We start from the raw sequence: 48705 nt of genomic DNA, 5'->3' as shown, positions 1-48705 counted from the left end.
AGATTCTACAAAACAAATTAAGCGCCGCTCATGCGGCATTTCATATAGATACTAAGAAAGGATTTCTATGGAGAATAGCAAGACCGGAACTTGCACGACCCGTATCAAGGAGCTGCCGCCGCTGACGCTCAAGCGCCAGATCGGCGGCACCACATATATTGTGTCCTCCCGCTTCAGCGAACAGGCGAAGGAAGACATGGTCGCTAAGGTTAAACGCCTTATTCTGAGCGACAGCGGCCAGTAACAATGTTGCCCCGGACAGCCGGACACGGTATCATATCCACGAAGTGGATATGATACGTTTTATGGCCAGGTCGATTCGTGCCTAATGGCACTTCCGTCCCTATGGCCAATTATACCGCCGCGCGCTTTGCGCTTGTGGTATAATAATAGCTACATTACCGTTTGTCCGGCTGTCCCCTATAAAGGAGGACATGACTATGAACAGACAGCCAGACAGGATTACCGCTTTGTATTGCAGGCTTTCCCGTGACGACGAGCTGCAAGGCGATAGCAACAGTATTGTAAATCAGAAAGAGATTTTATGGAGATACGCCGAAGAAAACCGTTTCCCCAATCCCCGCTTCTTCGTGGACGACGGGTATTCCGGCACGAACTTCGACCGTCCGGGCTATCAAGAAATGATGGGACTGGTGGAGGAGGGCGTGGTGGAAGCCATCATTGTGAAAGACCATTCCCGGCTGGGCCGGAACCGCCTTGTGATCGGCCAACTCTTAGAGGAGATTTTGGAGGAGCACAATGTCCGCTATATCGCTGTGACCGACAACATCGATTCCCTCAAAGGGCTGGACGATATGGTGGCGGTGCGGGATTTGTTCAAGAACAACAGGTTGTTAGTGTGGGGTATGAGAAGGACACATGAAATGCAGTAACTATGCAGGCTTGCAGGTATACGGCTTTTAGCGAAATAGAAGAATTAGCAAGTAAAAATCAAAAAAGATTCTATATAGAAGCGCTGATGGCTAATTGGACAGGCCGTTGGCGCTTTTCCTATCTTTTCCATACGATTTATGGTAGAACAAACATAGAAAATATTAGAAAAGAGGTGTGGAGGTGAGTAACGATTTCATACAACCTCAAAATACCGAAATCATCATGTATCAGACGGAAGATGGACTGACTAAAATAGATGTGCAGATGAGCGATGAAACTGTCTGGCTGACTAGAGAGCAGATGGCTGTGCTGTTTCAAAGAGACAGAAGCGTAATTGGTAAGCATATAAAAACATTTTGATGAAGGTGAGCTACGGAAGGAATCAGTATGGGCAAAATTTGCCTATACTGCCGAAGATGGCAAAGTCTATCAAGTAGATTACTATAATTTGGATGTTATTATTTCTGCCGGATACAGGGTAAAATCCCTGCGCGGCACGCAGTTCCGCATATGGGCGAATTCTATACTAAAGGAATATTTGCTCAAAGGCTTTGCCATGAATGATGAGCTTTTGAAAAAAGCAGGCGGTGGCAATTACTTTGCTGAACTGCTCGAACGAATCCGTGATATCCGGTCTTCGGAGAAAGTGTTCTGGAGGAAAGTGCTTGATATCTATGCGACCAGCGCGGATTATGGTCCTCGAATGGAAGCACCTGTTTTATTTTTCAAAACTGTTCAGAACAAAATGCACTGGGCCGCGCATGGGCAGAGCGTCCTGCCCTTCAGGAGATGCTGGCTAATGCAAAGGAAGGCCTCATAAATTTAATTCTTGTAAAAGACATGAGCAGGATCGGCAGGAATCATTTATTGGTGGGGGCTCTACCACTCGGTGCGCCGGTCCTTCTGCTACGGGTTCGGAGCATTCCCCATCGGGTCGGTCATGCTCAGGACGTTGCCCAGCTTAAAGTGAATATAGAAACAGGCCGCCCTTTTTCAAGACGGCCTGTTTTATACGGTAAAAATCAAACACAATATAAAGATTTGTAAATGCTATGAGCGTTTACAATGGTAGATATAGCTTTCTATTGGTATTTAAGTACAATTTCCAATTTTCAAACAACACGTTTTCTCCAATATTAGCACCATCAGATGGCATATATCTAATAAGGTTTGATATAGCTTCTGGATAGTCAAAATCAGCGTATACTATTTCAATCATTTCCAGCGGGGCCGTATATAACCTAAACTTATTATCATATATCCACTTTAATAACAAATATAACCACCTCTTTTCTGTCTCATTGGCATCTTGGCTTGTTGAGGAAGCTAGCCTGCTTAAATATGGTTCTATCTCTTCACCCTTAAAAAGCATCGCCAATTCTTCCAAATCAGCATTATATTCATGCTTTTTCTCCATTTCTTCTACAGCATGGGTAATTGCATCATCGGAACATAAATATTTATTATCTATTCCAAACTTAATATCTGGCCATGTTAACAGGATGTTAGAAGCTACATATTTGTATGGAACTAATATATCTAAACTATTTTTCATTTTCTCACCTCATTACTGATTAGGGAAACCAGTATATTTTCCGCCAGCAATAAAGCGTTGATGAGATACATAACCCTTTGGAGTTAAAATATACTCAAAAACACCCGATGTTTCATTCAATCCTCCTTTTGTCTGAAGCAATATTACGTTTACACCATCATTTCCTCTAATCGTAGTAACGCGCCCCGCTACTAATTGTTGCTTACTAATAAAACTTGCCGCTCTATGCATTGGATCCGATTTTATTAAGGCTGAACCAATTCTATCAGCATGAATAATTTCTTCTGAAGCATATCCAGCTTTTAATTTTTCGTACTGAACAACATTATGAGCCGAATATGAATTTTCATCAATTAAATATTGAGTTTTATAAATTTTTGTTTCGTTTACATTTCTAATTCCTCTATACCCGACATAAGCAAGAATTGCAACTCCCAAGGAATTCATCCAATGCTCGAAGGAAAGTGGTTCATCGGGATCGACAGCACCCTTTACCATGTCAAAAGCGCCGCCCGAGGCCCAGTTCCCTATGGAATACCAATCGGGAGTATCCAGCATTTCCTTCCGCGGGCCTCGTTTGCACTGATTGTGCCGTAAGTCAGCCAATCCAAAAGGCTGATTGGGTCTTTGATATTCTTCATACGTTTAATTGAAGAATCCATAAAGCCCTTTGCCCAGTCGCGCGCGTCGCTCCAGAAGCTTTTCCAGGATTGACCACTTGGGTCAATAAGCATAACCGGATTATTCCCACAGTAAGTATACCAGTTTAGCCCATCGTGCACAATATCTTCAGTGGTGAACCTCCCAGTTCTAGGCTCATAAGACCTCGCCCTGAGATAGTAGTTCTGTACCTCCAGGTCGAGATACTCCCCGCAGTACCGCCAAGGATTATGATCCAGCTCCTCCGGCTTCTCCTCGTTGCCGAAGGCGTCGTAATCATAGCTCTTGAGAGGGGTTCCGTACCGGTCGGTGCGCTGCACCACGTCCCCGTGGGCATTGTGGAGGTAGTACTCCTGCCGCCCGTCCAGCTCCCGTGCGATCAGGTTGATCCCGCGTAAGTACCGCGCGATGACCGTCCCGTTCGACTGGTACTCCGCCACCATCTCCGACCCATCCCAGATGTGGCTGGTTTCGCTCCCGTCCGCCTTCTCCTTGCACAGCCGCAGACCGTCCGGGCGGTAACGGTACCTCGTCACCTCGCCGGCCTGGTAAAGGCTGGTCAGTTGTCCAAGCCCATTGTACGCCCTGCGCTCGCAAATGACAACCTCCCCGGCCTTTTTCTTCGCGAAACTTACACGCCCCGGCTCGGTTCTGCCCTTGCCGGTCTCAAACTTCCCCCAGTGCCGCTGCAGCTGGTTGCCATTTCAGTCATAACGGTAGACGTAGGTCTCCTCACTCGTCTTGTCCTTCTTGGTCTCCTTGAGCAGGCGGTTGCGCAGATCGTATTCATAGCTGCTCATCACTGCCTTGCCGACGGCCTTGGTCACCGCCATGGTCCGGCGGTTGGAGAACCGGTCGTAGGTATAGGCAGAGAAATCTTTAACAAATTTCATATATTAATGGGGGCCATTTTTAAAATGGCCCCCATTAATATTCTTTCTACGCCTTTAATATATCCTTAAAATACTCCTCAACTTCCGTCTTACCAGGAAACAAAATGGAAAGCTCTGGCTCTAGTTGTTTTTTACTGAGAACATACTTATTATTATCGGGTAACGTTCCCAAGTACAATGTTTCCGCAACTTTATCTTTTAAGTTCATTCCATAAGCTTCTTTTAACATCTCGTTTCCTTTTAATTTTAAATCATTATAAGTATGTTTAGACTGACTACCTATAAATAAATCTGGAAGGGTTGAAATCATATAGCCAGCCAAGCACCAAAAACGAGGTGAGCTTTTCAGATTGCAAAGGCCAAAATCTATATTTTAAATATCAAAGGCTGGATCTGCAGCAAACCATGTATAAATATCTTCTTTTTCTACATCTTTCATTTCTAACCAAGCGACATAAAAATAAACTTCTCCTTTGTTTTTTTGTAATATCAATTCTATTCCATTGTCTAAATAAACATATTGGGTACCAGGTATATCGCCCTTTGTTCCGATGCTTAATTTGGTTCTTCCGCGATAAAAACTAACCAATGCTAAGTTCTCTCCTGTTTCAATACAAGGTTCAAATTTAACAATATCATTGGATATAATTAAACATTTAATAGAGATATTTTCAATAAGTTGCTTAGGAATCTTACAAGTAAGTTTCAATCTATGTTTTACATGAAAATAATGACAACAATCTTCTAATTCTTTAATTACATAATTGTTTTCTTCATTATTAACTAAAATTTTTATTTCGCCTAAATCCGTTTTCATTTTGCTCCTCCTAATTTTTTATTTAATTCGGAAGATATCTTCTGGGATTAACAGGATATCCGTGTAAATTTCCTTTTTTATCAATATGAATACGTACTCCGGTTTCTCCATTTGTTCCAAGTTCTCTACCTGAATCCCAAATTTTTGTACCATCTGGCAATTCAGTACCATTGAGCCACCCTTCCTGTGTTTCGTGTACACCAGTATTATCGTCGGCCCATGTTGATGAACCTTCTTTATAATTTGGGTGCCCTTTTACATGTTTTCCTTGTTTTCCAGCATCAACATTAGGTGCACCTTCGACATCGCCTTCTATAGTTCCTTGTTTAGGTAATTTTGTCGGATCAGATGGTGCCGATGGAATCTCAGATTTAGTAACTTTAGTAATAACTTTTTTAATTCGTTCAAACAATATGATAATACCAGCAATAATGGTGACACCTGCACCAATAATAAGTGCGACCACATCAGCAGGTCCCGGCATGGGAGAATCAGCTTGCGAAATTATACCTGCAAGAGTCCATCCTCCAACAAAAATTGCTTCCGCACTCTTTCCGCTGGAATCTTTAAACATGACCGGGTTATTCCCACAATAAGTATACAGATTCAGGCTGAGCGGGTCAACCACTTCCGTTCCATTCGGCAGCTTGGCGGTGGTATAGGCCACGCTGTCCTGCTGTGTGAATCTCCCGGTCCTCGGCTCATAACACCTCGCCCTGAGATAGTAGTTCTGTACTTCCAGGTCAAGATACTCCCCGCAGTACCGCCAGGGGTTATGATCCAGCTCCTCCGGCTTCTCCTCGTTGCCGAACGCGTCGTAGTCATAGCTCTTGAGAGGGGTTCCGTACCGGTCGGTGCGCTGCACCACGTCCCCGTGGGCATTGTGGAGGTAGTACTCCTGCTGCCCGTCCAGCTCCCGTGCGATCAGGTTAATCCCGCGCAGGTACCGTGCGATGACCGTCCCGTTCGCCTGGTACTCCGCCACCATCTCCGACCCATCCCAGATGTGGCTGGCTTCGGTTCCGTCCGCCTTCTCCTTGCACAGCCGCAGCCCGTCCGGGCGGTAACGGTACTTCGTCACCTCGCCGTCCTGATAGAGGTTGGTCAGCTGGTTAAGCCCATTGTACGCCCTGCGCTCACAAATGACAACCGCCCCGGCCTTTTTCTTCGCGAAACTTACACGCCCCGGCTCGGTTCTGCCCTTGCTTTGCTCGTACCGTTCCCAGAACCGCTGCAGCTGGTTGCCATTCCAGTCATAACGGTAGACGTAGATCTCCTCGCTCGTCTTGTCCTTCTTGGTCTCCTTGAGCAGGCGGCTGCGCAGGTCGTATTCATAGCTGCTCATCACTGCCTTGCCGTCGGCCTTCGTTACCGTCATGGTCCGGCGGTTGGAGAACCGGTCGTAGGCGTAGCTGACCATTTCCCCGCCCGTGACCTTCTCCTCGGTCAGCCTCCCCAGCAGGTCGTAGACGTAGCTAACTTGAGGATTATCCTTAACCTATTTGCTTAGAAAGTAGGATTACTTCAAAAAACAGGTGCAGCTATAGAGCTGCACCTGTCTAGTGTTTTTGACTAAATAACTATTTCATATCATTGTAAATATCGAAACATATCTCAGCATTTATTGCCGAAGCAAACGACAAAATATTTTTTGTTAAAACAATTTCAGGTCCATATGCTTCCTCCATATGTATTACCACATTGAAAGCTGAACGAACATTATAATCCGTACAAATAGAATTAATTGTATCTTTTTTATCTTTTAGCAAACAAACTAACGATTCAAATGGGACTGATACCGCATTACAGTTTTCAGCCGTATATTGAATTGACCATTCCATATGAGCCAATCCAGAAGGAGGAAAGCTATCTCTTGTTCTTGATCCCGTTGGTGTTATTCCCATCTTATTGGTAATATCTGCTATATCAAATTGATCTCCTGTAAAATAAAAGTCAATTTTTATTAAAGAATGAATCTCCATAATACAACTCCTCTACTAATTAAATAAACCTGTTGGAACTTTAATATTGCCTCTAATGGACTTTAATATAATTTCCCCTGTTTTAGTATCTCGTGTCATATTGAATTTTGCTCCATCTTTACCAACAAAATCATATTTTAAATCTTCTGCACTATTATAACCATTTTTTTGAGCTGCTTTATTTGCCTCTTTATTTCCATTTATTTTTTTAAGACTATGCTTATTATCCGGATCATTTGGATCTGAGTCGTCCGGATCTGGATTTGCAGACGCAGTTGCTCCAGATGATTTTAGAGAATTAATCTTTTTATTTGCAGCATCCCATAATTTCTGAGCCCATTGCCACAGAGCCTTTGCATTATTGGTAAAGTTAGAAACTCCTTGATTCCACGCGCTTCGCAAGCTACCAGTAGAACTAAGTGTCGATACAGCAGCAATTCCAGCGAGAGCAATAAGGCCAATTCCAACACCCAAATAAGCCAGATCGTCAACAATTGCAAAATTCCCACTCGGGTCTGCAAACATGACCGGATTATTTCCACAATAAGTATACAGATTAAGGCTGAGCGGGTCAACTGCTTCCGCTCCATTCGGCAGCTTGGTAGTGGTACAGGCCACGCTGTCCTGCTGTGTAAACCTCCCGGTTCTGGGCTCATAACACCTCGCCCTAAGATAATAGTTCTGTGCCTCCAGGTCGAGATACTCCCCGCAGTACCGCCAAGGGTTATGATCCAGCTCCTCCGGCTTCTCCTCATTGCCGAAGGCATCGTAGTCATAGCTCTTGAGAGGGGTTCCGTACCAGTCAGTGCGCTGCACAACATCCCCGTGGGCGTTGTGGAGGTAGTACTCCTGCTGCCCGTCCAGCTCCCGTGCGATCAAACCCAGCCCGCGCAGGTATCGCGCGATGATAGTCCCGTTCGCCTGGTACTCCGCCACCATCTCCGACCCATCCCAGATGTGGCCGGTTTCGCTCCCGTCCGCCTTCTCCTTGCAAAGCCGCAGACCGTCCGGGCGGTAACGGTACCTCGTCACCTCACCGTCCTGGTAAAGGCTGGTCAGTTGTCCTAGCCCATTGTACGCCCTGCGCTCGCAAATGACAACCTCCCCGGCCTTTTTCTTCGCGAAACTTACACGCCCCGGCTCGGTTCTGCCCTTGCCGGTCTCAAACTTTTCCCAGAGCCGCTGCAGCTGGTTGCCATTAAAGTCATAACGGTAGACGTAGGTCTCCTCACTCGTCTTGTCCTTTTTGACCTCCTTGAGCAGGCGGCTGCGCAGGTCGTATTCATAGCTGCTCATCACTGCCTTACCGCCTTGGTCACCGTCATGGTCCGGCAGTTGGAGAACCGGTCGTAGGCGTAGCTTGTGGTAAAGCTCTGCGGAAAACTGAGGCTTATCCGGTTTCTATCCGCGTTTTATAGAAATGGCCACTTCTTTGAAAGAAGTGGCCACAAATTAGAAAACAATTAATTAGTTAATGTTTATGTTCTTCTATATCTTCAAAGCCATAGCAGTAGTAGTCGAAACCTATGTCTGCTCCTATCTCTGACAAAAATTGAACATTTTTGATAGATAGATATAATATAGGTTTTTGCTCGTTCCAAATCTTGACTCCTATAAGAAGACTCCAATTGGCATTACACTCAAGTGCAATCCGTTTCAATTGAGAGGCTTTTTCCCGTATAGAAGAGAAAAATATATTTAATACTTCATCTAAATCCTGGTTTTCTATCCATTCAGTTTCGAATCCCCATTCCGTTTGCCCAAATATATTTCCATTTTCTAACTTATCATTTTTTTCTCGAATATAGTTGGGGGCTATCCCAAGCTTTTCTGTCACATTGTTAGGATTAAATTTCTCACCGCATAAAGTGAGATGAATGATAACACCGGATTTATTCCTATATTTCATCCTTTTTATCTCCTTACTTAATAAAATATGACGTAATTTCTACAAGATTTCCTTTTTTGTCGAAAATCCCCAACTGTCCCGTCGATTTATCTATACGTATATCATATCTGGAAATTTGAGCCTTTTTCCCTAAATATTCTTGTTTCAAAGTGTGGGGATCAATATCTTGCTCTTTAAGCTTTTTCTCTAAATATTTTTCTTTGATAGTCTCCCAATCACGTTTGCTATTAGGATCGTCTGGGTCCGGGCTTGCAGGCGTAGTTGCTCCAGATGATTTTAGAGAATTAATTTTCTTATTTGCATCATCCCATAATTTCTGCGCCCATTGCCACAACGCTTTTGCATTATTGGTAAAGTTAGAAACTCCTTGATTCCAGGCACTTCGCAGGCTGCCAGTAGAACTAAGTGTCAATACAGCAGCAATTCCGGCGAGAACAATCAGACCAATTCCAACACCCAAATAAGCCAGATCGTCAACAATTGCAAAATTCCCACTCGGGTCTGCAAACATCACCGGGTTATTCCCACAATAAGTATACAGATTCAGGCTGAGCGGGTCAACCACTTCCGTTCCATTCGGCAGCTTGGCGGTGGTATAGGCCACGCTGTCCTGCTGTGTGAATCTCCCGGTCCTCGGCTCATAGTACCTCGCCCTGAGATAGTAGTTCTGTGCCTCCAGGTCGAGATACTCCCCGCAGTACCGCCAGGGGCTATGGTCCAGCTCCTCCGGCTTCTCCTCGTTGCCGAAGGCGTCGTAGTCATAGCTCTTGAGAGGAGTTCCGTACCGGTCGGTACGCTGCACAACATCCCCGTGGGCATTGTGGAGGTAGTACTCCTGCTGCCCGTCCAGCTCCCGTGCGATTAAACCCAGCCCGCGCAAGTACCGTGCGATGACCGTCCCGCTCGCCTGGTACTCCGCCACCATCTCCGACCCATCCCAGATGTGGCTGGTTTCGGTTCCGTCCGCCTTCTCCTTGCACAGCCGCAGCCCGTCCGGGCGGTAACGGTACTTGGTCACCTCGCCATCCTGGTAAAGGCTGGTCAGTTGTCCAAGCCCATTGTACGCCCTGCGCTCGCAAATGACAACCTCTCCGGCCTTTTTCTTCGCGAAACTTACACGTCCGGGCTCGGTCCTGCCTTTGCCGGTCTCAAACTTTTCCCAGAGCCGCTGCAGCTGGTTGCCATTAAAGTCATAACGGTAGACGTAGGTCTCCTCACTCGTCTTGTCCTTTTTGACCTCCTTGAGCAGGCGGTTGCGCAGGTCGTATTCATAGCTGCTCATCACTGCCTTACCGTCGGCCTTGGTCACCGTCATGGTCCGGCGGTTGGAGAACCGGTCGTAGGCATAGCTGATCGTTTCCCGGTCCGCGACCTTCTCCTCGGTCAGCCTCCCCAGCAGGTCGTAGACGTAGCTCGTTGCCTTCTGCTTGCCGGCAACCTGGCTCACCTTTTTTACTTGATTCCCATCCGGAGCGTATTCGTAAGAGAAGGAAGAACGTACCACGTTCCCGCTCTTGTTGACAAGGCTCGTCACCAGGTTCCCGGCGTTGTAGGCGTAGGTGGTGGCAAGCCCGCTCTGCGGATGGCTCAGGCTCACGCGGTTGCCGTTTTCATCGTACTGGTAGGCCGCGATCACCTGCCCGCCGCGCTTCACCTCCGAGAGACGATTCTGCCGGTCATAGCCATAGCCCAGCTCCAGCTGCTGCACCCCGTCCTTCGAGAGGGTAAAGCTCTGGCGGTTCCCGCTCCCGTCATAGGCGTAGCTCTTGACCACCAGGTTTACCTTCCCACGCTTGCAGGTCTCGGTCTGGGAAGCGAGCGACCCGCGGTTGTCGTAGGTGAAAACGCTGCGCAGCTCCCCATTCTCCTCGCTCTGCTTCTGGCCGTTTTTGTAGTAGGAAAAGCTCTGGACCAGAGCGGGCTCCCTGCCGTCCGGGTCGCGCACCGTCTCGCTGAGCACCCGACCCAGTACGTCGTATCGGTATTCGGTCACGTATCCGTTGCGGTCGGTCTTGCCAATTATCTTCCCGTACTGGTCGTACCGGTACCACTCGGTGCGCCGCTCCTTCTGCTGCGGGTTCGGAGCGTTCCCCATCGGGTCGGTCATGCTCAGAACGTTGCCCAGCTTGTCGTAGGTGTAGCTGGTCTTGGCAGCGCCGGAGAGCGAGCCACCCAGCATACCGGTGTAGACCGCCAGCTTGTTGCCGATTGCGTCGTAGACGTTGCGGGTACGGGTCTCTGTCTGCCCGTCGTTTACGATCGTGTCCACCACCCGGTTTTCAGCGTCATAGGTGTACCGGGTGGTGCGGTATTTCCCGCCCGCCGCCAGCACGTCCTGCCGGGTGACGTTCCCCGCCGCGTCGTAGCTGTAGCGGGTCACCGCGTTCATGCCGTCCGAAAGCTTTGCCACCTGCTCAAGCAGCCGGCCGGCCAGGTCGTAGGTGTAGCTTGTCGGGTTCCCCCGAAAGTCGGTGAAGCTCTTCTTCTGTCCCAGCGCGTCGTAGACGGTTCTGGCAACCACCTTCTTCGAGGGCTCCTGTCGCGTTTCAGTGAGCACCCGCCCGGCCCAGTCATAGCTCCACCAGGCCGTCTGCACGCCGTCGCGCGGGTCAGTCTGCCAGATCTTGTTGTCCAGGAAGTCGTAGCCGTAGCGCACGGCGCTGCTCCCTGTCTTCTCCTCCACCACGCGCCCCAGCACGTCGCGAAGTGTCACGCTGGTCACATCGGGGGAGGAGGCGCCGGCCCCCGCCACGGTCTTGCTCTCCATGCTGTAAGCGTTCTGGTAGGCGTCGTGGTAGGAGTAGATCTCCTTGTATTCGGGCAGCCCCGGGCCGGTGATCTTCTTTTCCAGCACCCGGTCGTAGTGGTCGTAGCGGTAGCTGGTGGTCGCCGTTCCCGCGGTGCTGTAGGCGCTTTCGGTGATCAGGCGGTCCCTGTTGTCGTAGGCATAGGAGGCCTGGAGCACATCGGGGGAGAGGGTATACACCGCCGCGATCTTGCCCAGAGGGGTATAGTCGTAGCGCTTTTGGTGTCCCAGCTCATCGGTCTCGATCAGGCGGTTTTGCGCGTCCAGATAGCCGGTGCGCCTTTGATATCCGCTTGGGCGGGTCTCTTGCACGACCCGTCCCAGGCCGTCGTATTGGTAGCGGGTCTGACGGCCCTCGCCGTCGATCTTGACTGTCACCCGGCCGCAGGCGTCATACTCATAGCTCTCCGAAACGTCCTTTTGGGCGGCGCCCCAGGCGTCCTTGAGGCCGGCAACCCACTTTTTGGTAAGGTAGACTCCGTTGCTGTGGTAGGAGTACCGCGTCACCCGGTCCCCCGCTGAGGCGGCGAGGTTCAGATTGAGGTACTGCCGCTCCAGCGTGAGGTTGTGGCTGCCGTCGTACTGGTACTGGGTGGCCTCCTTGAGCGCGAAGGCCCCGCTGCCGGACTTCTCGAACACCTTTTTCATGGTGACCTGCTTTTTGTCCGCGCTGAGGGTATATTCCTCCCGGATGGTGGTGTTCCCGTCCTTTTTGTACTCCTTAGCGGTCATCAGGTAGTAGGTCGGGTCGTAGGTGATGGTGGTCGTGCCCGCAAGGGGGCGGGTCTCACTCTTCACGTCTCCCGTCGGCTCGTAGTCCCATTGGTTTACGCGCGTCAGGACGTTGCCGCCCTGGTACCACTTTTCAGTTTGCTTTTGGGGAAGCGATTTTCGAAAGAGATCGGCCTTGTCGATGATTCTTTCGTACAGCTTGGTCTGGGAGCCGCTGAGAAAGGTTTCCTGCCTGGTGGCGGGAGCGCTGTAGACCTCGAAGAAATATTTGTCGGTGCGCTCGCCCGCTGTCATCGTCGCGCTGGAGATATACAGCGGGACTTCGTTTTGGTCCGTATCGAAAGTGACCCCATATTGGTACAGTTCGAGATTTTTTTGCTGGCTGCTTTCATAGTCCATCCGCTGGCGCAGCAGGAGCATGCCGTCGATCCCCGTTGCGTTGGAGCCTTCCGGCGCATAACGGTCCCGGCCATCGAGAAATTCATAGACATACCGGCTCTTGGCGCCGGTGGGATAGGTGACATCTGTCAGCGGGTGGTAATAAATGTCCACCCCTGCGTCCAGGTCGGTGTTGCTGTATATGCTTTTGTGCAGGTATCCCTTTTTGTATTCATTTCCCAGATTCGTGGGATAGTTGGCGTAGGTATAGCTGGTGACCCGCCCGGCCTGGTCCTTTACGCTGGCGAGCACCGGGAAGGTCTGGCCCGCCTTGGTGGTGGTTTTCACCGTATACACGATGGTGCTCTTGTCCGGCAGGGTCCAGGTCAAGGTGTAGCCGTCGGTGATGTTCCCCTTTTGTAGAGTGAGCTTTCTGCCCATGGTGTCGGTAATGGTCATGCCGCTGTCCTGGAAGTCAAAGGAAATCCTGTTGCCGAAACGATCCACCATGGAGGACAGCTGCGTACCCTCAAAATACGCCTTCCTGCCATCCTTGTATTCGACGGAAAAGGTGCGGGCAGCCTCTTGATACAGCGTAAAATCGCCCAGCTCATGTCCTTTGAGCGCCATCGCCTTGCGGGTGGAAAACAGTTCATCCGGCTTAAAAGGGTAGACGCCGCCGTCTCCCGAATGAAAATAGTAGTAGTACTTTACACGGTTCTTTTTGACCGCTTCCTTTACCGACTCGATGGAAGGAAAGTCGAATCCCCATCCTAAGCCCAAACGATAGGTATCGGTCAGATAATCGTTGGGACGCAGGTCGGAAACGGGGATGCTGGAAGTCTTTCGGGAGGTGTTTATTTCCTTGTCCTTCAGCGCGGAGCGCACGATAACCTCTCTTCTCCGGCCATTGACCTCTACTTCAACGACGTTGCTTTCCCTAAAATTATTCTCCCGGATCCACTCCTCGGCGGCGTCCGCGGCATCCTGCTCGCTGGCGTAGCCGACTGTGGGATCCTTTGCCGATACGGAGTAGGTGTCCATTTCCCCGGTTCTATCGTCCTCGCCCTTGAACTTAAATTTCAGGCTCCAGGTGTACCGCTCCACACTTTCAAATTTAATCGTCAGATCAGTCACATTGGCCATCATGGAATTGTAGGTGCGGGTGAGCTTCAGATCAAATCCGTTTTTTCCGGGCAGTACAAAGTCGGTGACCGTCAGGTTCAGGTTCCCGCTCCCCAGCCCGATGTGCTCCGTCTCATCCCGGTTCAGCGAAAAGGGGGACAGCGGATATTTCTGCGGTTCCTGCTGGTCTTCCTGGGAGCTCGAACCGCCTCCGCCCGGCTGTGTGATTTCGCCGCGGGTGATCGCGCCGCGCGCAAGGCCTGCAGCTGCCAGCTTGCTCTCGTCACCTAAAGGCAACCGGACTTCCATCTCGTTTTTCTCCTGTTTGTTTTCCATTGCTACCTTCCTTTCTCAGTGCAGCGTCAGGCTTGTGGTACCCGTTCCCAGCGCCGTGAAGCTTACCAGCACGACGGGACCGCTCCACTGTTTCGCCGCGCGCATCGGCTTGGTACAGATGAACTGAACCTCACCCTCGCCCTTGTAGACCTTCCCCACGTTAGACACCGGATCGGCGCCGTGATCATCAGCTTTCGAGGCGGGGAGCTCGGTCCTGAACTGCTCCAGGCGCAGCATGTGCGACTGGTATTTCAGTGTCATCACGAGGTCCCAGAACTCCTGGATTTCCCAGGCGCTCAGCTGGAACTGGTACTCCCGGCCTGCGATGACCTCCAGCGTAATCTCATCCTCCCGGTAGAACAGCGGCAAAATCGGTACCGGGGACGAGGTTAAATACTCCGAACACGCCGTCTCGTTGGTCGTACGGACACGGTAGGTCGCTTCGCTTGCATAGGGAAGGACGTCGACCATACAGGAGGGGTGCTCGTTGTGGTCCGGCGGCAGCTGCGCAAGGCCGCTCCAATCCAGTTCCTTCGCCTCCACCCCGGCCCAGTCCAACTGCCGGGCGTTCATCCCCTCCCAAGTCAGCCCGTTCTTCATCAGCTCCCCGATCTCTCCCCAGGTCAGGTTGCTGCTCTCAACCCCGCTCCAGGCCAGGTCATAGCCCTGTGCGTCCCGCCAAGTGGGGCCGTTATGGAACAGAAGCTCGATCTCTCCCCAGGAGTGTCCGCTGTTGTCCAGCACGCCCCAGGGATATCCCGAGGCGTGGAGCATTTCCCAGCTCTGCCCGAGGTCGGGCGGGTAGGCCGGCGTGCCGCCGCCCTCATAGACGGTAAAGCGCACCGGCAGGGTGGTCAGTTCCCCCCAGGTATGATCGCTTCCTTCAAACTGGGCCCAATCCAGGTCCTCGAACGCGATATTTCGCCACATCAGGCCCTGGGCGGACAGCGCTTCGAAGCTCTCCCAGCCGAGCTGCCGGCCCTCGAACTGCGTCCAGTTTTGCTCGGCGGCCTTCAGTGCCGCCCAAGAACGTCCGGTCGAGGCGCGTTCAAAAGACTCGTCGTACACGCAGTCGAGCTGGTAGCAGTTTGCTCCTTCCACTGGCCCCCACATGATCTGGGCGCGCTCGTCTTCGTAGTGCGTTGGAATATGTAGGCAACTAGGTCTTTCCAATCATGTACCTCCTTCATTTTGTATCAATACACTGCTTCACCCTTTGATTGGAATCTCCATTTATTGTCTGTCGAACGCTAATTTATCACACAAATTCAATTAAATAGGGGAGATAAGATTCTTTTTATCATCCTTTAGGTGCCAGCATAATATTTTTTTCTAAAACGCCTCTCACAATGAAACATATTTCAAGTCGATTCGCTATAATTTACGACGGAACCCCGTTTCTACAATCATTCGCCATCATCCCTCTTTTTTTCACAATATAAAAAACGCCGTTTGGTAGAAGCTTGTCCCATCTAAACAGCGTTTTTTCGGAAATATGGCTACTTTGTCTTTTGTGTATTTGATTGAAACTCAGTATTTATGAGGGTTTTAGGCGTTTTCCTATTATACATGGCTCTGTCGCGCCGGTGGCGCCAGCAGAACCAGTAGCTCCCGTGGGCCCGGTCGCCCCAGTGGGGCCGGTGGGCCCAGCTACGCCGTCAGCTCCTGTCGCGCCGCGGGGGATGATGAAGTCGAGCACATGATCCGGCCCTCCGGTCACGTCATTGACCTGGGCCGCATAGCCCGGCTCGGCGGTGGTGGTATAACGCACATTGACCGTCTCCGCATTGCCGGTCGCGCCAGTTGTCCCGGCAGGACCGGCAGGTCCGGTAGCTCCCGTCGCACCAGTGCCTCCGGTCGCGCCGGTGGCGCCGGTCGATCCAGTGGTTCCAGCAGGGCCGGTGACGCCTGTAGCCCCGGTCGAGCCGGTTGAGCCGGTGGGCCCTGCAGCGCCCGTGGAGCCGGTCGCGCCGCGGGGAATGACAAAATCGAGAATATGGTTCGGTCCGCCGCTCACATCGCTCACCTGGGCGGGCGTCCCAGGCTCGGCGGTGGTGGTCTGGCGGACGGTGATCGTTTCAGCCGCTCCGGTCGCGCCAGTCGCACCGGTGGCTCCGGTGGGGCCGGTCGGGCCTCCGGCAGGGCCTGTGGGACCAGTGGGGCCGGTCGGGCCCGGTACCGGACAGGGAACCGGACAACAGCAGCAGGGGTCCTGCCCCGAATTGCATGAATAGATGTTCAATTTTTAAACCTCCATGGGGAATAATTGAGAGACATGTTCCCTCCTTTTATTATATGTATACGCTCACAAATGTGAGCGTGCACAAGCGTGAGCGCGCCGCCCGCGTACGGCGCGCGGCTGCAAATTGCGCTTTGCAAAAAAGCCCTTTCCTTTTCAGAAGCCAGGGACGGATGAAAATAACTGTAAATAAATTATGAATCCTATTGACTTCTTGTTTTTTCCGTGATACATTATATTTAGCACTCGAATATATTGAGTGCTAATACAGCAAGCGAGGTGATAGCAGTGGGACTCGACGCGAGAAAAGGGCGGATTCTGGCTGCTATCGTGAGCCAGTATATCCAGACGGGGGAGCCCGTCGGGAGCAAGAGCATCTGTGATCTGGAGGGGATCAACGTTTCGAGCGCCACGGTGCGCAACGAGATGGCGGCGCTCTTTGACATGGGGCTGCTCGAACAGCCGCACACCTCGGCGGGGAGGATCCCCTCCCATCTCGGCTACCGGGTCTACATCGACTCCCTCATGCGGTGTGACCCCCTCACCCAGCACGAGCGCGACGAGCTGGACGCCCTTTTTAACGTGGGCGACCCCGATCCCGACCGGCTAATCGAGGATGCAACCGAGCGGCTGGCCCAGTATACCGGCTGCGCGACCGTGTCGGCCACCATGACGGCCAGAAGCGTTTACGTCAAGCGGGTGGGGCTGATCAAGGTGGACGAGACCACCGTGGTCATCCTGGTCATGGCCAACAACGGCGTGATCAAGAACAAGGTCGTGCGGGTGGGCTTCCGGGTGACGCAGGACATCTGCGACTTCTTCACCAACTTTGCCAACGGGATGCTGCGTGGGAAAAGCCTCTATGAGATTTCCCTGCTCTACCTCAACTCGGTGGCGGTTTCGCTGGGCGAATATTCCCGCCTGCTGACCCCCCTCCTGGCGGCCATCTACGAGCTGTGCAAGGAGATCTACGACGGGCAGTTCTACCGGCGCGGGGAGACCAACCTCCTTTCCTACCACGAGCTCGAGGCCGCCGCGCGCGAGCTCTTCACGCTGCTGGAAAGCCGCGAGCGGGTGACCGAGCTGCTCTACCCGCAGGGGTCGCTCGCCCCGGGGGTCAAGGTGGCCATCGGCAAGGAGAACCGCGAGCAGGAGCTGTGCGACACCGCGCTGATCGTGGCGCGCTACCGGATCGGCAGCGATTCGGCGGGGGCGATCGGGATCATCGGGCCGGTGCGCCTGCCCTATCCGAGGCTGATCCCGCATCTGGAGTATTTCGCAAATACCCTGGGCAAACTCCTATCGGACACCTACCGCAGCGAGGCTTCATCGCCCCAGCAATAAGGGAACACGACAATTTACAGATACCGAAAGGGGACGGATCCGACTTGTCTGAGAAGAAAAAGCACGATGCCGCGCCGCAGGCGCAGGCGGAGGAAAAGCAGAAACCGGACGGCGCCGGGCAGGAGGCGCCTGTCACCGAGGCCCAGCCGGCACAGGAAGAACAAAACGGGCTCGAGCTGCTGCAAAAGCAATACGACGAGCTGAACGACAAGCACCTGCGCATCCTCGCCGAGTACGACAACTACCGCAAGCGCTCGGTGCGGGAGAAGGAATCGGTCTATCCGCAGGCGGTGGCCTCGACGGTCGAGCGCTTCCTGCCGGTGGTGGACAATTTCGAGCGGGCGCTCGACTGCGAATGCGCCGACCCCGAGTTCAAGAAGGGGATGGAGATGATCCTGGACGGGCTGCGCCAGGCGCTCGAGGGACTGTCGGTCGTTCCCATCGGGGAGGTCGGAGAGGCGTTCGACGCCAACCTCCATCACGCGGTCATGCATGTGGAGGACGATTCGCTCGGCGAGAACGTCGTCAGCCAGGTGCTGCAAAAGGGCTACCGGATCGGCGAGCGGGTCATCCGCTGCGCGATGGTCGCCGTGGCGAACTAGTTAAGATTCCATATTTAAGATAAAACGATACATGCTTTTAGGAGGAAACTATTATGGGAAAAATTATAGGCATTGACCTTGGCACCACCAACTCCTGCGTCGCCGTCATGGAGGGCGGCGAGCCGGTCGTCATCGCGAACCCCGAGGGGGCCAGGACCACCCCGTCCGTCGTCGCCTTCTCCAAGGACGGCGAGCGGATGGTCGGCACCGTGGCCAAGCGCCAGGCGATCACCAACCCCGACCGCACCGTGATGAGCATCAAGCGCCACATGGGGTCGGACTACTCGGTCTCGATCGACAGCAAGAAGTACACCCCGCAGGAAATTTCCGCGATGATTTTGCAGAAGCTCAAATCCGACGCGGAGGCCTACCTCGGAGAAAAGGTCACCGAGGCGGTCATCACCGTGCCGGCCTACTTCACCGACGCGCAGCGCCAGGCGACCAAGGACGCCGGCCGGATCGCGGGGCTCGACGTCAAGCGGATCATCAACGAGCCGACCGCCGCGGCGCTGGCCTACGGCGTGGACAAGGAGCAGGACCAGAAGATCATGGTCTACGACCTGGGCGGCGGCACCTTCGACGTGTCGATCATCGAGATGGGCGACGGCGTGCAGGAGGTCCTGGCCACCGCGGGCAACAACCGCCTGGGCGGCGACGACTTCGACGAGCGGGTCATCGGCTACCTCGCGGACGAATTCAAAAAGTCCAACGGGATCGACCTGCGGGCCGACAAGATGGCCATGCAGCGCCTCAAGGAGGCCGCCGAGAAGGCCAAGATCGAGCTCTCCGGCATGACCAGCGCCAACATCAACCTCCCCTTCATCACCGCCGACGCCTCCGGCCCGAAGCATCTGGACATCACCCTCACCCGGGCGAAGTTCAACGAGCTGACCGCCGACCTGGTGCAGGCCACCATGGGCCCGGTCAAGCAGGCCATCTCGGACGCCGGGATTTCGCCGAGCGACCTCGACAAGATCCTCCTGGTGGGCGGCTCCTCCCGTATCCCGGCCGTGCAGGAAGCGGTCAAGGGGATCACCGGCAAGGACCCGTTCAAGGGGATCAACCCCGACGAGTGCGTGGCCATCGGCGCGGCCATCCAGGGCGGCGTGCTCGGCGGCGACGTCAAGGGCCTGCTGCTGCTCGACGTGACCCCGCTCTCCCTCGGCCTTGAGACCCTGGGCGGCGTGTTCACCAAGATCATCGAGCGCAACACCACCATCCCGACCAAGAAGAGCCAGGTCTTCACCACCGCCGCGGACAACCAGACCTCGGTCGAGGTCCATGTGCTGCAGGGCGAGCGCGAAATGGCCAGGGACAACAAGACCCTCGGGATGTTCCACCTCGACGGAATCGCCCCGGCGCGCCGCGGCACCCCGCAGATCGAGGTGACCTTCGACATCGACGCCAACGGCATTGTCCACGTCTCGGCCAAGGACCTGGGCACCGGCAAGGAGCAGCACATCACCATCACCTCCTCCACCAACATGTCCAAGGACGACATCGACAAGGCGGTGCGCGAGGCCGAGCAGTATGCCGAGGAGGACAAGAAGCACCGCGAGGAGATCGACACGCGCAACGGCGCCGAGCAGATGGTCTACCAGTGCGAAAAGACGGTGACCGACCTGGGCGACAAGATGTCCGACAGTGAGAAGAGCGACATCAACGCGAAGATCGACGCGCTCAAGGAAGCGCTCAAGGGCAGCGACCTCGAGGCGATCAAGCAAAAACAGGATGAGCTGCAGAAGGCCTTCTACGCGGTCAGCGAAAAGATTTACCAGCAGTCCGCCCCGCAGGACGGCGCGGCACCCGGCCCGGACATGGGCGGCGCCGCCCCCGGCGGCTCCACCGGCGACGACGGCTATGTGGACGCCGACTTCAAAGAGGTTGACGACAACAAGTAATTCATCTATAATAGGTTGGCACAAAAGGGGTAGGGCCGGTTACCTTACCCCTTTTTGGCGGATAACCATTGAGAATGTTTCATATAAAATAGAATGGCGACGGCAACGAGAGGGTGATGATTTTGCCTGAGAAACGCGATTATTATGAGGTTCTGGGCGTATCCAAGGGCTGCTCGGACGACGAGCTCAAAAAGGCCTACCGCAAATACGCCAAGCAATACCATCCGGACCTCAATCCCGGCGACAAGGAAGCCGAGGCAAAGTTCAAAGAGGTCAACGAGGCGTATGAAATTCTCTCGGACAAGGAGAAGCGCGCGCGGTACGACCAGTTCGGCCACGCGGGGGTGGACCCGAGCTACGGCGGCGGGGCCGGCCCGGCCTATGGCGCGGGCGGCTTCGACTTCGGCGACATCGGGGACATCTTCGACAGCTTCTTCGGCGGGGGCTTCGGCTTCGGCGGCTCCACCCGTACCCGCGATCCGAACGCACCGATCCGGGGGAACAACGTCAATATCAGCATTGCGCTCTCCTTCATGGAGGCGGTCAAGGGCTGCAAAAAGGACATCACCGTGCCCCGGCTCGAGGAGTGCGCCTCCTGCCACGGGAGCGGCGCCAAGGCGGGCAGCGCGCCCGAAACCTGCCCCGAGTGCGGCGGCAGCGGGCAGGTGCGCGTTTCCCAGCGCACCCCGCTCGGGATGATCCAGACCGTCAAGCCCTGCTCCAAGTGCTCGGGCAAGGGGAAGATCATCACCCAGCCCTGCCCCGACTGTAAGGGGATGGGCCGGGTGCGCAAGTCCAAGAAGCTGGAGGTCAGCGTCCCGGCAGGGATCGACGACGGGCAGACCTTCGTGCTGCGCTCCCAGGGCGACAGCGGCCTCAACGGCGGGCCCGCGGGGGATGTGAATATCACCGTGTCGGTGCGCCCCGACCCGCTGTTCGAGCGCAAGGGCTTCGACATCTGGTGCGACGTGCCTCTCACCTTCGCGCAGGCGGCGCTGGGCGACGAAATCATCGTGCCCACCGTCGACGGGAAGGTCACCTATACGGTACCCTCCGGCACCCAGTCCGGCACGGTCTTCCGGCTGCGCAACAAGGGGGTCCAGTACGTCGGCGGGCGCGGACGGGGCGACCAGTACGTGCGCGCAAACATCGAGGTGCCCAAAAACCTGACCACCAAGCAAAAGGATGCGCTCAAGGAGTTCGACAAGACGATGAACGACCGCAACTATGAAAAGCGCAAGGGCTTCTTCGACAAGCTCAAGGATATGATGGAGAAATAGGGATTCTCAAGGGGCGACGCCCCTTGGGCGGGTGCGGGCAGAGCCCGCGGCCTTTGCCGGGTTACTGGAATTCGCCTTGACAGAAGCCTAAATAAGATCAGGAAGGGGAGCAAAAAGCTCCCAGTGGGAGGTTTTTGCGTGGGGAAACCCTATCAAGGGGTTTCCCCATGGCGGCAGGGCCGCCATCTACTCGCGGGGCAATGGCAGGTGCTCGCGCACCCGCAGGCGGAAGTTTCTGGGCGGCCGGGGGCCGCAGGCTTGCCCGGCTGCGCGCCGGGAGTGGCGTTTACGGGGCTATCCGCCCCGCACCCCGACCCCTTTCTTTTGTTTGAAAAGAAAGGGGAAAAGAAAGCAAACAAGGGAGGGGACGCCCCTCCTTGACCACCCCTCGCGCGACCACGCGCGGACTATACACGTTTTCGCCCGCCGCAAAATGCGAAGCCCCGCTCCGGTTTTCCGGAGCGGGGCTTTTTGCCCGCGCAGGCAGCTGATGACAACAACGATTGCACCCCCTTCGGGGGCCTTTTCCCGCGAAGGAGGTTCCGCGCAGAAACCTCTCCGAAAAGGATTATCTCCCAAATTTCGCCTTTTTTCTTGCTTTTTCCTGACAGGCGTGCTACAATCATCTTACAGGGGTTTCCCCTTAAAAAGAATAGCCATGGCAGGCGCAATGTGTTACCAGCACATTACGCCCTGCATGAGGTGAGGCACCACCCCATACAACCGGTATCCCGGCACCCTGGCCGATGCCATTATAACACATTCTTTTCCCCTTGAAAAGGACGTTGTTTTATACCGGTTTCCTTGCGACCAGAGCGCATGGATGGGGTTTTCCCCTCCATGCGCTTTCTTTATGCGCCCCGCAAGGGGCTGGGGTGGCGGGATTCCTACGCCCCGCCACCCCAGGGAGGCCCCTGACCAAGTTCAGGTCAGGGGATAAAACTTACAGGACGGACCGGGTTGTGAAACGGGAAGGCCAGGCGCACGCTTGGCCTTCTTTTGATTTGATTTTTTTCAAGTATTCGGTTTCCAAAGGGCCTAAGGCGCCGATGGCGCCATGTCCTTCTGGCGGGTGCGGGCAGAGCCCGCGGCCTCTTCCGGGTCGCAGGCACTCGCGTCCACAAATCCTCCTCCGGATCAGGAAGGGGAGCAGGGGCGCACACATTTTTGGCACCCGACCAAAAATGCAGGCTCGCTTCGCGAGCATTGCGCCTCACGGGCTGGGAAAAAGCTTTTCATTCGAAAAGCTCTGCCATTTCCTCAGACGCCTTTTAAGGCGTTGGACCCCCTTTCGGGTTAATTTCTGGTTTCCAAAGGACTAAGTCCTTTGGCGGGTGCGGGCAGAGCCCGCGACCTTTCCGGGTCGCTGTCACACGCGTCCACAAATCCTCCTCCGGATCAGGAAGGGGAGCAAAAAGCTCCCTGTGGGAGGTTTTTGCGTGGGGAAACCCTATCAAGGGGTTTCCCCATGGCGGCAGGGCCGCCATCTTCTCCTCTGAGGAATTGGCTGCTGCCTGCGCAGCCGCCGGCGAACCAGTCCACCGCCCCAAAACTACTTTTTAATTTTTTGCGCCAGCCTCTGCCCGGCCTCGGTGGCCGCCAGGCCCCCGAGCGCCGTCTCCCGCAGCGCGGCGGGCATCGCCCGCCCGACCTTGTCCATCGCGGACACTGTGTCATCAAAGGGGATATAGCTCTCCACCCCGCCCAGCGCCAGGTCGGCGCAGAGGATGGCATTGGCCACTCCGGAGGCGTTGCGCTTGATGCAGGGGATTTCCACCAAGCCCCCCACCGGGTCGCAGACCAGGCCGAGCACCGTCTTGATCGACATCGCCGCCGCATGGAAGGCCTGCCGCGGGCTACCGCCCATCAGCTCGACCAGGGCCGCCGCCGCCATCGCCGAGGCCGAGCCGCACTCGGCCTGGCAGCCGCCCTGCGCCCCCGCGATGGTCGCGTTCTGGGCGATCAGCTCGCCCACCCCGGAAGCGGTGAAAAGGGCCATGACCAGCTCCCCGTCGCTCTTTCCCCGCTGCTCCCCCACCGAGAGCAGCGCCGCCGGCACGATCCCGCAGGAGCCCGCCGTCGGGCAGGCGACGATCCGGCCCATCGCGGCGTTATACTCCGAAACCGAGAGCGCCATCGCCGCCGCGCTGGCGATCACCGGGCCGCACAGCGGCTCGCCGTCCTGGCAATACCGGTGGTAACGAAAGGCGTCCCCGCCGGTGAGGCCGCTGGTCGAGCGCAGCGGTTCGCTCAGCCCCGGGCGCACCGAGGCGCGCATGGCAAAGAGCATCTCCTCCATCCTGGCGAGTAGTCGTTCCCGGGATTTTCCGCTGCGCTCACACTCCTCGCGCAGGGTACATTCCCCGATTGAGATATCCCTTTCATCGCAGGCGGCAAGAACGCCTTTGGCCGAAGCCTCGATCATATCCATTCTCCTTCGATTTAAAATTCATCCGGCTGGCAGCGCAGCTCCAGCACGTTTTCCATATCCGGCAGGGCGCGGATCTTTTCGAGCACCGACGGATCAATCTCCTTGTCGAGCTCCAGGTACATGTCCGCCGTACCGCTCGTCTTGTGCCGGTTGACCCGCATGTTGCCGATGTTCACCCGCTCGTTGTAGAGCAGCGCCGTGATGTTCGAGATCACCCCCGGCGTGTCCTTATGGCGGGTGACGATGATCGGGCTCTCGCCGGTAAAGCTGACGGGAATGCCGTTGATATCGGTAATCACCACGTTTCCCCCGCCCACCGACGAGCCGGTGATCGAGTAGTGCTCGCCGGCCTCGGTGACGATCAAAAAGCGCACCGTGTTCGGGTGAACGCTGCCGAGGTCGGCGGGGACGAAACGGTACCGCAGCCCCAGCTGGTCCGCCAGCTCAAAGGAGCGCGGCAGCCGCTCGTCCGCGGGGCGAAGGCCGATGATCCCCGCCAGCAGCGCCTTGTCGGTGCCGTGGCCCTGGTAGGTCTGCGCGAACGAGCCGTGCAGCTCGAAGGTCACCTCGCTGATCTTCCCGCCGCAGAGGGAGCGCGCCATCTCGCCCAGGCGCGCCGCGCCCGCCGTATGCGAGCTCGACGGCCCCACCATCACCGGGCCGATGATATCAAAAACGCCGTAATCGCCCAACGTTATCCACTCCTTTATACTTTCCCTGTTACAAGGTACATTGTACACGAATCCATCCGCAATTTCCACCGTCTTTCGCAAAGACAAAAAAGCCCCGGATTTTCCGGGGCTTTTGCTTATTTGCTGAAATCGGGCTCCTTCGGGTCGGGGTTCTGGTGGACGTCCGCCGTTTCGTAGAAGTCCTCGCCCTTTGTCACCAGCTTGCCCATCACCACAAAGCGCTGGTGCGGGTTCTGCGAGTAGGTCCCGTATTTATAGCTGCAGGTGGACAGCGAGATGATCTTGTCCTGCGGCCCGACGTTGACGTTGTAGTCAAATTGCGAGCGCTCCCGCACGTCGGCGATCAGCTTCTCGTACTTCTGCGGGGTGAAGCTGGCGTAGTGATAGGGCACGGGGCTGAGAACATCCTCCGAATAGAAGACGGTGAAGATTTCATAGATGTGCGTCTCCTCCCCGGTGGTCAGGTAGATATAGGGGTGGTTTTTCGCAAACTCCAGGTCGTCGAACTTGAAGAGCTGGGCAAACTTCACCCCGTTCGGGTCGTCCTTGACCCCCTGAGGATTGCCAAGGTTGTGGCCGTAGATGATCACGTTCTGGGAGAGGGCAGACGTGCTGCCGTCCCCGACGGTGCTCTCATAGTCCATCCAGAGGCTGCCGCTGAAGGAATAGTTCTTGGTCACGTCCCGGCGGTAATAGAATTTGTTGTCGGTCGTCTGGACCACCGCCTCGCTCAGCTCGGTGCCCGGCACCTGCAGCCAGGCCACCACGTCCGAATTCTGGGCATGCGCCTGCTCAAGGGCTTCCCCGACGCTCGGAACCTGCGGCTGGTAGTCGCTTCCCGGGCGCGGGTCACGGATGGGATTGACCCAGCCGGCAACGTCCTGGCTCCCCTCGTCGGGCTCCTCGTTTTTCTTTCCCGTACAGGCTGCCAGCGAAAGCGTCAGCAACAGGGCTGACGCCAGGGCCGACAATCTTCTGATCTTCTGTTTCATAGGCCACTCCTTTGCCAAGCGTCGTTTTCCGTTACCTAGTATAAGCGCAAGGATAGGCAGTTATGACTGCCCACCGATATTGCTGTCCCGGGTTTTTCCCGCGAACGCGCGGGATGGTTGTTTCCTCTTTGAGGATAACACGGCGCGAAGGGCTTGACAATCGGCTTTTTCCTGTCAATTATCCTTCCAGAAAGCAGGGCCCGCAGCTTCCAGAGTGGGGCAGATAACCCGTCCGCCGCCAAGGGGCCTGCCACCCTTTTCCTCATAAAAACAAAACTGGGAGCGGAAGAAAATTCTTCCGCTCCCGCTGGATCAACGTTATTGGATGTCCGAATAGTCGATTACGATCTTTTCGCAGCCCTTGCAGTGATAGGCGTTTTTCACGGCGGCAGCGCCGCCCAAAATATTCCAGGACAGCTGGACCCCGCCGCCCTTCCCAACGAGCGCCGATTCATGCCGCTCTTTTCTCCAGGCGATGGCGTTCCCGTCGCTGGTGATATATCCCTTCTCCATTTCCCGATCACAAAAGGGGCACTTCATGTCGATCGCCCTCCTTCTCCGCTTATTTCCCCCGCCTCTTCGCGAGCACGCCGCGCAGGCTGTGCCAGACCGGCCCGAGGTTGATAACCGCCATCAGCCCGGTCAGCCCCAGCTCCCAGAGCACCCAATAGGGCAGCTCATAGATCATAATCGCGCTCTGCGCCCCCACGATCAATAGGTTGAGGGCGATCTTCGGAATATTCCAGTGCATCTGCACCGCCCTGCTCGCACTGACCGCGCGCAGCAAAAACACCACGAAATAGCTCACAAAGGTGGCCAGCGCCGCGCCGTTGACCCCCATCTCCGGGATGAGCGCAAGGTTTAAAACGATGTTGATCCCGGCGCCCACCGCGGTGGTGGCCAGCGCCATCACGCTGTTCTTCTGCACCATATAGACACTGCCCAGGAAGGTGACCATGCAGGAAAAGGCGGTGGCGACCACCAAGATCGGTACATACTCCCAGGCGGGATAGAAGGCCATGTCCGACACCAGCAGCCGGATGATCAGCTTGGAGCAGAGGATCAGCCCGGACGAGCACAAAAAGACCAGCGACTGGAACGCGCCGAATACGTTGGAAAAGAAGCGCGAGCGGTCCCGGTCCTGCCCGTCCACCACGGCGGACATCTGCCAGGCGTCGATAAAGATGTTGGAGACCAGCACCACCACGGTGGGCACCTTGTAGGAAACGGCATAGAGCCCGTCCAGCCTGACCCCCAGCATGTAGGAGACGATGAAGCGGTCGGAGACGTTGGTGATCCACCAGAAAACGGTGGTGGGGATCAGCGGCACCGCGTAGCGCAGCATGGCCTTGGAGACGGCGCCCATCCCGGGGCGGTAGCGGATATACCGCCAGAGCCCGGCCACCACAAACAAAAAGAGGGCGGAGCACAGGTCGGAGAGGATGGTCGCCAGCATGTACCCGACGATCCCGAGCTTTAGCCCCAGCAAAAAGAACAGGTTGAAGCCGAGCACCATCGCGGTGGAGAGCACCCCGTCGAAGGTATAGAGCTTGACTCGCTGCTGGGCGCGCACAAACTGCGAGCAGAGCGAGCGCAGCAGCGAGCAGAGCACATAGAGGTAGATCAAAAAGGTGTAGTCCGAAATGTAGCGGATCTGCCGCAGCAGCGGTTCGAGCAGCAAAAAGGCGAGAAAGCCGCAGGCGATCACCGTCAGCCCCGTGGTGAAGACGTCCCGCTTGTCCACCTCTTTGTCCAGCCCGAAGCGGATGATCGCGTTGAGCACCCCCACCGAGACCAGCGGCAGGCAGAGGTTGCTCATCTGCACCATCAGGTCCACCGTGCCGTACTCCCCTTCGCTGAGGACGCTGGTATAGAGCGGCATGAGCAGGAAGACCAGCAGCTTGGAGCCGAAGGTCCCGATCCCGAAGAGCAGGGTATTGGATATCAGCTTGTAATACTTGTTCTGCCGAAGCGAACGTTCCAAGCAAAAATCTCCCCCAATCAATATTCTTCCTTAGTGTGGGCCAAAAGCGCCGGGAAAAGTCCCGGGCTAAAATTTCTCGGGCCCCGGGCGAAGCAATAAAAAATGGTCGCGACCATAGGTCGGCCATAAAAATTCAAAGAATAACCATACTGCTTTTTATTATAGCAAACCCGCTCATTCGGCGCAATACAGCGTCTGCTGCTCGGGCGCGTCCGACTCTTGGCGCAAAAGCGGCGGAGCGCTTGCCAGGATTCCCTTGACGGCGCTCCCATCGAGCAGCCAGGGGCGCAGCGACTCCCGCGTTAACAGCAGCGGCATGCGCTCGTGGATGCCCAAAAGCGAGGCGTTCGCCCCGGTGGTGAGGACGACGAAGCGCTCCTCCCCCTCCCCCGGCTCATAGAGCCCGGCCATGTAAAGCGGCTCGCCCGGCAGGGAGAAACGGTATTTTCTCTTCTCAGCGTCCCATTCGTAAAAGGAGGAGGCCGCCAGCGCGCACCGGCGCACCGCGAGGCTTTGGCGGAACATCGGCCGCTCGCCGGCGCTCTCGGCGCGCGCGTTGACAATCAGCCCCTTCCCGCGCGGGTTCGAATAGCCCCAGCGCATAAGGCGCGCCGCAATCTTTGCGCCCTCCCCCACCAGGACCGGGGCCAGGTCGCCGGGGCGGATGTCCCCCGTTTTTATTTCGCTCTGCCCGGGCAAAGGCCGCGCCAGCTCCAATATCCGCTGCAGGGCCCGGCAGCCCTCGGCGCTAAACTGGTATCTTGTGCACATACGCTCCCCTCCGCCCTTTAGTATAACACAGAAATTGCGCAAAAACGAGGCGCTTTCGGGCGCAAAAGAACGCCGGGAAAAGCTCCCTTTTCCCGGCGTTCTTTGACATGGCCTTTTATCTGGTGAACAGCTCGGACATCTCGCTCTGGCAGACCGGCTTGATCCCTTCCTTGTCCAGGACCTCGATTGCCTTCTCGTTGTCCGCGACCTTGAAGATCATGTAGGCGCTGTCCTCCTTCTTGCTGGTGAAGGCGTAGGTGTACTCCAGGTTGACCCCGTTCTCACTCAGAATGTCCAGCACCCGCACCAGGCTCCCGGGCTTGTCGGGAATCTCGATGGCCAACACCTTGGTGATCGAAAAGACGTAACCCGCATCCTTGAGCACGCAGGCGGTCTTATAGGAGTCGTCCACAATGATGCGCAAAATCCCGAAATCCTTCGCATCCGCCACCGACAGGGCGTGCATGTTGATCCCATTGTGGTCCAGCAGCCGGGCAAACTCGGTGAGCTGACCGGGCTTGTTCTCCAAAAACACGGAAATCTGTTTTGCCGTCATAAGTCGTCGCTCCTTTCTTAGTACAGCTTGCGCTTGTCGATGATCCTTACGGCCTTGCCCTCGCTGCGCGCAATGCTCTTGGGCGCCACCAGCTTGACCTGCGCATAGATGCCAAGCATCGCCTTGAGCGCGCCCACCAGCTCGTCCTCGCGCGCGGAGACCTTCGAGAGCTCATCCGAGAACATCTCGGGAGTCATCTCGACGAGCACCTCGAGCTTGTCGGAGTTATGCTCGCGGCTGACCACGATCTGATAGTTGGCGGGGTACCCCTTGTTCAGCAGCACCGTCTCAATCTGGGACGGGAAGACGTTGACGCCCTTGACGATCAGCATGTCGTCGCTGCGGCCCATGGGCTTCGACATGCGCACATGGGTGCGCCCGCAGGAGCACTTCTCGCGCGAGAGCACGCAGATGTCCCGCGTGCGGTAGCGGATCAGCGGGAAGGCCTCCTTGGTTATACTCGTGAACACCAGCTCGCCCTTCTCCCCGTCCGGGAGCACCTCGCCGGTGTTCGGATCGATGATCTCGGCGATGAAATGGTCCTCGTTGACATGCATGCCCCGCTGCTCGCTGCACTCGAACGAGACGCCGGGTCCGGAAATCTCGGTCAGGCCGTAGATGTCGTAGGCCTTGATCCCCAATTTTTGCTGGATGTCCTGGCGCATCTCCTCGCTCCACGCCTCGGCGCCGAAGATCCCCGCCTTGAGCTTGATCTTATCCTGCAGCCCGCGCTCATGGATGCTCTCCCCCAGGTAGGCCGCGTAGGAGGGGGTACAGCACAGGATGGTGCTCCCCAGGTCGCACATGAACTGGATCTGCCGCTCGGTGTTGCCCGAGGACATCGGCAGGGTGAGCGAGCCCACCTTATGCGAGCCGCCGTTGAGGCCGGGGCCGCCGGTGAAGAGGCCGTAGCCGTAGCAGACGTGCACCACGTCGTCCTTGGTCCCGCCCGCGGCCATGATGGCGCGCGCGCAGCAGTCGTCCCACAGGTCGATGTCGTGCTGGGTGTAGAAGGCGACCACCCGCCGGCCGGTGGTGCCGCTTGTGGACTGGATCCGCACGCAGTCCTGCAGCGGGGTGGCCAGCAGCCCGTAGGGGTAGGCGTCCCGCAGGTCGTCCTTGGTGAGGAAGGGGAGCTTACAAAGATCGTCCACCGAATGGATATCGTCGGGGGTAACTCCCCGCTTGTCCATCAGGTTGCGGTAGTAGGGCACGTTCTGGTAGACGTGCCGCACCGTTTTAACCAATCTCTCATCCTGCCAGGCCCTGATCTGCTCGTGTGAAGCACACTCTATCTCGGGCTGGTAATAGTTGGGCATGTCAAACAATCCTTTCTATTCTGTGTCTGCCGGGGAATTTTTATCTGTGGCTATTATAGCAGTTCTCCTCCAAAACGTAAAGCGGGAACGCCTACTTGGGTTCCTCCCCTTGGTAGTTGGGCGGCCAATAGGCGGGCGTGCCCTCGCCCCGCCGTTCGGGCCGCTCGACGGCGAGGTACGCCTCGGGCACGCTGCCGCCGCCTTCGGAGGAGAGGGGCTCCGGGGAGGCGGGCGCTCCCTGCTGCCCGCCGCAGCCGGCCAGCAGCACCGCTATCAACAGGGGCCAGATTCGCTTCATCGCAGTCCGTCCTTTCCATCGTCAGGATACGTCGTATTCGCTCTGCCTGCGCGCCTGCTCCAGAAAGAGCAGCGGGGAATCGGTCTTCTCGTCCAAGCTCGCGCTGCCCACCCGCATGTCGAGGTAGATGTCGTGCTTTCCGCTCATGTCCCGCAGCTCGATCTGGCGGATGCGGCTCTCCACGCGCTCGATCACGACATGCACCGACTCGGCGTTGGTGAAGAGCAGGGTCCCCCAGGCATAGGGGTCGTCGCTGAGGAGATAGACCGCGTCCTCGGCGCGCAGCGAGGAGGAGATGGCCCCCGACACCTGCTGCACCACCCGCTCGAGGTTCTGCGCCCCGATGATTTGGCGCAGCTCGCGCTGGTAACGAAACTCCCACACAATCAGCATGAGCTCCATGTTATAGCGCCGGGAAATTTTCATATAGACGGTGGCGTCCCGCTCGAAGCCCCGCATGTTCTTGAGCTCGGTGAGCGTATCCACCCCCGAGAGCTTGGTCAGCTGCCGGCGCAGCTTTTCGTTCTCCTGGTCCAGGCGCGCGGTATAGTGGGTGAACAGGTGGACGGCCACCGTCATCGCCGGGGTCCAGAGAATCCAGAAGTAGACATACCCCGGCACCCCGCCTCCGCCATAGAGGGCGGTCACGATGATAAAGGTCACATAGCCGAAGATCAGCACCAGGTTGCAGATAAGCCCCGTCACCAGCGATGTGAAATAGGTGACGATCACCACGCCGGTGGCCACGGCGAGCACCGCGCAGTTGGTCCAGATGTTGTCCTGGTCCCCGGCCAGGAAGAGGATGCAAACGAACATCAAAAGCAGCATGAACAAAAAGGAAAGGTCCGCCACCAGCGAGCTTCTATTTTTCATCCGGCTTCCCTCCCCTGTGTTTTCGTATCAGGAAGATGGCTGATATCCCGGTCAGGATGAGCACCAGCGCCGCCACCAGGGCAAAGTTCAGCAGATCTCCGCGCTGCAGCGCCTGTTCCACGATCGGGCGGCGCGCCGCGTTGTCCTCCTTGAAGCGGAAGGGGAAAACCTCGACCCCGTCGGCCACGTACCCGTCTCCGTAAATGCTCCACAGCCCTTCGACGCTGCCGATATACTCCACTCCCCGCAGCATCGCCTCGTCGCTGACGCCGGTGACGACCATCAGCGCCCGCTTCTCCTGGCTATAGGGGGAGTCGAGCAGCTGCACCGTGCCGAGCGTAGCGCCGTAATTGGGCTCGATCACCAGCTTCTCGTTGGAGCGCAGGGTGGTGCCCTCGGGGCTGAACTGGAAGAAGAGCTTGCTGCCCAGCTGCTGCACGATCCGGTTTTTCTGCAAGCTGCCGATGGCGATCACGTTGGAGTCCGAGAGGTCCCCGATGCGGCTCATCTTCTGCACGCTCAGCTCCCCGCGGTTGTCCTTTTGGTACCGCCCCAGGGTGAGCAGGATATCCCGCGCCGCGCTGACATCCGCCTCTCCGGGCTCGTCGGGGATGACCGCCACCACCCGGTTCATGCTCCCGTCCTTGATGAAGGGGCTGGGATAGCTCTCGAAGAGGATCCGGTCGTTTTCCACCGAAGCGAGCTTCAACATGCTCTCCCCGCTCACCCACGCCCAAGGGGTCTCGCTCTGGCGCAGGGTGCACCACAAATCCTTGATTTCCAGATCGAAGGAGACCTCCAGCGTGAAATCCCCGCTGATCTCGAGGTCCGCCGGCAGCGTGAACACCGCCTCGTCCCCCTGCGCCTGATCCTTCTGCAGCTTTTTGCTGCCGATGGGGGTCCCGTTGATGTAAACGCTCACCAGCGAGCGGTCGAAGTCGAGGTTCTCGGCGTAGCGCATTTTGAGCAGCAGCTCGCTCGACCCGGCCAGGGTCCGGTTGGCCGGGAAGGCGACCGAGTAGGAGGTGCTCTGCCGGAACGGCCCCTTGAGGTAGCGCCCCGCCGCGTCCAGCTCCCGGTATTCGGCCGCCGCCGCGGGGGCCTCTTGCACGTCGTCGGTGGCGCTCACCTTGCGCCAGCCGGCGCGCGTCTGGAGCATGAGGCCCCGGTTGCCCAAAAGCTTCCCGGCGCGCAGCAGCGCCTCGTCGTCCGAGCCGGTCAGGAGCAGCAGGCTGGAGCCGTTTTCCCCCTTGAGGAGCGCCAGCAGCGCTCCCTGCTGCGCCGCCGACCGCTGCTCCTGCGAGAGGCGGGCGGCAAGCGATCCCGGCAGGTTTTCAAAGCGGGAGACAAGGATTTCATATTTATCGGCAAAGAACCCGCTCTCCCCGATCGTGCGCAGATCGATGTTCTGATAGGACAGCGCGGCGTTGGCCGAAATCCCCGTGAGCGCCAGCGCGGCGAGCGTCCATTCCAGCTCATCCGCGCCCTGCCCCAGCAGAACGGCGCTCTGGCGGTTTTCCAGCGCGTCGATGCTGGTGAACTGCTCATACAGGTCGGCGACCGTGTTGCAGGGGATTTTGGGCAGGTAGGAAATCGACACGAAGGAGTCCTTGTAGACGTTGAGCCAGTTGGCCTTGGACACGTCGTCCACGCAGGGCATGGAGTCCTGGGTGCGCACATAGGTGTCGATGGTGATCACATTCTGCCCCGCTCTGATGTTGTCCAGCGGCAGGTCGATTTGCAGCTGCTGCGCCTCGCCCCCCAGGCTCCTTTCGATCCGCGCCGAGGAGACGGGCCGGCCGTTGAGGGAGACGGTAATGCTCGACACGCTTTGCTCCACCAGCTCGGTGGCCGAATAGCGCAGGGTGAAGCGCGCGCCCCTAAAGTCCCAGTCCCCGGCGTAGAAGTACTCGTTGCATTGGGCGAACAGCCCCACGAGATGGTGTTCGCTCGAGAAGCTCTCCTCGTGCAGGTAGAGCCCGGTGGTACCGGAGAGCCCCGCCTTCCCGTCCGCTGCGGGTCCGGCGGGGCTCAGCTGCCCCGCGGCGCTCTGCGCTGCTCCCGCCCCGTCCCGTTGGGCTGCCGCCAGCCGGGCGGCGGCCTCCTCGTCGACCGCGTTTTGGCCGCCGGCCCCTTGTGCGGCCAGGGATGTCCCGCCGCCGGGCGCGCCGTCCTCCGCCTCGGCGGCATGGGCCGCCGGGGCGAGGAGGGATCCCGCGCACAGCAGCGCGCCGAGCAGCGCAATCAGTCGTCTCTTTTTTACCATCGTCTTTCCTTCCTTCACGCGAACCGTTCTGTCTTATACCATTTTGTCTCCCGCCTGAGAATCTTATCCTTGACGTACTGCAGCAGCCCGTAGACGGCGACCGCCATCCAGAGCTTGGAATAGGTGAAATACATCACGGCGATGACCAGCAGGTTGGAAAAGCTCATCTCGCCCTTCTCGGTGGTGATCGTGACATAGGTGCCCAGGATGAAGAGCACGATCGCCAGCAGCCAGAGCATGTTGCTGAAACCCGCCAGGGTGGTGTGCACCATCCCGAGCATATTCAGCAGCAGCACCCCGTCCGAGACGACCAGCGAGGTCAGCAGCAAAAAGTAGATGGAGAGGAAATACAGGATGTCGAAGCGCACCTTTTTCGCCTTCGGGTCGAAGAGCAGCGGCAGGTTCTTGATCAGCACGTAGATATTCCCCTTGACCCAGCGGGTGCGCTGCCGGAACCACACCTTCAGCGTCTGCGGCTCCTGCTCCCAGGTCACCGCCTGGGGCAGGAACTTGATCTTGTAGCCCATGCGGTAGATGCGAAAGCTGATCTCGGTGTCCTCGGCGATGGCGTGGATGTCCCAGCCGCCCATCTCCTCCAAAATTTTGCGCCGGATGATGAAATTGGTCCCCGGGATGGTGCAAAGCCCCATCAGCTTCCAGCGCCCCGCCTGGGCCATCCACTGGAAGGCGAGGGTCTCGATGTTGATAAAGCGCGTCAGCAGGTTCTGCTCCTTGTTGCGGGTGCGGAATTTCCCGATCACCGCGCCCAGGGAGTCGTCCGCGCAGATCTCGCTGACCAGCAGCCGCAGCGCCGCCGGCTCGGGGGTATTGTCCGCGTCGTAGATGACGACGTATTCCCCCGAGCATTGGGCAAAGCCAATGTTTAAAGCGTTGCTTTTGCCCTTGCCGCCGTTTTGTTGGCCGGTGTTGATCACCGTGAGGTTCCGTTCCGGGTGGGTGCGCTGGATGTCTTCCAGCAGCTCGGCGCTGTTGTCCGAGGAGTTATCGTTGATGACGATAATCTCGTAGCGCTCGGGCGGGTAATCGAAATCCAGCAGCGACAGCACGGTGCGCACGATCACGACCCCCTCGTTGTGCGCGGGCACCATGACCGAGACCATCGGGTATTCCTCCGGAGGCTTTGGCGTATAGCGCTCGCTCTGTACATAATAGCGGTAGCCGCCCACGATCAGGACCACGTTGATGAGCAGCAGCAGCCAGATACAGATCAGCGCGGCGAGCAGCAGCAGGTCTAAAGGCGTCAAAAAGGTTTCCTCCAATTTATATTGAATATGGGAAGTTATAAAACTATTCTTTATAAAACTTATTTCGGTAAATCCTGCGCCCGAAGGTGAGCATCAGCACGAAGACCCCGGCGCTGATCAGCACGATCAGGATCAGCAGCTTGTTGGCCCCCGCAAAGAAGGCGGTAAAGCTGAGCTCCTCCTTTTTACGGTACTCGAACTGCTCGTCGACCGGAATTTCATCGTAGCGCAGCTCCTCCTCGAAGCGCTCTCCCCCGTAGCGCGAAAGGGAGAGCCAGCGGCCGTTCAGTATCCCGATCGCCTCGTCGAGCTCCTCCTCGCTTTCAAAGGGGGCGAAGGTCACCATGGTATCCACCGCAAAGGTGCCGAAATTCCGGGTATCGCTCTCGATCGCGCCCAGCTGCCCACAGGTCAGCTCCAACGGCGGAAGCGCCATGTCCATGCGCAGGATCCCCAGGTCTTCGAGCGCCTTTTTGGTGCGCGCGAGCTTAGTCTCGATCGGCTCCCCGCCGGTCTGGCGGATGACGGGCTGGCGCTGGAGGGAGAAACGCCCCTCCAGCGCGGCGCGCACCCGCTCCTTGCGGGTGTCGATCGGCTCGTCATTGTCAGTATAGAGCACGATCGGGTCGTGCAGCACCACCGTGCCGCCCAGCGACTGGGCATAGCGCAGCACCTGCGCATACCGCAAAAAGGCCGGATAGTCGAGGTTGTCGTAGACCGGCATGATCCGCAGAATGAAGGGGATGCCGTTTTCATGCAGCCGCTCGGCGCTCAGGCAGAGCATCGCAAGGTCGGTGAAGGGATAGATTTCGTCGATCAGCACGTACATTTGCCCCTCGTCCTGCCCGCCCATCCAGCGGCGCACCGCCGCCGCAAGCGCGAGCGCGCTCAAATCATCCCCCCGGTAAAAGGGCGCGTAACCCACCTCGCCCATCACCGCCGCAAAGGGGAACTGCTCGCCCGAGGTGAGGGTGAGCGATCCCACCGCCTCTCCCGGCGCCTGCGCGAGCAGCTCCACGGGGTCCCGCGCAAAAAGCTGTTGGGAATGCCCATCCAGGCGCAGGGTGAGCGCGCCGCGCTCAAGCGTCGCCAGGGATGCGCCCTGTACCGGCCCGCTCCTTTGGCCCACGCAGAAGACCGGGACCCCGGCTTCCAGCGCGTCGCGGTAGGGGCGGTTGTCGGTGGTGATCACCCCCTCATATCCCGGCAGCAGCCCGGGGGAGTATTCGTCCCGGCTCACCGAGACCACGGGAAGACCGCAGGCGCGCAGCAGCGCTTCGAGGCGGTACCGCCCGTCCTGCTCGTCGCAGACGAGCAGGGAGACCGGCCGCTGACCGTCCTGCGCCTCCCCGGCCGAACCCGGCAGCACGAGCAGCCCAAAGCCGAGACACAGGCAAAGGAAGGCGCTCCCCAGCCTCTTTACCAACCCATTCATCGGCTCCCCGCCTCCCATTCGGCCCACGCGCGCAGAGCCAGCAGCGCGTTCAGATTGTCAAAGGAGTAGGCCGCGAGGCTCTGCGGGTCGGCGAAGGCGCCGTAGACCGGGCTGGCTTCATCCCCCGCCTGCAGGGCGGACAGGCGCTCCATCGCGAGACGCGCGAGCTCCTCATCCCCGCTTTCGTAGCCGATCCGCACGCAGAGGGCATAGACCGCGGTGGACTCGAAATCCACCACCGGTTCGCCCGCAGGGGTATATTCCCCGTAGATCGGCCCGCCGGCCAGGGTGTCGCGCAGCCAGTGCAAGGTCTCGGGCGGGCAGGCGTTTACCTCGGCGAGGTGCAGCACGGTGAGCAGCCCCTCGGCCATGTGGACGGTATCGGTCTCATACCTGCCCTCGTCCGGCAGGTAACGGCTGTGAAAGAACGGGAACGCTTCGCCGAGGAAGCCGCCGGCCACGACCCGCTCCATTTGCCCGGCCGCTTTCTCCCAGCGCCGGTCCGACCTCCCGAGCAGATGCATGGTCCCGAGGTCGGCGTAGCAGAGCGTACAGCTGCGCCCGGCCTGTTTGTAGCTTTCGTCGTAAAGGTCCAGCAGCAGGCCGTCCTGCACGTTGGTGCTGTAGAGCCGCGCGGCATACTGCCGCGCCTGCTCCCCGAAGGACCTCTCCCGAAAGCGCTCCTCCCCTTCGAGCAGCGCGCGCAGGACCCTCAGGTCATCCACCGCGGCGTTGACCGGGTAGCGCCTCCCCTCCCCGTCCAGCCGGTAGGAAAGGATCTCGCCGGAATCGAGCTCCTCCCGCACAAAGTCAAAGGCCCGCGAAAACCGGTCCCGGTCCCCGGTGCGCGCATAGTAGCGCATAAGCAGCCCCTGCGACTCGAGGAGCACCTCGTGCCCGGCGGCGAGCTCACCGCCGGGCTCCCCCGGCAGGAAATTGGTATGCACCCCGCCGTCCTCCCCGGTCAGCTTCTCCTGCACAAACTTTAGGCAGAGCGCCTCGCCGGGCGGCGCGGACGGTATGTTTTCGGGCAGCAGCCGCGCGCAACTTGTGAGCAGCAACAGGCCGCACAGCGCCGCCGCGGCCGGGATACGCCTCATCATACCGTGGCCTCCTCCCTCTGTTTATCGCCCCGGCGCTCCCCTGTAAGGGCGGGACCACCCTGCCGCTTCTTGGCGCGGCGGGCGCTCAGGCTGGGCACCAGGACGGTGGATATGACGATAAAGTTGGTGAAATCATAGGCGACGTTGTAGAGGAACACATGCTTGCTCAGGTCCGCGTCCCCCGCGCCGATGATGGATACGCCGAACTGCGAGAGCCCCATCAGGATGGCAAACGCCAGCACCAGGGTGCGCCAGCGCTCCCGCATGCCGCAAAGGAGCGCCACCGCGATCCAGATAAACATGTAACCCACCGTGCGCGGGGTGAGCGCCTGCTTCAGGCTGCTATGGAGCGCGAAGGTGTAGTCCCGCGCCCCCGGGTCGCGCCCCGCGCTGCGCTCATAGTTGCCCATCGCCTCGGGCCGGATGGCGTAGGCGCTGCGCGCGGCGTAGTCGATCATCTGCATGAGCTCGCCCGGATGGCGCAGGTAGTAAAGCGAGATCGAGACGAAGCCGTATTTCGGGTAGAAGTTTTCCCTTAGCTCCACGCCCTCCACATCCACCGGGGGATAGTGGTCGAAATAGATGGTCCGGTCCAGCAGCGCGTATTGCGGGTCGATCCCGAATTCCCCGACCGCCTCCTCGGGGTTCTGCGAGGTCATCAGCACCCCGCGGGTCATGGCGTGGTACTTGTTGATGTTGACAAACTCCTGCGGAATCAGCAGATACACCGCCGCGCCGCTGAACGCCAGCAGGGCGGACAGCAGGAGCGCCGCCTTCTTAAAATGGCGGCGTTCCCGGCGCTCCCGGCCAAAGCGCTCCCTGATCCAGCGGCGCGGGCCGCGGCGGCCCAGCGCCGCGCGCAGCTTTTGCAGCTGCGCGCGCTCCTGCTCCCAAAAGTCGGGCGCGTCGACGGGAGGCGTGATATACAGCACGTTCCCCTCCCTGCGCACCGAGCGCCAGAGCCGCTCATATTTTTGATAACGGAACGCCATACAGGCCAAAAGCCCGGCGAGCAGGAAGCCCAAAGGGGCGTTTTGCTGCTTGGCGCTGCACAGCACCAGCCCGCTGACAAAAAAGACCGCCAGCAGCAGATAAGGATTATAACGGTGCTGGTCGATCAGCAGAATGCTCGCAAGGCAGGTCAGGAACGAGACCATGACCAGCCCCTCGGCAAAGAAGGAGTTGAAGTAGGCGATGTAGCCGGTATCGGCAAAGAAGAAGACGGCCAGCGCGGCGATGAGATACCCCTCGCTTCGCGGGCGCCCGTAAGCGGCGTAATCCACCAGCAGGTAGATCGCGAGCAGCCCCCACAGGCAGAAGAGCGCTCCCAGGAAGCGCACGTCGAACACGCCGCTATCGCCGGTGAAAAGCCGGTCCAGGTGCATCGCCGCGCGCACGAAGGGCATTTGGGAGGAGAAGAAGGGCTCGCCGTATTCCTTAAAATACTGGAAGACGCCGAACTCCTTGGCAAAATAGTTGAAATACTGGTCTTTCTCATAGCGGTCGAACTTGTAGAGCCCCGCATCATCGATCACTCTGAAAAAGTCCCCGTTGTCCGCCATCCCCACCACCGGCGGCAGGAAAAGGGTGGCCAGCATGATTACGGCGGCCGCCAGCACCGCCAGCAGGGGCGGGGAGGGCAGCCGGTCCTTCCAGGTTTTCAGTCCTTTCCCCTCCCAACGCACAAAATCTCATTTTCCATTATACAGGCGTCCGGTCACAAATGCATCACGTTTTGATCCAAACCGCAATTTAAAATTCTGGAAGTTACCGCACCTTTCGCCGTTTCCTTTCCCAAGCGGGCGGGCTGTGCTATAATAATGCAGTTGTTATATTTACATCCGGGTTCTCATGAAAGGATGGTTCAACCTTGAAACCGATCAGGCCCCTTCTGGTTTTCGGCACCAGGCCGGACGCCATCAAGATGATCCCCCTCGTCTTCGCCTGCCGGGAGCACCCGCTCCTCTCCCCCATCGTCTGCGCCAGCGGGCAGCACCGCGAGATGCTCTCCGGCGTGCTGGAGCATTTCGGCGTGCAGCCCGACTACAACCTCGACATCATGCAGCCCGGTCAGTCCCTGACCGACATCACCACCCGGGTGCTGCAGGGGATGGCCCCCATCCTGGAAAAGGAGCGCCCGGACGTGGCGCTGGTGCACGGCGACACCTCCACCGCCCTCGCGGCGGGGCTGGCCGCCTTCTACGCCCGGTGCCCGCTGGGACATGTCGAGGCCGGGCTGCGCACCGGGAACCTCTATTCCCCCTTCCCGGAGGAGATGAACCGCACCCTCTTGGGGAACCTGTGCAGCCTGCACTTCGCCCCCACCGGGCGCAACCGCGAAAACCTGCTGCGCCAGAATGCGCCGGGGGAAATATTCGTCACCGGCAACACGGCGATCGACGTGCTGCGCTACACCGTGAAGGAGGACCACCGCTTCTCCCAAGGCGCACTGCGGGAGATCGACTTCAGCCGCCGGGTGATCCTGCTGACCGCCCACCGGCGGGAAAACCTCGGGCAGGGTCTGCCTGCCATCTTCGCGGCGGTCAGGCGGATCCTAAACGACTGCCCGGATGTGGAGTTCGTCTTCCCGGTGCACCCAAACCCCGCCGTCGCCCGCCAGGCAGAGGCGGCTTTTGCGGACACGCCCCGGGTCCACCGGGTGGCGCCGGTGGACGTCTTCGATATGCACAACCTGATCGGGCGCTGCCATATGGTGATGACCGATTCGGGCGGGCTGCAGGAGGAGGCTCCCTCGCTGGGCAGGCCGGTACTGGTGCTGCGCAAAGAGACCGAGCGCATGGAAGCGATCGAGGCGGGCACTGCCCTGCTCGCCGGGACCGACGAGCAGTCGGTCTATGAATCTGCCATGCGGCTGCTCCACGACCCCGCCGCCTACGGGCGGATGGCCCATGCGCAGAACCCCTTCGGGGACGGACACGCGGCTGAGCGGATCGCCGGGATCATCGCACAGCGGTTCGGGGAAGAAAACAAGGCGTAGCCGGCCGGCCCATGGACACGCTCATTTTTTCGCTTCGCTGGAATCAAAAAAGCCCCCGCCATACGGCGGAGGCTTTTCTTCTTTTCATCTAATCGCAGTCCACCCGCGCCATGGCGGCGCGGTCCGCGATCAAGGTCACGTTGTTGTGCAGCTGGAGCACCGAGGCCGGGACGGCCTCGGTGACGGGGCCGCAGAGGATCTTCTTCATGATCGGGGCCTTGTGCTCCCCTTTCGCCACCAGCAGGATGCGCCGGGTCATCATGATGGAGCGCACCCCCATCGAGACGCCCGCCTGCGGCACCTTGTCCTCCCCCCCGAAGAGGGCGGCCTTGGCCTCCACCGTGCTCCGGGTGATCTTCGCGATGTGCACCTGGCAGCCGAAGGGGGTCCCCGGCTCGTTGAAGGCGATATGCCCGTTTTCCCCGGTGCTGAGCACCATCAGGTCGATCCCCCCGAGCTCCTGCAGGTGCCGCTCGAATTCCTCGCAGACCTGCTGCGCATTCTCGGCAGTGGAGCTGGGCACATAGACGTTCTCCTTCGGGATATGCAGCTTCTCAAAGAGCTGCTGCTCGATCCTGTAGCGGCAGCTGGTCGGGTCGTCGGGTGAGACCCCGACATACTCGTCGAGGTTGACGGTGCGCACCCTTGAAAAGTCGATGGACAGGCCCTGCGCGAGCTTCACCAGCTCGTTAAAAATCCCCTCGGTGGTGTTCCCGGTCGCAAGGCAGAGCACGCTGTCCGGTTTTTTCAGCACCTGGCGCGCCACCTGCAGCGCCACCTCGTAATCAAACTGGGCGGCCGTTTCGGTTATGATTTTATCCATGTAATATACACCTTCTTATTCTGTAATCGGCTGTTATCGTCCGGCCGCGCTAAGCCTTCATTCCGCTGAGGGCCATGCCCTGGATGAACTGCTTTTGGAAGAGCAGGTAGACGATGATCTCGGGCAGAATGACCACCGTGCAGGCGGCCATGACCACATTGAGCTCCTTGCTGTGCTGGCCGCTGAAGAAGTTGAGCGCCAGCGGGATGGTCATGCGGTTGGTGTCGTTGATGGTGATCAGCGGCCAGAGGTAATCGTTCCAGGTGCCCATAAAGGTAAAGATGGCCAAAGCGGACAGGGTCGAGCGTACGTTGGGCAGGATAATGCTCCCATAAATCCTGAATTCCCCCGCCCCGTCGATCCGGGCCGCATGGATCAGGTCGGTCGGGATGGTCTCGATGAACTGCTTGCACAGGAACAGCCCGAACGCGCTGACCATGCTGGGCACGATCAGGGCATAGAGAGTGTTGAGCAGGTGCAGCTTGCTCACGATCAGATAGACCGGGATCATGATGACCTGGAACGGGATCATCAGGGTGAGCAGCACCATGATGAAACAGAAATTCTTAAAGCGGAAATCAAACTTGGCAAAGATATACCCGCTCAAGGAGCTGGTAAACAGCTGGAGGATTACCACCGCGGTGACCACCACCAGGCTGTTGCGGAACCAATACAGGATGGGCGACTCGCTGAAAAGCTTGACGTACCCGCCCAGGTAGATCACCTTGGGAAAAAGGGAGGGCGGCACCGCGAGAATTTCGGAGGTCGTTTTGAAGGCGTTGAGCACCATCCACACAAACGGGAACATCATCACCACCGAGCCGAGGCTCAGGAAGATGACCAGGAACACGCGCACGGTTTTATCTTTCACGGCATATCCCTCCTAATATTCCCAGTCGGATTGGTTTAGCTTCATCTGGATCAGCGACACGCAGAGAATCAGCACCAGCAGCACCACCGCCATCGCCGAGGCGTAGCCCATGCGCTCGAACTCGAAGGCGTTCTGATAGATCGACACCGCGATCAGCTGGGTGGCGTAGCTCGGCCCGCCGCGGGTCATGATCTGCACCTGGGTGAAGACCTGGAAATAGGAGATGATGGTCATCACGCTCACGAAGGCCATGGTGCGCGAGAGCAGCGGCAGGGTGATGTTCCAGAACAGCTGCCAGCGGTTGGCCCCGTCGATCTTGCCCGACTCGAAGTAGGTCTTGGGGATCGAGTAGAGCCCGGTGGTCAGAATGACGATGTTGTAGCCGAGGTCGTGCCAGAGGGTGACGATGATCACCGCGATCAGGGCGTAGCGGGCGTCCGAGAGCCAATAGATGCTAAAGTCCGATCCGAAGCGTTCCATGATCATGCTCACCAGCCCGTACTGGGGATCGAACATGTTCTTCCAGACCAGCGACGCGCCCACCAGCGGCGCGATGACCGGCAGGAAATAAAACGCCCGGAACATCTCGCGCATGCGCGCACTGGTCAGGGAATAAACCATCAGCGCGATCGAGGTGGACAGCACCAGATTGATTGCAACCGCCGAAGCCACGAAGATCAACGTATTGACGATCGTCTTGATGAAGTTCGGGTCGGTCAGCATGTAGGAATAATACTTGAGTCCGACGAAGACCGCCTTATCGCTCAAGGGGCTGTAGTTAAAGAAGGACAGCACCACGCTGATCGCGATGGGCGCGAGCAGGAAGACGACGAACAGCACCATCACCGGCGCCAGACAGCAGAACACGAACCTCGATTGCGCGCGTCCCAGCTTCTGGCGGGGCGGTGCGTTCCCACCGGCGTTTTTCATGTCAGGATCCCTCCCCTCCTGTTTTTAAAGGCCGCCTAGAACTGCGGCAGGTATTCCTTCTGCGCTGCGAGCAGCTCTTCCATCATTTTGCGCACCGTCTCCTTGTCGGAAATGGCGCTCGCCTCGCACATCGCGCCCAGCAGGAGGCCGCGGTCCCCTTCGAGCGCCGCGCGCACCGCCATCTCATAGATGGTCGCGAAGCGCGCCAGGCGCGGCAGGAGCGTAACGGGGAAGTCGGGCAGCTGCAGCGGCTGGATCCCGGAGCCTGAGATCAGCGCCGGGCGCTCGACCACCGTCTCGTCCGGCAGCCCCGCAACCGCCCCGCAGTTCGGGAGGTTGACGTAGAAAATGCCGGGCCGGTCGTAGATCATCGCGCCGATGATGTCCATCAGCTGCTCGTGCTCGCCGCTCTCCCGCTCGAAGAAGCTTTCGGGCAGCGCCTCGGCGCTGTAGGCGTAGCGGCGGTGCTCCTCAAACTCCTCGTCCCCCTCGCGGATGGTCCCCTCGAAGGAATAATACTTTACCCCGAGCTCTCCGCCGCGGTAGGCGCCCCGAAGGGTCGTCTCGGGCACAAACTCCGAATAATGCCGGTCGTCCGACACCACATAGCTGTGGTTTTCGCGCACGAAGTTCTCGGTCAGCGGGCCGATCTGCCGCTCCTCCACCGGAACCTTATCGAGCATTTCTACAAAATAGGGGAAGAGGTCCTTTGCATCCTTGCGCATCTGGTAGAGGAAAACCATGTGGTTGAGCCCGCAGGCGGTGAAGGAGATGTCCTCCTTGCGCAGGCCCATGAACCTCGAGATGCGCCCCAGGCCGTTGTTCACCCCATGGCACAGCCCGATTACCGGCACCCCGGTCTCGCGGCGGATGGCCATGCAGTTCATGGTCATGGGATTGGCGTAGTTTAAGAAAAGGGCGTCGGGACAGATGATCTTGATGTCCCGCGCGATGTCGCACAGCTGCGGGATCATCCGCATGGCCCGCGAGAGGCCGCCCGGCCCCACCGTGTCGCCCACCGGCTGGTAGACGCCGTATTTGCGGGGGATGAACACGTCCTGCTCCCAGGCGCGGCGGCCGCCAACGCCGATGGTGCTGACCACATAGTCCGCCCCCGGCAGGATGTCGCGCCGGTCCACCGAAGCGCTCAGCTCGATGTCGGCGCCCTTCTGCTCCACCATCTTGCGGCTGAGCTTGTCGATCACATCCAGCGCCACCGGGTCGGTGTCCACCAGCCCGACGCTCCACTGCTCGTCGCGCCGCTCAATGATGTCGAGCAGCAGGCCTTTTGTAAAAACGGCGCTCCCCGCGCCGACCAGTACAATTTTTCTTCTCATTCAGTATCCGATCCTTTCCCGGGGAAACCGGCGCCGGGGCCCGTTTCCCTTTAAGCTTTCATTCAAACGGCCGCCAGCCGACCGCTCCCGCGCCCAGCAGGCCCGCGTGGGCCGGGTCGAGCGCGGACAGGCGCACGCCTTTAAAATCCATCAGGCTGCTGGAGAAGGCGTATTTGCGCACATAGCCCTCGATGGTTTCGATTAGGGATGCCTCCCGGAAGACGCCGCCCGCCGCCACGATCCACTGCGGGTTGAGCAGCGACACCAGGTTACAGCACCCGGCGCAAAGGCCGTCCACCGCGTCGCGCGCGATCAGGGCGGCGAGCGCGTCGCCCCGCCTTGCGTGCGCGAAGATCGAGACCGAGTGCAGCTCCCCCGCAGGGAGGGAGGCAAGGGTGCTCTTTGGATAGTCCGGCAGCAGCTCGCGCGCACGCTCGATCATCCCGCCGCCCGAGCAGAAGCACTCCAGGCACCCGGCCCGCCCGCACTTGCAGGTGCGCTCGCAGACCCCGGCGACCGTGTGCCCGGCCTCGCCGGCCACGTTGCCGGCGCCGCGCACCAGCCTCCCGCCGCTGACGATCCCGATCGACATGCCGGTGCCCACATTGAGCACCAGGAAATCCTTCGACTGCCGCCCCATGCCAAAAAGCAGTTCGGCCTGCGCGGCGCTGAATACGTCGTTGTCGAGGCTCACCGGCACGCCGTAGCGCGCGCAGAGCTCCTCCCCCAGCGGGACCGGCTGGAAAAGCGACAGGTTGACCGCCCGGCTCCAGATCCCGCCGGCGGTGTCCACCCGGCCCACCAGTCCGAGACCGATCGCCTTGATTTGCGGCCTCTCCCGCTCCATGAAATCCTCGATGGCGTCCCGGATGGAGCGAAGGGTATGCTCCTGGTCACTGCGGTCCATCGGGTAGCGGCGGCTCCTGCCGATCTCCCCGTCGCGGCTGACCAGCCCGACGGCGATCTTGGTCCCGCCGACGTCCACCCCCAGGACATATTCCTTACCCTCCATCCGGGCACCTCCTCTTTATGATTCTTTAAGAGAGTTTGCTGTCGTCGATGTCGCGGTTGATCTCGTTTTCGATGTTCTCACACGCCTGCTCGACCGTCTCCTCGCCGTTACAGATGCGCACGAAGTGGTCGTAAACGGTCTTCTTGAAGAAGGGCGCGTTCGGGAACGGACCGATCGGAATGCCTTCGGGCAGGACCTTGATCGAGGGGGCGAGCATCGGCTTCTTCTCCAGGAATTCCGGGGAATTGGCGACCGCCTTCTGCGCGGGAACGGTATAGGTCACGTCGTTGAAGAGCAGGCTGTTCTCCTCGTTGGTGGCGAACTCGATGAACTTCCAGGTGGCCTCCAGGTTCTTGCTGCGCGCGGACACCACCTCGCCCCAGCCGGTCGGGGAAGCGAACGCATAGGAGTCGTTGGCGATCGAGGGCATAAGGCCGTAATCGAAGTTGTCCAGCCCGAACTGGTTCACGCCGGTCGCGATGGTCCACGGCCCGATGATGCACATCGAGGCGTTGCCCTTGAAGAAGTATTCGGACAGGTCGTCCGACTCGGAGATGTGCTTGGTATCGGTCACCTTGTGGGTGAGCACCAGATCGACCAGGGACTGCATGCCCTTGATGGACTCGGGCGAGGTGAAGTTGACGTGCCCGTCCTCGGTCCAGTAGTTCCCGCCGTACTGCAGCAGGAAGGAGATGAAGGTATACGGCACGTTGTCCGGCCCGAACATGTCGAAGCCCACATGGGTGATGTTGCCGCCCGAATCGTACTGGGTGCATTTCTTGGCCGCGTCGATCAGCTCGTCATAGGTCTTGGGGAACTCGTCGTACCCGGCGGCCTTCAGCTCCTCCGGATAGTAGAGCACGCCGCCGTTTTCGATGCTGAACTCACGCGGCAGCCCGTAGAGCTTGTCCTCATAGGTATAGCCCGCGTAGGTCGGCTCGAAGTAGCTCTCCTTGACCTGATCCATCGTCAGGAAGGGCACCTCGCTGAACATCCCGTTCTTGGTATACTGCACCGCCCAGGTGCCGAAGATCTGCTGGCAGTCGCTCTCCGCGCCCGCCGCGTAGGAGGCTTTCATCTTCTCCTGCAATTCGTTGAAGGGGAAGATGTCGTACTTGATCTTGATGTCCGGGTTCTGCTCCTCGAATTTGGCGATGATCTGCTTGTTCGCCTCGATAAATTGTTCGCCGTTGTGGCTCCAGTAGTTGATGGTGGTCACCCCTTCCTGGGGCTCCTCGCTTTCTTCGCCGGCCGGCTCGCTCGCGCTCGCCTCGGGGGGCTGCGCCTCCTGGCTCCCGCCCTGATCCTCGGTGGTCACCGTGCAGCCCGAAGCCAGCAGCAGCGCCGCGCTCAGCAGCATGGCAAGCAGTCTCTTCCCAGTCCTCATGACATTTCCTCCTTTTAGTTGGTTTGTTTTCCATATTTTGACCGTTTTCAGTCAATTGATGTCGGTGTTTCCTTTTATTTTCGACTGAAACCAATCATTTTCTTGGTTTAGTTTGATTGTATCACATCAAAATCCAGAAAGTCAATAGGTGTTTCTATTTAATTTTTCTAAAATATCGCGTTTCTTTTTGCAGTTTCTTGTCAAATTACCATTTGACTTCATATTTCCGGTCAAACCAATCGAAAAAGTTGCGCGATTTCCGTCATTTTCTTGATTTTCCCATCTTTCTGTTATAGAATAAAGGTAAGTAAGCGAAAAGGTGGGCAACGGCATGGACGGCAAAAAACTCAGCGAACGGCAAAAGAAGGTCCTCGCCCTTATTGAGGAGCAGGGCAGTGTGAGCACCGAGCGGCTCTGCGAATACCTCTCGATCAGCGAGAGCACCGCCAGGCGGGTACTGATGACCCTGGAGGGGAAAAAATACATCCGCCGGTTCCGGGGAGGCGCCATGATCCTGCGCAGCAACCGGCCCGAGCCCCCGGTGCTGCGGCGCTCGCAGGAATCGCACGCCGAGAAGGAAGCGATCGCCCGCAGGGCGCTGCAATACATCCATGAGGGGGACACCATCCTGCTTTCCGCCGGTTCCACGGTGCTCGAGCTCTGCCCGCTGCTGAAGGATTTCCAGCATCTGACCGTGCTCACCGATTCCCTGCTGGTGCAGAACGCCCTGATGTACGAAGAGAACATCCAGCTCATCCTGCTGGGCGGCATCCTCAACGCCTCCGAGCAATGCACCTACGGCTTCTTCACCAGCGACAACGCCGCCCACTTCAGGATCAACACCTTTTTCACCGGCGCCAAGGCCATCAGCGTGCGCCACGGGCTGATGACCGACGACTTTTCGCACCTGCCCCAGTACCGCAGCTTTCGCGAATGCGCCGACCGCACCGTCGCCATGGCCCACCATCAGAAGCTCTACCAGGACGGGCTCGCGACCCTGCTGCGCTTTCAGGAGGTGGATGCGCTGCTCATCGACTCCGGCCTGCCCCAGTCGCTGGCGGGCGATCTGCGCGAGGCGGGGTGCAACCTCGAGCTGTGCGGGCCGTCCTACGCCAGCGCCCCGCCACCCGAACAGGCAAAATAAGAAAACCGAAAGCCAAAGCGGCCCCCGCGCTCGTTTCCAGCGCCGGGGCCGCTTTTTCTGTCGGTCGGTCTATGTATTTTTAAGAAATGTGGAACAGGCGTTTAAAGTTCCCGCAGTAGATGTCCTCGAGCGTCTCCCGGGGCAGGTAGAGCCCGTAGGCCTTGAAGCGGCCCTGGCCGCCGGTCGGGGACAGGCTGTAGTCAAAATACTCGTCGTCGGTCTCCAGAATCCGGTAGTAGATGTTGTAGCTGTCCGGCGATTCGACGGGATGGAAGTCAGTCCCGAAGAAAATCCGCTTGGAGTATTTTATGCAGAAGCGGCGGGCGGTATAGGGCTGGCGGCTGAGATCCCCGATCCGCGCGGCGATATCTATGCGCATATTCGGGAATTCCTCCAGCCACTGCGCCACCTGCAAAAGATTTTCGGAATAGGAGCCGGCGTGCGCGATGATAAAGGTGGTGTCAGGGTTTTTGCGCAGAAGGTTCTGCTGCATCTCCATGAGCTGCTCGAAGGAGTACAGCTCGGGATTGCAGAACGACCAGTCGGGATGCTCCCCAAGCTCTTCAAGACGCTCGTTGAAGCGGTCGATCGGCCTGAAGAAGGCCGGCGGGTCGGCGATGTGGAACAGGATGGGCAACGAATAGCGGGCGGCTTCCTCCCAGATCACGCGCAGCCGCTCGTCATCCGGTGTGATATACTTCCCGCTGCCGTCCTTGATCCCAAGGCCGATCGGCTTCCAGAACTTGAGCCCTCTGATCCCCTGTG

The 48705-nt window shown here is 58.2% G+C and carries 42 protein-coding genes and 3 pseudogenes (1 of these 45 cut by a window edge); 10 read left to right on the top strand and 35 right to left on the bottom strand.

The annotated features are described in order from the left end of the window. Positions 1 to 67 precede the first annotated feature (67 nt). The 4 genes and pseudogenes from EDD78_RS12345 to EDD78_RS14295 all read left to right on the top strand — a co-directional run. Positions 68 to 244 carry a transposon-encoded TnpW family protein gene (locus EDD78_RS12345; protein WP_132085141.1) on the top strand — a complete coding sequence of 59 codons (177 nt, stop codon included), beginning with the start codon at positions 68 to 70 and terminating at the stop codon, positions 242 to 244. A 196-nt stretch (positions 245 to 440) separates the two neighbouring features. Then, the gene (locus EDD78_RS12340; RefSeq protein WP_286170886.1) at positions 441 to 893 is read left to right on the top strand and encodes a recombinase family protein; all 453 of its coding nucleotides are present in this window, start codon (positions 441 to 443) and stop codon (positions 891 to 893) included. A gap of 223 nt (positions 894 to 1116) precedes the next feature. Continuing rightward, positions 1117 to 1666, top strand: a pseudogene (rhuM, locus tag EDD78_RS12335) (RhuM family protein); the annotation flags it as partial. Beyond that, positions 1663 to 1770, top strand: a pseudogene (locus tag EDD78_RS14295) (recombinase family protein); the annotation flags it as partial. The pseudogenes rhuM and EDD78_RS14295, both read left to right, overlap by 4 nt. 184 nt (positions 1771 to 1954) lie before the next feature. Here the strand turns inward: EDD78_RS14295 and EDD78_RS12325 are convergent. From EDD78_RS12325 to EDD78_RS14290, 13 genes and pseudogenes are all read right to left on the bottom strand, one after another. Further along, positions 1955 to 2449, bottom strand: a complete 495-nt coding sequence (locus tag EDD78_RS12325) for a DUF2247 family protein (RefSeq protein WP_132085140.1) — start codon at positions 2447 to 2449, stop codon at positions 1955 to 1957. 12 nt (positions 2450 to 2461) lie between these two features. Continuing rightward, a complete protein-coding gene (locus EDD78_RS12320) occupies positions 2462 to 2947 on the bottom strand; it encodes a hypothetical protein (RefSeq protein ID WP_165873220.1) in 486 nt (161 codons plus the stop codon). 29 nt (positions 2948 to 2976) lie between these two features. Continuing rightward, positions 2977 to 3708, bottom strand: coding sequence for an RHS repeat domain-containing protein (locus EDD78_RS12315; protein ID WP_491044391.1), 732 nt, complete (start codon positions 3706 to 3708; stop codon positions 2977 to 2979). 105 nt (positions 3709 to 3813) lie between these two features. After that, positions 3814 to 4002, bottom strand: a complete 189-nt coding sequence (locus tag EDD78_RS12310; protein ID WP_132085137.1) for a hypothetical protein — start codon at positions 4000 to 4002, stop codon at positions 3814 to 3816. 46 nt (positions 4003 to 4048) lie between these two features. Further along, positions 4049 to 4312: a hypothetical protein gene (locus EDD78_RS12305; RefSeq protein ID WP_165873219.1), complete on the bottom strand. Its 264-nt coding sequence runs from the start codon at positions 4310 to 4312 to the stop codon at positions 4049 to 4051. Positions 4313 to 4375: 63 nt separating this feature from the next. Continuing rightward, positions 4376 to 4819, bottom strand: a complete 444-nt coding sequence (locus EDD78_RS12300) for a hypothetical protein (protein ID WP_132085135.1) — start codon at positions 4817 to 4819, stop codon at positions 4376 to 4378. Positions 4820 to 4841: 22 nt separating this feature from the next. After that, positions 4842 to 6239, bottom strand: coding sequence for an RHS repeat-associated core domain-containing protein (locus tag EDD78_RS12295; protein WP_132085143.1), 1398 nt, complete (start codon positions 6237 to 6239; stop codon positions 4842 to 4844). 160 nt (positions 6240 to 6399) lie between these two features. Beyond that, the gene (locus EDD78_RS12290) at positions 6400 to 6801 is read right to left on the bottom strand and encodes a DUF4279 domain-containing protein (protein ID WP_132085134.1); all 402 of its coding nucleotides are present in this window, start codon (positions 6799 to 6801) and stop codon (positions 6400 to 6402) included. A gap of 15 nt (positions 6802 to 6816) precedes the next feature. After that, positions 6817 to 8097: an RHS repeat domain-containing protein gene (locus EDD78_RS12285; RefSeq protein ID WP_132085133.1), complete on the bottom strand. Its 1281-nt coding sequence runs from the start codon at positions 8095 to 8097 to the stop codon at positions 6817 to 6819. Positions 8098 to 8272: 175 nt separating this feature from the next. Beyond that, on the bottom strand, positions 8273 to 8710 hold the full coding sequence (locus tag EDD78_RS12280) for a DUF4279 domain-containing protein (RefSeq protein ID WP_132085132.1): 438 nt from the start codon (positions 8708 to 8710) through the stop codon (positions 8273 to 8275). Between the two features lie 13 nt (positions 8711 to 8723). Further along, complete coding sequence (locus EDD78_RS12275; protein ID WP_132085131.1) at positions 8724 to 14087, bottom strand: RHS repeat-associated core domain-containing protein; 5364 nt, start codon at positions 14085 to 14087, stop codon at positions 8724 to 8726. 15 nt (positions 14088 to 14102) lie between these two features. Then, a complete protein-coding gene (locus tag EDD78_RS12270; protein WP_132085130.1) occupies positions 14103 to 15260 on the bottom strand; it encodes a hypothetical protein in 1158 nt (385 codons plus the stop codon). A gap of 403 nt (positions 15261 to 15663) precedes the next feature. Then, positions 15664 to 16323 (bottom strand): annotated as a pseudogene (locus tag EDD78_RS14290) (collagen-like protein); the annotation flags it as partial. 282 nt (positions 16324 to 16605) lie between these two features. On the opposite strand from EDD78_RS14290, the gene hrcA reads away from it, so the two are divergent. The 4 genes from hrcA to dnaJ all read left to right on the top strand — a co-directional run bounded on the left by hrcA (position 16606) and on the right by dnaJ (position 21453). After that, positions 16606 to 17670 (top strand): heat-inducible transcriptional repressor HrcA, encoded by a 1065-nt coding sequence (gene hrcA / locus EDD78_RS12260; RefSeq protein ID WP_165873218.1) that lies wholly within the window; start codon positions 16606 to 16608, stop codon positions 17668 to 17670. 44 nt (positions 17671 to 17714) lie between these two features. Then, positions 17715 to 18272: a nucleotide exchange factor GrpE gene (gene grpE / locus EDD78_RS12255; RefSeq protein WP_079697962.1), complete on the top strand. Its 558-nt coding sequence runs from the start codon at positions 17715 to 17717 to the stop codon at positions 18270 to 18272. 53 nt (positions 18273 to 18325) lie between these two features. Then, the gene (gene dnaK, locus EDD78_RS12250) at positions 18326 to 20173 is read left to right on the top strand and encodes a molecular chaperone DnaK (protein WP_132085128.1); all 1848 of its coding nucleotides are present in this window, start codon (positions 18326 to 18328) and stop codon (positions 20171 to 20173) included. A 122-nt stretch (positions 20174 to 20295) separates the two neighbouring features. Then, positions 20296 to 21453 (top strand): molecular chaperone DnaJ, encoded by a 1158-nt coding sequence (gene dnaJ / locus EDD78_RS12245; protein WP_079698038.1) that lies wholly within the window; start codon positions 20296 to 20298, stop codon positions 21451 to 21453. Positions 21454 to 23005: 1552 nt separating this feature from the next. Here the strand turns inward: dnaJ and sdaAA are convergent. From sdaAA to wsfD, 15 genes are all read right to left on the bottom strand, one after another. Then, positions 23006 to 23878 (bottom strand): L-serine ammonia-lyase, iron-sulfur-dependent, subunit alpha, encoded by an 873-nt coding sequence (gene sdaAA / locus EDD78_RS12240; protein WP_132085127.1) that lies wholly within the window; start codon positions 23876 to 23878, stop codon positions 23006 to 23008. 17 nt (positions 23879 to 23895) lie between these two features. Then, positions 23896 to 24576, bottom strand: coding sequence for an L-serine ammonia-lyase, iron-sulfur-dependent subunit beta (gene sdaAB / locus EDD78_RS12235; protein WP_132085126.1), 681 nt, complete (start codon positions 24574 to 24576; stop codon positions 23896 to 23898). A 116-nt stretch (positions 24577 to 24692) separates the two neighbouring features. Beyond that, positions 24693 to 25568, bottom strand: coding sequence for a class B sortase (locus EDD78_RS12230; protein ID WP_132085125.1), 876 nt, complete (start codon positions 25566 to 25568; stop codon positions 24693 to 24695). Between the two features lie 318 nt (positions 25569 to 25886). Then, positions 25887 to 26108: a PF20097 family protein gene (locus EDD78_RS12225; RefSeq protein WP_132085124.1), complete on the bottom strand. Its 222-nt coding sequence runs from the start codon at positions 26106 to 26108 to the stop codon at positions 25887 to 25889. 22 nt (positions 26109 to 26130) lie between these two features. Beyond that, positions 26131 to 27552 (bottom strand): lipopolysaccharide biosynthesis protein, encoded by a 1422-nt coding sequence (locus tag EDD78_RS12220; RefSeq protein WP_132085123.1) that lies wholly within the window; start codon positions 27550 to 27552, stop codon positions 26131 to 26133. Positions 27553 to 27726: 174 nt separating this feature from the next. After that, positions 27727 to 28323: an SOS response-associated peptidase gene (locus EDD78_RS12215; protein ID WP_132085122.1), complete on the bottom strand. Its 597-nt coding sequence runs from the start codon at positions 28321 to 28323 to the stop codon at positions 27727 to 27729. Between the two features lie 115 nt (positions 28324 to 28438). Further along, positions 28439 to 28879, bottom strand: coding sequence for an ACT domain-containing protein (locus EDD78_RS12210; protein ID WP_079697970.1), 441 nt, complete (start codon positions 28877 to 28879; stop codon positions 28439 to 28441). 17 nt (positions 28880 to 28896) lie between these two features. Continuing rightward, entirely contained in the window at positions 28897 to 30198 is a 1302-nt protein-coding gene (locus tag EDD78_RS12205) for a phenylacetate--CoA ligase family protein (protein WP_132085121.1), read from the bottom strand. 91 nt (positions 30199 to 30289) lie between these two features. Then, complete coding sequence (locus EDD78_RS12200) at positions 30290 to 30496, bottom strand: hypothetical protein (RefSeq protein ID WP_132085120.1); 207 nt, start codon at positions 30494 to 30496, stop codon at positions 30290 to 30292. 21 nt (positions 30497 to 30517) lie between these two features. Continuing rightward, the gene (locus tag EDD78_RS12195; RefSeq protein WP_132085119.1) at positions 30518 to 31369 is read right to left on the bottom strand and encodes a GGDEF domain-containing protein; all 852 of its coding nucleotides are present in this window, start codon (positions 31367 to 31369) and stop codon (positions 30518 to 30520) included. Continuing rightward, positions 31359 to 33635, bottom strand: a complete 2277-nt coding sequence (locus EDD78_RS12190; protein WP_132085118.1) for a cellulose biosynthesis cyclic di-GMP-binding regulatory protein BcsB — start codon at positions 33633 to 33635, stop codon at positions 31359 to 31361. Before EDD78_RS12190 ends, EDD78_RS12195 begins: the two co-directional genes overlap by 11 nt. Before the next feature lie 14 nt (positions 33636 to 33649). Continuing rightward, positions 33650 to 34900 (bottom strand): glycosyltransferase family 2 protein, encoded by a 1251-nt coding sequence (locus EDD78_RS12185; protein WP_132085117.1) that lies wholly within the window; start codon positions 34898 to 34900, stop codon positions 33650 to 33652. Positions 34901 to 34943: 43 nt separating this feature from the next. Then, positions 34944 to 36335, bottom strand: a complete 1392-nt coding sequence (locus EDD78_RS12180) for a hypothetical protein (protein WP_132085116.1) — start codon at positions 36333 to 36335, stop codon at positions 34944 to 34946. Continuing rightward, entirely contained in the window at positions 36332 to 37438 is a 1107-nt protein-coding gene (locus EDD78_RS12175) for a hypothetical protein (RefSeq protein WP_132085115.1), read from the bottom strand. The genes EDD78_RS12180 and EDD78_RS12175 overlap by 4 nt, the downstream gene beginning before the upstream one ends. Further along, complete coding sequence (wsfD, locus tag EDD78_RS12170) at positions 37435 to 39123, bottom strand: glycan biosynthesis hexose transferase WsfD (RefSeq protein ID WP_132085114.1); 1689 nt, start codon at positions 39121 to 39123, stop codon at positions 37435 to 37437. Before wsfD ends, EDD78_RS12175 begins: the two co-directional genes overlap by 4 nt. A 185-nt stretch (positions 39124 to 39308) precedes the next feature. On the opposite strand from wsfD, the gene wecB reads away from it, so the two are divergent. Further along, the gene (gene wecB, locus EDD78_RS12165) at positions 39309 to 40436 is read left to right on the top strand and encodes a non-hydrolyzing UDP-N-acetylglucosamine 2-epimerase (RefSeq protein ID WP_132085113.1); all 1128 of its coding nucleotides are present in this window, start codon (positions 39309 to 39311) and stop codon (positions 40434 to 40436) included. An 88-nt stretch (positions 40437 to 40524) separates the two neighbouring features. Here wecB and EDD78_RS12160 read toward each other — a convergent pair whose 3' ends face one another. The 6 genes from EDD78_RS12160 to EDD78_RS12135 are packed head-to-tail and all read right to left on the bottom strand — an operon-like array spanning position 40525 to position 46796. Beyond that, positions 40525 to 41259: a glucosamine-6-phosphate deaminase gene (locus EDD78_RS12160; protein ID WP_079697980.1), complete on the bottom strand. Its 735-nt coding sequence runs from the start codon at positions 41257 to 41259 to the stop codon at positions 40525 to 40527. A 49-nt stretch (positions 41260 to 41308) separates the two neighbouring features. After that, a complete protein-coding gene (locus tag EDD78_RS12155; protein ID WP_242942088.1) occupies positions 41309 to 42130 on the bottom strand; it encodes a carbohydrate ABC transporter permease in 822 nt (273 codons plus the stop codon). Positions 42131 to 42142: 12 nt separating this feature from the next. Beyond that, complete coding sequence (locus EDD78_RS12150; RefSeq protein ID WP_079697981.1) at positions 42143 to 43060, bottom strand: carbohydrate ABC transporter permease; 918 nt, start codon at positions 43058 to 43060, stop codon at positions 42143 to 42145. Positions 43061 to 43095: 35 nt separating this feature from the next. Beyond that, complete coding sequence (locus EDD78_RS12145; protein WP_079697982.1) at positions 43096 to 44397, bottom strand: family 4 glycosyl hydrolase; 1302 nt, start codon at positions 44395 to 44397, stop codon at positions 43096 to 43098. 58 nt (positions 44398 to 44455) lie between these two features. Further along, the gene (locus EDD78_RS12140; RefSeq protein ID WP_132085112.1) at positions 44456 to 45409 is read right to left on the bottom strand and encodes an ROK family protein; all 954 of its coding nucleotides are present in this window, start codon (positions 45407 to 45409) and stop codon (positions 44456 to 44458) included. 25 nt (positions 45410 to 45434) lie between these two features. Beyond that, a complete protein-coding gene (locus EDD78_RS12135; RefSeq protein ID WP_132085111.1) occupies positions 45435 to 46796 on the bottom strand; it encodes an ABC transporter substrate-binding protein in 1362 nt (453 codons plus the stop codon). Positions 46797 to 47127: 331 nt separating this feature from the next. Here EDD78_RS12135 and EDD78_RS12130 point away from each other — a divergent pair, with 331 nt between their 5' ends. Then, positions 47128 to 47940 carry a DeoR/GlpR family DNA-binding transcription regulator gene (locus EDD78_RS12130; RefSeq protein ID WP_079697985.1) on the top strand — a complete coding sequence of 271 codons (813 nt, stop codon included), beginning with the start codon at positions 47128 to 47130 and terminating at the stop codon, positions 47938 to 47940. 79 nt (positions 47941 to 48019) lie between these two features. Here the strand turns inward: EDD78_RS12130 and EDD78_RS12125 are convergent, their stop codons facing one another. After that, a protein-coding gene (locus tag EDD78_RS12125; RefSeq protein ID WP_079697986.1) for an amidohydrolase family protein crosses the window boundary here: on the bottom strand, positions 48020 to 48705 show its 3' portion. 349 nt of this gene lie beyond the right edge of the window; 686 of the gene's 1035 nt are visible here — the last part of the coding sequence; the start codon falls outside the window, past its right edge — the gene reads right to left on this strand; its stop codon occupies positions 48020 to 48022.

The organism is Harryflintia acetispora (genome assembly GCA_004340125.1).
Classification (GTDB): Bacteria; Bacillota; Clostridia; order Oscillospirales; family Ruminococcaceae; genus Harryflintia; species Harryflintia acetispora.
The sequence above is the reverse complement of the archived record's forward strand: the minus strand, read 5'-3'. Positions and strand labels throughout refer to the sequence as shown.

What these genes read in the sequence shown, in the direction of transcription:
- EDD78_RS12345 (WP_132085141.1), top strand. Translation starts at nt 68, where the DNA reads ATGGAGAATAGCAAGACCGGAACTTGCACGACCCGTATCAAGGAGCTG.
- EDD78_RS12340 (WP_286170886.1), top strand. Translation starts at nt 441, where the DNA reads ATGAACAGACAGCCAGACAGGATTACCGCTTTGTATTGCAGGCTTTCC.
- EDD78_RS12325 (WP_132085140.1), bottom strand. Translation starts at nt 2,449, where the DNA reads ATGAAAAATAGTTTAGATATATTAGTTCCATACAAATATGTAGCTTCT.
- EDD78_RS12320 (WP_165873220.1), bottom strand. Translation starts at nt 2,947, where the DNA reads ATGGTAAAGGGTGCTGTCGATCCCGATGAACCACTTTCCTTCGAGCAT.
- EDD78_RS12310 (WP_132085137.1), bottom strand. Translation starts at nt 4,002, where the DNA reads ATGAAATTTGTTAAAGATTTCTCTGCCTATACCTACGACCGGTTCTCC.
- EDD78_RS12305 (WP_165873219.1), bottom strand. Translation starts at nt 4,312, where the DNA reads ATGATTTCAACCCTTCCAGATTTATTTATAGGTAGTCAGTCTAAACAT.
- EDD78_RS12300 (WP_132085135.1), bottom strand. Translation starts at nt 4,819, where the DNA reads ATGAAAACGGATTTAGGCGAAATAAAAATTTTAGTTAATAATGAAGAA.
- EDD78_RS12295 (WP_132085143.1), bottom strand. Translation starts at nt 6,239, where the DNA reads ATGGTCAGCTACGCCTACGACCGGTTCTCCAACCGCCGGACCATGACG.
- EDD78_RS12290 (WP_132085134.1), bottom strand. Translation starts at nt 6,801, where the DNA reads ATGGAGATTCATTCTTTAATAAAAATTGACTTTTATTTTACAGGAGAT.
- EDD78_RS12285 (WP_132085133.1), bottom strand. Translation starts at nt 8,097, where the DNA reads ATGAGCAGCTATGAATACGACCTGCGCAGCCGCCTGCTCAAGGAGGTC.
- EDD78_RS12280 (WP_132085132.1), bottom strand. Translation starts at nt 8,710, where the DNA reads ATGAAATATAGGAATAAATCCGGTGTTATCATTCATCTCACTTTATGC.
- EDD78_RS12275 (WP_132085131.1), bottom strand. Translation starts at nt 14,087, where the DNA reads ATGGAAAACAAACAGGAGAAAAACGAGATGGAAGTCCGGTTGCCTTTA.
- dnaK (WP_132085128.1), top strand. Translation starts at nt 18,326, where the DNA reads ATGGGAAAAATTATAGGCATTGACCTTGGCACCACCAACTCCTGCGTC.
- sdaAA (WP_132085127.1), bottom strand. Translation starts at nt 23,878, where the DNA reads ATGATCGAGGCTTCGGCCAAAGGCGTTCTTGCCGCCTGCGATGAAAGG.
- EDD78_RS12230 (WP_132085125.1), bottom strand. Translation starts at nt 25,568, where the DNA reads ATGAAACAGAAGATCAGAAGATTGTCGGCCCTGGCGTCAGCCCTGTTG.
- EDD78_RS12225 (WP_132085124.1), bottom strand. Translation starts at nt 26,108, where the DNA reads ATGAAGTGCCCCTTTTGTGATCGGGAAATGGAGAAGGGATATATCACC.
- EDD78_RS12215 (WP_132085122.1), bottom strand. Translation starts at nt 28,323, where the DNA reads ATGTGCACAAGATACCAGTTTAGCGCCGAGGGCTGCCGGGCCCTGCAG.
- EDD78_RS12210 (WP_079697970.1), bottom strand. Translation starts at nt 28,879, where the DNA reads ATGACGGCAAAACAGATTTCCGTGTTTTTGGAGAACAAGCCCGGTCAG.
- EDD78_RS12205 (WP_132085121.1), bottom strand. Translation starts at nt 30,198, where the DNA reads ATGCCCAACTATTACCAGCCCGAGATAGAGTGTGCTTCACACGAGCAG.
- EDD78_RS12200 (WP_132085120.1), bottom strand. Translation starts at nt 30,496, where the DNA reads ATGAAGCGAATCTGGCCCCTGTTGATAGCGGTGCTGCTGGCCGGCTGC.
- EDD78_RS12195 (WP_132085119.1), bottom strand. Translation starts at nt 31,369, where the DNA reads ATGAAAAATAGAAGCTCGCTGGTGGCGGACCTTTCCTTTTTGTTCATG.
- EDD78_RS12190 (WP_132085118.1), bottom strand. Translation starts at nt 33,635, where the DNA reads ATGGTAAAAAAGAGACGACTGATTGCGCTGCTCGGCGCGCTGCTGTGC.
- EDD78_RS12180 (WP_132085116.1), bottom strand. Translation starts at nt 36,335, where the DNA reads ATGAATGGGTTGGTAAAGAGGCTGGGGAGCGCCTTCCTTTGCCTGTGT.
- EDD78_RS12175 (WP_132085115.1), bottom strand. Translation starts at nt 37,438, where the DNA reads ATGATGAGGCGTATCCCGGCCGCGGCGGCGCTGTGCGGCCTGTTGCTG.
- EDD78_RS12160 (WP_079697980.1), bottom strand. Translation starts at nt 41,259, where the DNA reads ATGGATAAAATCATAACCGAAACGGCCGCCCAGTTTGATTACGAGGTG.
- EDD78_RS12150 (WP_079697981.1), bottom strand. Translation starts at nt 43,060, where the DNA reads ATGAAAAACGCCGGTGGGAACGCACCGCCCCGCCAGAAGCTGGGACGC.
- EDD78_RS12145 (WP_079697982.1), bottom strand. Translation starts at nt 44,397, where the DNA reads ATGAGAAGAAAAATTGTACTGGTCGGCGCGGGGAGCGCCGTTTTTACA.
- EDD78_RS12140 (WP_132085112.1), bottom strand. Translation starts at nt 45,409, where the DNA reads ATGGAGGGTAAGGAATATGTCCTGGGGGTGGACGTCGGCGGGACCAAG.
- EDD78_RS12135 (WP_132085111.1), bottom strand. Translation starts at nt 46,796, where the DNA reads ATGAGGACTGGGAAGAGACTGCTTGCCATGCTGCTGAGCGCGGCGCTG.
- EDD78_RS12130 (WP_079697985.1), top strand. Translation starts at nt 47,128, where the DNA reads ATGGACGGCAAAAAACTCAGCGAACGGCAAAAGAAGGTCCTCGCCCTT.